This window comes from Candidatus Alistipes pullistercoris (genome assembly GCF_027665465.1).
GTDB classification, from domain to species: domain Bacteria; phylum Bacteroidota; class Bacteroidia; order Bacteroidales; family Rikenellaceae; genus Alistipes_A; species Alistipes_A hominis.
The window spans coordinates 173,014-230,684 of record NZ_JAQDED010000003.1; the positions used below are offsets into that span (position 1 = coordinate 173,014).

Sequence of the window (57,671 nt, forward strand, 5' to 3'; positions counted from 1 at the left end):
AAGAGCTGGCCGCGCTGAAACGGCGTTACGACGCGAAGCTGTATGTCGACGAAGCGCACGGATTCGGGGCCTGCGGGCCGCAGGGATGCGGAGTCGCCGCGGAGATGGGCGTCGGGGACGATTGCGATGTCCGTATTGCGACGCTCGGCAAAGCGCTCGCGTCGCAGGGGGCGTTCGTCGTTACGGACGGGCTGACGCGCGATTTCTTGATTAACCGGCTCCGGACGCTGATCTTCTCGACGGCGCTGCCTCCGATTTCGCTGCGCTGGTCGGAATACCTGGTGCGGCGTTTGCCGGAGATGGAAGACCGCCGCGCCCGGCTGCGGGAATTTTCGCGGTTGATTACCGGGGATGCGTACCGTTCCCACATCGTTCCGCTGCCGGCCGGAGAAAACGGCCGGGCGATTGAAATGAGCCGGCGTTTCCGCGAAGCGGGCTACTGGGTGATGCCGGTTCGTTATCCGACGGTGCCGAAAGGGAAAGCTCGGGTGCGCGTGTCGCTCAGCGCGGCGCTCACGGCCGACGAAATCCGAAAATTTACCGAAATATGCGCAAGTATTGGTTGACGCGGGACGGGAATCCCGGCCTGATCCTTTTCATGCTGGGCTGGGCGGCGGATCATCACGCGGTCGAGCACCTCGCGCCCGAGGGGTACGATATGCTCTGCGTATACGATTACCGTACGCTGGAACCGTTCGCTGCGGAGGAGTTTTCCGCCTACCGGAATGTCACGCTTTTTGCATGGTCGTTCGGGGTGTGGGCCGCCGAACGGACGTGCCGCGACGTTGCGTCGGATTGCGCCGTCGCGCTGGGCGGAACGCCCTATCCGGTGGACGACCGTTTCGGCATTCCGCGCAGGGCGTTCCTGGCGACGCTCCGGGGACTGCGCGGCAGCGGGGCGGAAACGTTCAACCGCCGCGCCTACGGCGCGGATTACGACCGGCTCGCCCCGTTTTTCGACGAGCGGCCGTTCGAAGACAAACTCGACGAACTCGGCGTGCTGTTCGAACGCTCCGCCGAACCGTATATGCCGTCGCTGGATTGGACGGCGGCGGTCGTGGGCGACCGGGACGCGATTTTCCCGCCGGCGAACATGCTTGCCTACTGGAAAGAAAAGGCCGTCGTAAAACCGTTGCCGCACTACCCTTTCGGCGATCCCGGCATCGTGTCCGGCTACTTAAAAAAGATTGAAAATGACAACCGATAAACAGTTACTCAAAAAACGTTTTGCCGCCACGTTCCGGCAGTACGATTCGCTGGCCGTCGTTCAGCAGGAGATCTGCGGCCAGTTGGACGAAATGATCGGGCGGATCTGCCCCGGGCGGATCGGCCGGGCGATGGAGGTCGGCTGCGGAACCGGCTTCCTTACGCGCTACCTGCTGCGGCGCTATCCGGACGCCGAATGGATCGTCAACGACCTGATCGAAGAATCGGAAATCTATTTGCGGCCTTATGCGTCCGGACACTATGTGGAATACCTGTGGGGCGATGCGGAACTGCTGCCGCTGCCCGGAGAGCTGGATATGATCGCGTCGGCGTCGGCCGTGCAGTGGTTCGACAACCTGCCGCTTTTTATCGACCGCGCGGTCGGGAGCCTTTGCTGCGGCGGTTACTTCGCGTTTACGACGTTCGGTACCGACAATTTCCGGGAGATCCGGGCTACGACCGGCGAAGGGTTGCATTACTATACCAGCGAGCAGTTGCAGGAGTTGTTGACCGCTGCCGGATACGGGATCGTCGAAACGCTCGAATACACGCGCCATCTGCCGTTCGACACTCCGGCCGACGTATTGCGGCATATCAAGGCCACCGGCGTGAACTCGATCCGCAAGGCGCGCTGGGGAAAGCAACAGTTGATGGATTTCGAAACGGCTTACCGGGAACATTTCAGTATGCCGGACGGTCGCGTCGCGCTGACCTACCATCCGATCCTCGTCCTGGCGCAGAAAAAGTAAAAAAGCACAGCAGGGCTTGTAAGCCGGGTTCTGTACCTTCGCGAGCGAAGGCCTCTGTCATTTATCTAGGCCGGCGGTCACCCGCACGGCTCGTCAGCAACCTACCCCCCGACATCGGACGAGCAGCCCTACAACTGCCGGTATACATGGTCTTGCAACCCGCGGGACGTACTGACCGGCACGTGTCGCCACGGCCGCGGTGGGCTCTTACCCCGCCTTTTCACCCTTACCGTCCTTGCGGACGGCGGTCGTTTTCTGTTACGCTTGCCATTCCCTCGCGAGAATCTTCCCGTTAGGAAGCGCGGCGCTCTGCGTTGCCCGGACTTTCCTCCCCTCCCGTATGCGAACCAAAATATCGTCGAATGCATTCCGGCCCCGGGAGCAGCGACAGAGCTTCCCTGCTGTGCCCCGCAAAGGTAATCAAATGAAACCGAAATACGGGCCGTCCCGCCGTTAATTTTATCTTCCGGAGAATCGTCGTCCGGAAGTTCCTGCCGGTAGGCCGTGAAAAAAGCCGGCACCTTATTTTCAGGCGCCGGCCTTGTAGAAAGTCGATACGGCGGGTTACTTGCTGATTGTAAATTCTTTGAGCGTGTTGCCTCCGGTGTCCGTCACTTTCGCTTTCAGCGTGCGTCCGTCGATATCGATCCGTGCGACGCTTTCGGTGCTGTTGACGATTACCGGGAAAGTCAGTCGGTCGTACTTGTCCGGCGACATGAATTCGTAAGCGTGGGTGTGCCCGGAAATCATCAGGTCGATCTTCGCTTGGTTGTACAGCGGTAGGAATTTGTCCGTGATGTCCTGTATCCCGTGGCGCTCGGGATTGTCGCTCTCCATGTGCGAAAGCGGCGGGAAATGGTTCATCACGATGCGCCATTTCGCGCTTTTGTACGCTTTCGAGCGTATCAGTTCGCCGAACCAGGCGGCCTGTTCGGTACGGTATCCGTCGAAGTCGGTCAGTCCGGCGTAGACCCAGAAATCGTCCGGCTTGTCCTCGCCGCAGTCGAGCACGATGAACATGATGTCGCCCACGCGGTAGGCTCCGTAATATTTTCCGCTGCTTTTCGGAACGTAGCGGGCGTATTCGCGGGCCATGTTGCCGCGCGTTTCGTGGTTGCCGCGCACCAGTACGAACGGTTTTTCCGAGGCGAACAGCTCGACGCTTTTATCGATGAAGCTCCGGAACGGCGTTTCTTCGTTGTCGTAGTAATTCATCATGTCGCCGACGTAGAAAATCATATCGGCGCTGCCGACGCCGGCCTGGTTCAGCAGGCGGCCCAGTTTATCGGGCTGCTGATGCATGTCGCTCAGCGCGATGAACGAGCAGGCGGTCGCTTTCGGATCCGGAGTCGAGAAGCGGCGCCAGGGCGAGACGATGCTGTCGCCGAACGTCACTTTGTAAGGCTGGAAGTCGGCGATTTGCTTCGAACAGAGCCGGTACTGGTAACGGGTGTCCGGCCGGAGGTTTTCGACGCGAATCACGTTGAACGTGTTGTAGGCGTCGCGCAAGCCGTTCCTGACGGTGTAGTGTCGTTCGGCTTCTCCGCCGTCCGGTTTCACTTCCACCCACGAAAAGCCTTTGTCGCTGGTCGTAAAGACGAATGTGACCGCGTGTTCGGAGAGTTCTTGCAGATATGGGCCGTGGTTGAACGTGTACGACTGTGCCGACGCGGTATATAATACGGCCAGTAGGCCGAGAAAACAAAAGACGATTTTTTTCATCGAGATGTTCGTTTAGTGATTTTTCGAATACCAAAAGTACGAAAAAAAGGGATTCGCCGGTCGGATATGGCTCGAAACCGTTCGTTTTTTATTTCCTTTGCAGGAAAATCCGGTTCGCCGGTCAACTGTGCATGAAACAAAATATCTGTATATCCGATTACGATTATCCGCTGCCCGAGGAGCGGATCGCCAAATTTCCGCTGGAACGCCGCGAGCAGTCGAAACTGTTGCTCTGCCGCGACGGACGGGTTTCGGAAGACCGTTTTTTCGAAGTGGGGAAATACCTGCCCGAAGGCAGCCTGTTGGTGTTCAACAATACGAAAGTAATCCGGGCGCGGCTCGTTTTCTATAAGGAAACCGGAGCCCGGATCGAAATATTCTGCCTCGAACCGCATGATCCGGCCGATTACGAGCGGGCGTTCGCCGCCAAAGAAAGTTCCGAGTGGTCGTGCATCGTCGGTAACCTGAAAAAGTGGAAGGACGGCCCGTTGCATATCGATTTCGAACTGAGCGCATGTTCCTGCCGCCTGAGCGCCGAAAAGGTATCCGCCGGGGAGAAGGAACAAATCGTCCGGTTCCGCTGGGATGTCGACTTGTCGTTCGGGCAACTGCTCGAAACGCTCGGGCGGATTCCGATTCCGCCCTATTTGCGCCGCGAAAGCGAGGAACTGGACAACAGCCGCTACCAGACAGTCTATTCGAAGTTCGAGGGATCGGTCGCCGCGCCGACCGCCGGCCTGCATTTTACGCCCGAACTGATCGAATCGCTGCGTCGGGCCGGGCATCCGACCGACGAGGTGACCCTGCACGTCGGGGCCGGCACTTTCCTGCCGGTCAAAACGGACCGCGTGATCGACCACCGGATGCATACCGAGCATTTCGAGTTTTCGGTTTCCACGATCCGGAATCTGATCGCATACGACGGGCGCGTTACCGCGGTGGGAACGACCAGCGTGCGGACGCTCGAATCGCTGGCGGCGCTCGGCTACCGCATTGTCCGCGACGGGGAGCCGGATCCGGAACGAGTCGTCGGGCAATGGGAAATTTACGACATTCCCGACGGGCTGGACGGCCGGGAATTGCTGGCGGCGTTGGCGGACTATATGGAACGGGAGCGGTTGCAGAAGATCAAAACCTCCACGCGGATCATGATTATGCCCGGATACCGGTTTCGGGTCGTGAACAGCCTGATAACCAACTTTCACCAACCGAAGAGCACGCTGTTGCTGTTGGTGTCAGCCTTTATCGGCGAGGATTGGCGCAGGGCGTACCGCTATGCGTTGGACAACGGGTTCCGGTTTTTAAGTTACGGGGACAGTTCGCTGTTGATTCGGTAAAGATGGGGATTTCGTATAAGATAACGGATTGGCTGCCGACTTCGGTCAAAGAGGTTCGGGCGCGCGGGTGGGACGAACTGGATGTGATCTTGTTCTCCGGGGACGCTTATGTCGATCATCCGTCGTTCGGGGCCGCCGTGATCGGCCGGTTGCTGGAGGCCGAAGGACTGCGCGTGGCGATCGTGCCGCAGCCGAACTGGCGGGACGACCTGCGCGATTTTCGCAAGCTGGGCAAGCCGCGGCTGTTTTTCGGCGTGTCGGCCGGAAGCATGGACTCGATGGTCAACCACTATACGGCCAACAAGCGGCTGCGCAGCGACGACGCCTATACGCCCGGCGGAAAGGCCGGTTTCCGGCCCGATTATGCCGTAACGGTTTATACCCGCATTTTAAAACGGCTTTTCCCGGATACGCCGGTCGTGATCGGCGGGATCGAGGCTTCGCTGCGCCGGGCCGCGCATTACGATTACTGGAGCGACTCTCTGAAACCTTCCGTGCTGGTCGACAGCGGGGCCGATCTGCTGACTTACGGCATGGGCGAACGGGTGGTGCTCGACATCGCGCGGGCGATGCACAACGGTTACAACCTGAACCTGCTGCGCAAATTGCGTCAGGTGGCCTTCCTGGCCGACGATAGGTATGTGGATTCGCTCGGCGACGAGGCGTTGAGGCTGCACGGTTTTGAAAAATGTCTGAAAGATAGGCGGGCGTTCGGCGAGAATTTCGTCCGGATCGAAACCGAATCGAATCGGATGGAAGCCCGGACGCTGGTCGAGCCGGTCGGCGACCGTTTCGTCGTGATCAATCCGCCGTATCCGAAACTGTCCGAACAGGAGCTGGACCACAGTTTCGGCCTGCCCTATACCCGCTTGCCGCATCCGCGCTATAACGGCAAAGGCGATATTCCGGCTTACGAGATGATTAAATTTTCGGTGAACCTGCATCGGGGCTGTTTCGGCGGGTGCAGTTTCTGCACGATTTCGGCGCATCAGGGCAAGTTCGTTTCGAGCCGCAGCGAGGAGTCGGTGCTCGACGAAGTGCGGAAACTGACGCGGATGCCGGGTTTCAAAGGATATATTTCCGACCTGGGCGGGCCGTCGGCCAATATGTACCGGATGGGCGGGCGCAACGAAGCGTTGTGCCGCAAATGCAGCCGTCCGTCGTGCATCTATCCGTCGCTGTGCCGCAACCTGAACAACGACCACCGGCCGTTGATGGAACTGTACCGTAAGGTAGACCGGTTGGCCGGAGTCAAAAAATCGTTTATCGGCAGCGGAATACGCTACGATCTGTTCGGCGACAACAACCGGGATTACCTGCGCGAAGTGGTCGTGAACCACGTATCCGGGCGGCTGAAAGTGGCTCCCGAACATACCGAGGACGGCGTGCTGCGGCTGATGCGCAAACCGTCGTTCGCGCTGTTCCGCGACCTGAACGAACGTTTTCAGAAAATATGCCGGGACGAGGGATTGAATTATCAGTTGATCCCCTATTTCATTTCGAGCCATCCGGGGTGTACCGAACGGGATATGCGCAACCTGGCGGCCGAGACGCGGCGGCTGCATTTCCGGCTCGAACAGGTGCAGGACCTGACCCCCACCCCGATGACGCTGTCGTCGGTGATGTTTTACACGGGCGAAAATCCGTACACGGACGAAAAAGTGTATGTCGCGCGTTCGCAGGACGAAAAGCGAAGGCAGAAAAGTTATTTTTTCGGATGGAAAGACCGGCGCGGCGAACGGTAAGTCCGAAAAATCGCCGCGGTCTTTCCCCGTGTCGATTAAAATCGTATCTTTACATGACCGTTGAGAATTGAATTATGGCAAAACGTTACACCCCGAATCCGAACAATGAAGAGGCTGCGGCCGCGCTGACCGATACGGTCGGGTTGATTCCGCCGCAGTCCGTCGAACTGGAAGAGGCCGTGCTCGGCGCCCTGATGCTCGAAAAGGACGCCGTGATCGAAATACAGGGGATCATCACTCCCGAAGCTTTTTACAAAGAGGCGCACCAGATCATCTACAAGGCGATCATGGAGCTGTCGATGGAACTCAAACCGATCGACCTGTATACCGTTACCGAAAAACTGAAGCAAACCCGCAAACTGTCTGCAGTGGGCGGTGCGGCCTACCTCGCGCAGTTGACCCAGAAGGTGGGATCGGCGGCGCATATCGAATTTCACAGCAAAATTATCGCCCAGAAGTTCGTCCAGCGCGAGCTGATCCGCGCGGCGACCGAGATACAGAAGAAAGCGTACGACGAGTCGATGGACGTAACCGACCTGATCGACTTGGCCGAAGGCGAGATTTTCAAAGTGTCCGAAGGCCACGTGAAGCGCGACGTGCAGAAGTCGCGCGATATCCTGACTAAAACGCTGCTCGCGATCGAGGAGGCTTCGAAACGCGAGGGCGGGTTTAGCGGCGTGCCGACCGGGTTTACGCACCTTGACCGGCTGACGCTCGGCTGGCAGCCTTCCGACCTGATTATCATTGCGGCGCGCCCGTCGATGGGTAAGACGGCTTTCGTGTTGTCGCTGGCGCGCAACGTGGCGGTCGATTTCGAAAAAGGGGTTGCCTTCTTCTCGCTCGAAATGAGCGCCGAGCAGTTGATGATGCGTCTGATCGTCGGCGAGTCGGGACTCGACTCGCGCGACGTGCGCAACGGACAGTTGACGCCCGAGCAGTGGAAGCATCTCGAATCGTCGATCAAGCCGTTGGCCGGTGCGCCGCTGTTTATCGACGATACGCCGGCCCTGTCGATTTACGAGTTTCGTTCGAAGGTGCGCCGGCTGAAGACGCAGTACGATATCCAACTGGTGATTATCGACTACCTGCAGTTGATGACCGCCGCGGTCGATACGCGCGGCGGAAATCGCGAGCAGGAGGTGGCGATGATTTCGCGTTCGCTGAAGGCGATCGCCAAAGAGCTGAACATCCCGATCATCGCGCTTTCGCAGTTGAACCGTTCGGTCGAGTCGCGCGGTGGCAACAAACGGCCGCAACTGTCCGACCTGCGTGAATCGGGCGCCATCGAGCAGGACGCCGACTTGGTGGCCTTTATCCACCGCCCGGAGTATTACGGGCTGATGACCGACGAGGACGGCACTCCCACGCAGGGCATGGCCGAGATCATCGTCGCCAAGCACCGTAACGGCGCGGTTGATACGATTAAGTTGCGTTTCCGCAAAGAACAGGCGAAATTCATGGATTACGACGATATTTCCGGCGACGGGTTTTCGATGGACAGCAGCATGAATTCCGAATTCGGATCGGCTATCGACGGCGGAAATGCCGGCGGCGGAGCAATGAACGATTTCGGCGGGTATGGCGAATTCGGCGTGCCGTCGGGATCGGCGCCGAACAAGCTCGGCGGTTTCGGCACGCCGCCGGACGATGAGAATCCGCCGTTCTAAACGAGAAAAGGATTTGATTTTTGAATAACCGCTTCGGATCTGTCCGGGGCGCGTAGCAACGCAACAGACTGTTATGTTCGTTAAGAGTTACGGAAGCGCCGTTGTCGGCATCGAGGCGATCACGGTCGCCGTCGAGGTGAATATCTCGGCGGGGATCGGACTCTACATGGTCGGACTGCCGGACAATGCGGTGCGCGAAAGCCAGGAACGTATCCGGGCCGCTTTCGAAAACTGTTCGTACAAGATGAGCGGTCGGAAGGTGATCGTCAACCTTGCCCCGGCCGATATCCGCAAAGAAGGGTCGGCTTACGATCTGCCGATCGCGGTGGCTGTTTTGGCGGCTACCGAACAGGTGGATTCGGCTCCGCTGGCTCGTTATGTGCTGATGGGCGAGTTGTCGCTGGACGGTTCGCTGTTGCCGGTACGGGGCGCGTTGCCGATCGCCATACAGGCGCAGAAAGAGGGATTTAAAGGGGTTATCCTACCGAAACAGAATGCGGCGGAGGCGGCGGTCGTCGGATCGCTGGAGGTTTACGGAGCCGGTCATCTGCGCGAGGTGGTCGGATTCCTGTGCGGGGAGCATACCCTTTCGCGGACAACGGTCGATCTCGAAGGACGATTCCGGGAAAATGCCGAACGGTTCGACGTCGATTTCGGCGACGTCCGGGGGCTGGCGCATGTGAAACGGGCGCTGGAGATCGCGGCGGCCGGCGGGCACAACGTACTGATGATCGGGCCTCCGGGGTCGGGCAAAACGATGCTGGCGCGGCGTATGCCGTCGATTATGCCGCCGATGACGTTGCAGGAGGCGCTCGAAACCACGAAGATACATTCGGTAGCCGGGAAGCTCGGCGCCGAAACGGGTCTGTTGGTGACGCGGCCTTTCCGGTCGCCGCATCATCTGACTTCTCAGGCCGCTCTGGTCGGCGGCGGAACGTCGCCCCAGCCCGGCGAAATATCGCTGGCCCACAATGGAATCCTGTTCGCCGACGAACTGCCCGAGTTCGGACGCAGCCTGTTGGAGACGCTGCGTCAGCCGATGGAAGATAAAGTAATCACGGTCTCCCGTTCGAAATACACGGTGCAGTATCCGGCCAATTTCATGCTGGTCGCTTCGATGAACCCGTGTCCGTGCGGTTATTATAACCATCCGACCAAAGCGTGCGTCTGTTCGCATGGGGCGGTATCCAAATACCTGAACCGGATTTCGGGGCCTATGCTCGACCGGATCGACCTGCACATTGAGGTGATTCCTGTGGATTTTTCGGAGTTGTCGCAACCGGGGGCTGCGGAGAGCAGCGCCGCAATCCGCAGCCGCGTGGTGGCTGCACGGCAGGTTCAGACCGAACGTTTCGCCGGAACACCGGTATATACCAACGCCATGATGAACAGCCGTCAGTTGCGGGAATTCTGTCCGCTTTCGGCCGAATCGAGCGCTTTGTTACGCAAGGCGATGGAACGTTTCAACCTGTCGGCGCGGGCCTACGACCGGATTCTCAAGGTTTCGCGGACGATCGCCGATCTGGCAGGAGGCGGGCGGATCGAACCGGCGCATATCGCCGAGGCGATCGGTTACCGGACGCTTGACCGCGATACGTGGGGCGCTTAAAAACCGACGGACGCGATGCAACTTTCCGATAAAATCGACATAACGCCTTTTGCGAGGATACTTCCGTTTTTCGCGGCGGGTATTCTCGCTTTCCGGTATGTGACCGCCCCCGACTGGCTGATCGTCGCGGCCGCCGTTATCGGCTATGCCGTCGCATGGCGGCAGCGTAAAGGTTCCTACCGGTGGTGGACGGTGGCTGTCGCGCTCTTCTTTTCGGGGATACTGGTTACGGCCGTGAGCGCTCGGAAGGAAGCGATGCCGCGCGGCGAAAGGCTGGCTATGGTGCTCGAAGTCGGACAGAATCCGGTTTCGAACGGCCGGTGGCGGCAGACCGTGGCTCGTGTGGGGGCATACCGACCGCTGGACTCTGCCGGGAGCGGTTGGCGGGGCGTCGATGAAAAAGTCGAATTGCGGGTCGATACGGCGGAACGGATCGCCGTGGGCGAGCAATTGTACGTGGTGGGCTACCTGAATCCCGTGGATACGGCCGGGAGTCGCTACGGGACGCTAATGCGCAGCCGCGGAATCGGCGCGCGCGTCTATGTGCGCGGGGATCAGGTGATTTCGCGCCTGCCAGGGAACGGGCGCCGGGCGACCCGTTATGCGGCGGCGCTGCAACGGTGGGCGGTCGAACGTATCCACCGGCTGCATGTCGGCGAGAGGGAACAGGAATTGCTGTCGGCTCTGATCGCAGGGGATAAACGGAACCTTGACCGCAGGCTGAAAGCGGACTATTCGAAAACCGGCGTGGCGCATATTCTGGCCGTGTCGGGACTGCATATGGGATTCGTGCTGGTGATTGCCAACCTGCTGTTCGGTTGGACGGTGCTGTTGCGGTACGGTCATGTGGCGAAAAACGTACTGGTCATATCGGCGTTGTGGTTTTATGCCGTGATGGCGGGGCTGTCGCCGTCTGCTGTGCGGGCGGCGTTGATGCTTTCCGCCGCACAGTTGGCCCTGGCCTGTTCGGTTCCGGGAAACGGTTACAACGTCGTGCTCGGCGCGGCGACGCTGATGCTCGCCGCCAATCCGTTCTATCTTTACGACCTCAGTTTCCAGTTGTCGTTTATGGCCGTGCTGTCGATCCTGTTTTTCTATCCGCGACTGTATCGCAGAAAACTATGCCGCAACCGGATCGCCGATGCGGTGTGCAGTTCGGTGTTGCTCGGCGCGGCGGCGCAGATCGGGACGCTTCCGCTGGTCGCCTGGAATTTCGGGAATATACCTATAATTTCGCTGATCATTAATCCGTTGGTTATCCTGACGGCCTTTTTGTCCGTTTTTACGGGGATTTTGTGGGTGCTTTTCGCTTTTCCCGGACTCAACGCGGTCTTCAGCGCGGTAGCGGGTGCTTTGTTGCAGGCGCAGAACGGGATCGTAACGTGGGCCGCCGGCACGCCCGTCGCTTCGGTTTCGGGCGTGCGCTTCGACGGGTACGGCGCGGCGGCCGCTTATGTCGTATTGGCGGCGTTGGCCGTCGGGTTGAAATGGCGGGAGGATTCTCGCAAAGAATATTTCGGGGGAGTCGCCCGTTGAATTTGGAACGAATGATCGAACATGACGCACGAAGAAGTTGATTGGTTGTTGCGGGAAGAGTCCCGGCAAACGGTTTTGAAATATCTGGACGAGCGGCCGGAACGACTCGCGCTGCGGCTGGGCGGCGGCGGAGCGTTGCTGGCCACCCAGTTGAAATATTTACAGCGTGCCCGGACCAAACTCCCGTCCTATTACCGGGCCCGCTGTATTTTGCCGCCGCTGGCGTTCGAGCAGGCCAGCAGCGAGGCGGTCGCCGCCGAAAAACGGTACGGAGGTGCGCTCTGCATCGATCTGACCTGCGGTCTGGGCGTCGATTCGGCCCATTTTTCGAAAAGTTTCGACCGGGTGATCGCCGTCGAACGCGATCCGGTTACGGCCCGGGTCGCCGCCGTGAATTTTTCGCTGCTGGGGATTTCGAACATAGAGGTGGTGAACGACTCCGCCGAACATTTCATAGAGTCGTTTCCCGGGACGGCCGATCTGGTGTATGCGGATCCGGCGCGGCGCGGCGAAGGGAACCGGAAAGTGTTCCGGTTCGAGGAGTGTTCTCCGGACATCGTCTCGCTATTGCCGGCGATCCGGGAGAAAACGCGCCGGGTCGTGGTCAAGGCGTCGCCGTTGTTCGACATAGACGAGGCGTTCCGACTGTTCGGCGACCGCATAACCGTCGATATCGTTTCCCGGCAGGGCGAGTGCAAAGAGGTGTTGATCGATGTTCCTTCGGCGCCGGACGCGCCGGCCGGAAGCGTCCGGGCGGTCGCGGCCGGCTGCGGTTCGCTCGTATTCGGACGAGGGGACGGCGAGCCGGCGCAGACGTCGGATTTCGAGCCGCCGTACGGGTATCTGTTGGTGCCGGACGTGTCGCTTTGCAAGGCCCGTCTGGTACGGAGATACGCTGCCCGGATCGGATGCTACGCCGTATCGCAGAGCGGTTACTGCCTGTCGCGGCAGGCGCCCGACCGGTTCTTCGGCCGGGTCTACCCGATCCGCGAGATGGCATTCTATCAGCCGAAAAAGCTGAAACAAGCCCTGAAAGCGGCGGGAATTTCCCGCTGCAATCTACTGAAAAAAGAGTTTCCGTTCGATGCCGAAAGAATTGCCCGCGCGCTGGGCATCCGTCAGGGCGGGGACGATTCTTTCGCTTTTACCCGGATCGAAGGAAAATTGTACGCCCTGATGCTCGGGGAGGAAATCCCATCAAAAAGATGACCGACGATGCGGAAGACCGTTAAATCCCCCACTGTTTTTCAGTCCCTTATTCCGGTCGCCGTACTGATCGTGCTGATCGGGCTTAACGTGACGCTGCTGGGCGACGAGACCCTCGCGGGAGCCAATCAGATGTCGCTGCTGATCGCTTCGGGCGTTACGGCCTGCATCGCGATTCGCAACGGGAAAACGTGGGGGGATATTCTGGAAGGAATCGTGCGGACGCTGACCGGAGCCATTCCGGCGATCTTGATTCTGCTGATGATCGGGGTGCTCTCCGGAACGTGGATGCTCAGCGGAATTATTCCCGCGATGATCCATTACGGGCTGTATGTGCTGCGTCCCGAATACTTCCTGCCGGCTACGGTGGTCATTTCGGCGCTGATTTCGCTGGCTACGGGCAGTTCGTGGTCGACGGTGGCCACCGTCGGGGTGGCGTTGCTGGGAATCGGACGGACGCTCGGGTTCGGAGACCCGGTGATCGCCGGAGCCATCATTTCGGGGGCATATTTCGGCGACAAGGTTTCTCCGCTGAGCGATACGACCAACCTCGCCGCGGCGATCGCCGGAACGAATCTCTTCACGCATATCCGTTACATGCTGTACACGACTCTGCCCACGATCTTCGTAACGCTGATTATTTTTACGATACTGTCGATCGGCGGCGGTAAAATTGCAGCGGATGTTTCGGTAGCCGATACGCAGCGGATGATTACGGATTATTATTACATTTCTCCGGTGCTGTTTCTCGTGCCGTTGGCGGCGGTGGCGATGATCGTGTTCAAAATGCCTCCGGTGCCGGTGCTTTTCGTCGGCAGCCTGCTCGGCGGCGTGATGGCGGTCGTATGCCAGCCGGAACTGATCGGTTCGCTCAGCGGCGACGGGACGTTGACGGCCGGGGGCGCTTACCGTGTCGTCAGCCGGGCGATGTACGGGACGGTATCGCCGGAAACGGGCGATCCGATGGTCGATTCGCTGTTTACGTCGAGGGGAATGGCCGGGATGCTGAATACCGTCTGGCTGATTATCACGGCGATGATTTTCGGCGGCGTGATGGAGGCCGGACAGTTTTTGGAGCGGATCACGACGGCGCTCATCCGCCGCGTACGTTCGACCGGAGGACTCGTGAGCGCGACGGCGGGAACCTGCGTACTGTTCAATTCGACCGCATCCGACCAGTACCTCGCCATCGTGATCCCCGGCAAAATTTTCGGCAGCGCGTACCGGCGCAAAGGGCTGGCTCCCGAAGTGCTGAGCCGGACGCTGGAAGACGCCGGTACGGCCACCTCGGTGCTGATCCCGTGGAATACCTGCGGCGCGACGCAGGCCGGCGTGCTGAACGTGGCGACGGTCGCTTACCTGCCCTACGCTTTTTTTTGTTACATCAGTCCGCTGATGTCGATCCTGTTCGCCTGGCTGGGTTTGCGTATCCGCAGAATCCCGCCGCAGGGCGCTTTGCCGGAAACGGAAAATCGAAATAAATAGTTACCTTTGTTACACGGCCAAGGAAGCGAAAATATGATTAGGAAAATCATTCAGTATATCACGCACGACATCTGGGTAAAGAAAGAACACGAATACAAGTCCCGGAAAATGCGTTGGGCGGTGCGCCAGTTCAAAGTGTTCATCTTTACGGCGCAGGGCTTCGGGCAGCACGGGATTCTGGTGCGCTCGGCCGCGCTGACTTTCTATACGCTGATGTCGATCGTTCCGGTCGCCGCGCTCGTATTCGGGATCGCCAAGGGGTTCGGACTCGAAACACGCCTGAACGAGTATCTTTACAACCAGTTCCCGCAGTATACCGTCGTGATCGACCAGGTGATCGCATTCGCCAACGCGATGTTGCTGCGTACCAAGGGCGGACTGATCGCTTCGGTGGGTTTGGTCGTGCTGTTCTGGGCCGTGCTGAAAGTATTCGGGAACATCGAAAGCGCTTTCAACAACATTTGGGAAGTGCGCCGTTCGCGCAGTTTCGCACGCAAATTCAGCGATTATACGACCGTGATCGTCGTAACGCCGATCCTGTGGATCATCTCCAGCAGTATCGGGCTGCAGATACAAAAACATCTAATGCACCTTACTTCGTCGCCCGTGGTCAGCGTATTCCTCGGACTCGCTTCGCTGGTGATGATCTGGCTGATGTTCGCATTCGTCTATCTGGTGATGCCGAATACGAAAGTGAAGCTGCGCAGCGCCGTTTCGGCCGGGGTGATTGCCGGGACGATCTTTCAGTTGTTCCAGATCGCCTATATTTTCATTCAGTCGCGACTGACCAGTTATAATGCGATATACGGCAGTTTTGCCGCCGTGCCGTTGTTCCTGATTTGGTTGCAGAGCAGTTGGCAGATCGTGCTGTTCGGCGCCGAGCTGTCGTTCGCCTACCAGAACATCCGGAAGTTCGAGTTCGAAAAGATCGCCAAGGAGATGAGTTACGAGTACCGCAAGAAGGCGCTGCTCGTGGTGATGCACCAGATTATCGCGCATTTTCTCGCGCGCGACGGAGCCGTATCGTCCGAAACGGTGGCTCAGGATCTGAACCTGCCGGTGCGCATCGTGCGGGATGCCGTTTTCGACCTCGAAAAGGCTGGGCTGATCGTGTCGACGGTCAGTAAAGAAGATAAGGTCAACCTGTACGTGCCGGCCCGCGACGTGCATACGCTGCGGGTCTGCGACGTGATCCAGCAGGTCGAGGCGAGCGGAATGGCGTCGCTCGATTTGCAGCAGAGTCCCGAGTTCCGGCAGATCGACGCAATCGTGAACCGGCTGAACCTGACGGTCAGTCGCAGCGCGGACAATGTTTTACTGATGGATGTACGAACGGAATAAAGATATTTACAGCCGGAACGGAGTGAAAAGAGTCGTTATCATAGGAAGCGGAAACGTGGCCGAGGCGCTGGCGAAAGCGATCGGAGCCAGTCGTTACGAATTGGTGCAGATCTATGCCCGCAACCGGGAACGCGGGCAGGCGATTGCCCGGGCGGTTCGTTGCGCCTGCGCCGACGATCCGAAGCGAATCGCCGAAGCGGATATCTACCTGATGGCGGTCAGCGACCGCGCCGTACCGAAATTGTCCGAGAGTTTCGACTTCGGGGATGCGGTCGTCGCGCATACGGCCGGCAGCGTCGCGCTCGGAGAACTGGCCCCCCGCATCCGGAACAAAGGGGTCTTTTATCCGTTGCAGACTTTTACGGCGGGGCGCAGTCTCGAACTGAGCGACGTTCCTCTTTTTATCGAGGGAAACAACGATTTTACGGTCGATGCGCTGGCCGGACTGGCCGGGGCGCTGAGTACGCGGGTGCGGATCGCCGATTCGCGGCAGCGGATGCGACTTCATCTGGCGGCCGTGTTCGCCTGCAATTTCGCCAACCACATGTTCGCCGTCGGGCAGCAGTTATTGCAGGAGTACGGCCTGCCCGCCGACCTGATCAAGCCGCTGATCCGGGAAACGGTCGCCAAGGCGCTCGACAGCCCGTCGGCTGCGGCCGTACAGACCGGCCCTGCGCGCCGCAACGACTACCGTACCCGGCACAAGCACATCGAAATGCTGCACAATCATCCCGAACTACAAAACCTTTATAAAAACATAAGCCTTAATATATGGGAAACTTCAAAGAAGATATAGCGCGCGTCCGGGTTTTCGTATTCGATGTGGACGGGGTGCTGACCGACGGCGGGATTTCCGTCACTCCGGAAGGGGATTTCATCCGCAAGTACAATTCGAAAGACGGTTATGCGCTGTCGCTGGCATTGAAAAAGGGCTATCACATAGCGATCATTACCGGCGGCAAGGGGAACAGCCTGAAGGTGCGTTTCGACATGCTCGGCGTCGATCACGTTTATATGGATTGCCACGAAAAGCTGAAGGCTCTGAAAGAACTTTGCGACGAATTGGACGTCTCCGCCGACGAAATTCTTTACATGGGGGACGACGTGCCTGATCTGGAGCCGATGCGGCATGTCGGTATGCCGGTTTGTCCGGCCGACGCCGTGGCGGAGATCGTCAATGCATCGCGTTACGTGTCGCAGTTTGGCGGCGGGCAGGGATGCGTGCGGGATGTGGTCGAGCAGGTGATGCGGGCCCGCGGCGATTGGTACAAGGAGGGCGACGCGCCGATCCGGGTCGCTTCGCGTTAAGGCGGGTTCGATTTTAGAAACTTTAATTCCGAAAAAATGAAATACTTTGTATTGATGTTTTTGTCGTGCTGCATGTCGTGCCTGACGGCAAACGCCCAGTGGTCGCTGAAAGACGTTTTGAACAAGGAAACGGTCGGAAATCTGGCGGGTTCGCTGATTTCGTTGAAAGTCACGGCGGCCGATCTGGCCGGGACATGGGCGTATTCGAAACCCGCCTGCGAGCTGGAGAGCGACGATGCGGCGAAAAAAGTGGGCGGAAGTCTCGTCTCTTCGCAAATCGAAGCGAAACTCGCGGAGTTGTATGCAAAAGCGGGCATCTCGGCCGACCGGTTTTCGGTGACGTTCAATACCGACAGCAGTTTTGTCTGCCAACTGAAGAACCGCAGTATCGGGGGAACCTTTTCTGTGGACGGCGAGACCGGGCAGATCAGTCTGAAATACGGAGCCGTGGAAGGGCTTGCCGGCGCCGGTTCTTTGAACCTTTACGTCCGCAAGACGGGCGACCGTATTCGGCTGCTTTTCAAGGCTGACAAGTTGCTGGAAATCGTTTCTGCGGTCGCTAATATGACCCAGAACGCCACGGTGAACGCAATCGGCAAGGTGGCGTCGGCTTATGACGGTATGCTGCTCGGCTGCGAGCTGACACCCAAGGAGTAAAACGGTTCCCGCCGGGTCAAAAATCCGACAGCGGATGGTGCGACTCAACGTTGTCGCGTAGGTTTTCGCGATCGAGATGGGTGTATATTTCGGTCGTCAGGATCGATTCGTGCCCGAGCATCTCCTGTACCTGGCGGATGCTCGCCCCTCCTTCGAGCAGGTGCGTGGCGAATGAGTGACGGAATGTGTGCGGACTGATCGTCTTGGCGATCCCGGCGGCTTTCGCCGCTTCGCGGATGATGTGGAAGATCATAACGCGGGTCAGCCCCCTACCCTTGTTGTTCAGAAACAGCGTGTCGGCCGAACGCGGGTCGGTTTCCTGCCCGGCGCGCTGTTCGAGGTAACAGCCGATCAGCCGGACGGCCTGTCGGCTGACCGGCACGAGCCGTTGTTTGTCCCCTTTCCCGATCACGCGGATGAATCCGTCGTCGAAAAACAGGTCGCTGATTCGCAGCGATATCAGTTCGGAAACCCGCAGGCCGCAACTGTACAGCGTTTCGATCATCGCCTTGTTGCGGTGTCCGAAACGGCTGCTCAGGTCGATCGTATCCAGAATGGCTTGGATCTCCGCGACCGAAAGGACATCGGGCAACTTGCGTCCCGTTTTCGGCGGGTCGATGAATTCGGTGGGCAGGTTTTCGATCCGGTCGTTGATCAGCAGGTAGTTGAAAAAACTTTTCACCCCGCTCAGAATCCGTGCCTGCGTCGTCTTTTTCACGCCTTTGTCGTACAAGTATGCCAAAAACGATTCGATGTGCTGCTCGCGCACCTGTTCCGGCCCGATACCGAATTCGCTGTCCATATAGCCGGCCATTTGCCGCAGATCCCGCAGGTAGGCCTCGGCCGTATTGTCCGAAAGTTTTTTTTCCAGTTTGATATAAAAGGTGTAATCTTTCAACTCTTTATCCCAATCTCGCATGACCTGTGCTTATTTTCAGTCAAAATTACTATTTTTGTAAAATAATCAAGTTTTTTGAAAGAAACAAAGTACGGGGAAAGCTGGTATCGGTTTTGCAGATTCCGAAGAAACCGGTTGAATCGTTAGAGCGCATGAAATATACCGAATTTGTAATCGAGGCCGCCACCGAGTCGCAACGGGAGATGTTGATCGCCGAATTGAGCGACTATCCGTTCGACGGCTTCACCGAAGAGGAGGATTGTTTGAAGGCCTATATTCCCGAGGCGGATTTTCGGATGTGGAGATCCGCGATCGAGGAGTCGCTCGAACGCAATCGCTGCCGGTATACGGCGGCGGAAGTTCCCGACCGGAACTGGAATACCGTCTGGGAATCCAATTTCGAGCCGATCGACGTCGAAGGACGTTGCCGGATACGCGCTCCTTTCCATTCGAAAAATCCCGCTTGCGAGTACGATGTGGAGATTATGCCGAAAATGTCGTTCGGCACGGGTCATCATGCGACCACCTATCTGATGGCGGCCGAAATTATGGATGTCGATTTTGCTGGAAAATCGGGACTGGATATGGGAAGCGGCACCGGGGTGCTTTCCATTCTGGCCGTGAAACGGGGAGCCGTACGGGTCGATGCCGTCGATATCGACGAGTGGGCATATCGCAACGGGACCGAGAATATAAAGGCCAACGGAATGGAAGGACGGATCGTCCCGTTGCAGGGCGACGCGTCTTTGCTGGCCGGGAAACGTTACGATTTCGTGCTGGCCAATATTAACCGCAACATTCTGCTGGCGGATATGCCGGTTTATGCGGCGACGCTGACGCCGGGAGGAATGCTGCTGGTGAGCGGTATCCTCGAAGCCGATATTTCGGCTATCGAAAGCCGGGCGGCGGCGTGCGGGCTGGATGCCGACGGCGTGCGCAGGCGCAACGGTTGGGCGGCGGTGCGTTTTGTCAAGAATCGTATTACACCTGATAAAATCAATTGATTACTAATTAAAAATTATGCGATCATGAAAAAAATTGTTGTTGCAGTTGTCGCCATGCTGGCGATCGGAACCTCTTCGTTTGCACAGGGATTCGGCTGGGGTGTCAAGGCCGGTCTGAACGTTTCGGGAATGAATAATACCGGACTCGATTCGAAGACCGGACTCACGGCCGGCGTATTCGTCGACTACCGGTTCAACGATTGGATCGGGATGTCTGCCGACCTGCTCTTCTCGCGCGAAGGCGCTATGCTGAAAAGCGGCGGAGACAAGTACATCGCCAAGACCAACTACCTGAATTTGCCGATCCTGGCCAAATTCTACGTGCTCGACCAACTGGCATTCAACATCGGTATCCAGCCGGGCGTGCTGTTGTCCGGCAAAGATAAGGTTAAAGAGAGCGGCGAAGAGACGGCTTTCACGACGACCAATAACTATAAGTCGTTCGATTTCGCATTCCCCGTGGGCGTAAGCTATGAATTTTTCAATAAGCTGATTCTGGATGCCCGTTACAACATCGGTGTGGCGAACATCTCCGCCGGCGAAGGAGGAAAAGTTCATAATAACGTGTTCGCCCTTACGCTCGGTTACCGTTTCTAACCGGACGTGTCCGGCTATGTGGTCGGAGCGTATGAAAATAAAAACCCATCTTCCGTGAAGGAAGATGGGTTTTTGCTGTTTTTTGAAGGTTATTTGGATTTTTTCGCGCCGCTTTCGAGGATGCTGACGATCGAGAAAAGCGTGAAACAGATCGCTCCGAGACCGACGATTACCCGGGCGGGAACGAAAAATTTCTCTTTGTAAACAGCTTCTTCGAACAGAAACGAAGCGAGGAACAGACAGATCAAGGCCGTCAGTACCGGGATCAGCGGGATACGCGCGGCCAGCGGAAATTCGGCTTTCCATATTTTAACCAGCAAGATGACCTTGCTGGAAATGCTGTAACAAACCAGGCCCAGGCCGATCAGGACGAATCCGACGAAGTCGCGGGTTTGGCCGTAATAGACGAAGATCACGATCAGTCCCCAGATCGTGGCGATCGTGCCCATGATCAGCACCAGTCTCGGCCAGATCTTTTTTTCCCGGTCCGCATAGACGTTCCTCTCCTGACGGACGATGCTGGCGACCAATGCGATCAGCGAGGTGCAGATACAGGCGATACCCCCCATCACGCTTCCGGCTACGAAATGAGGCGTGCTGCCTCCGGCCAGCAGAACGATCGTCCAGGCCCAGGCCAGCGCCGCGAAGAATGCGGCGATCGATTCGAAAATCAGCTCCTGCTGTTGGGTAAATCCTTTGGCGTTGATCTCGCGGCTCGGCGAAGTGCTGTTTTCGGGGATCAGCGAGAAACGCGTGGATACGGTGGCCGCCGTCGCGACGCATCCGGTGATTAACCCCAGTCCGCAGACGATGTGCCCCGCTACGAAAAATTCGGCGACTTCGGTGTCTTTGAAAATCGCGATGCCGCAGATGAACGTGGCGAGGGCTACGGAGTATCCGAGAATCGGCAGAAAATACTTGGCGAACGGATTGTACGTGTGGATGATCTGGCGGATGATCGTGGCGGCCGTCGCAAACAGTGCGATGCAGATCGATCCGAGGAAGAAAACGACCGGGCCGGCGATCATCCGCGAAGAGTCGTCGCCCCACAGGTAGATGTAGCCGCCGTAAAAAAAGCAAAACAGGGCCATTACAAGCGGTATGGCTCTGAACAATACGCTGATTCCGTAATTCATATGTCTTGTTTTAATGGTTGAACATTGCCGGTTTTCATTCAAAAACTGCGCCCCGTTGTTTTTTTATAAAAAAGAGAAGATTATTTTGCGGATATTCGATTTATCGTTACATTTAACGTATTGCTATCTTTATTTATTCGGACGTACCGCACGACCTGCGGCGTAAAGAAGGAAATGATCGAGTATGGATTTTAAATCGAAAAAATGAAAAAGTTGGTTTTACTGTGCGGAGCCCTTGCGCTGCTCGCGCTGGGCGTTCGGGCGCAGACGCCGGAGTATACGGCGAAAATGACGAGAATGCTGGAACTTTCGGGTTCCGATGCGGTTATGAAAGAACTGCCGAAACAGATGATCGGCATGATGAAGCAGCAGGTGCCCGCAATGCCGGATTCCGTTTCGCGGCAGATCGAGGATCTGATGGCGGAATACTTTCCGAAAATGCTCGAAATGATGACCCCGATCTACGCCAAGTATTACACCGAGGAGGATCTGGACGGACTGATCGCGTTTTACGAAAGCCCGCTGGGGAAGAAAATGGCTTCGACGCAACCGTTGATTTTAAAGGAGGTGATGGGCGTGGTGCCGCAGTGGGCCGCCGAATTTGGCAGTAAAATGTCTGAGATCGTAAAGTCGGCCAAAATACAGACGCAGCCGTAATCGGACGGGCCGTCGTGCTACCGGGCGGCCGCTCCAAATGGGGCGGTCGCCTTCGTTTCGGAAAGAGACGTCATCTGGATGAACTGCATCGGGTGCCGACGCGGAACCTGTCGATGAAAAAGGGGCGTTGGTCGATGGAAATGCGGGATACTTATATTTCATTTGCCGTACGGATCGGATAAAATTATGTTTGCATTGAGAAATCTCATAATGCAAACCGAATATGATAAACAGATTTAAACCGATTCCGGCCCTTTGTCTCCTGCTGTTCGCGGGACAGGCGGCGTGGGCCCAGTCGCCGGGAGGATGGTCGCTCCGCAAATGCATCGACTATGCGCGGGAAAACAATATCCAGGTACATTCGACTCAAGTGACCCAGCAGAGTTCACAGGAAGACCTGGCGGAAGCCAAGGCTAAACGGGTGCCTTCGCTGGATTTCTCGACGTCGCAGAATTACGTCAATCAGAAAAGCGAAAAGACGGACGGGAATTTCGAAGCTAACGGAACCTATTCCGGAAATTATGCGTTGAAGACCGGCATCACCATCTACAACGGGAGCAAGCTGACCAATTCGCTGCGGCAACAAGAGGTGATCAACAAAAGCCGGCAGTTCCAGGTCGATATGGCTCGGAACGACATTGAGATCGCCGTGACGCAGGCCTATCTGAACATCCTGTACGCCAATGAAAACGTGAAGATCAGCCGACAGACCGTCGAGTCGTCCGCCGCGCAGTTGGAGCGTTCGAAGGCGTTGCTGGAAGCCGGCTCGATCGCTCCGAGCGATTATGCCCAGATGGAGTCGCAGTACAGCAGCGACAAATATCAACTGACGGTTAGCCAAACATCGCTGGATCAGAATATTCTGACTCTTAAACAGTTGCTCGAACTGGGATTGGACGAATCTTTCGACGTGCAGTTTCCCGACCTGAGCAGCGAGGACGTGTTGGCCGAAGTGCCGGCGCTGGACCGGGTGTACCGGCGGGCGTTGGAGGTGATGCCTCAGGTCGAAAACAGCCGTTTGAACGTGGAGTCGGCCCAGTTGGGCGAGAAGATCGCTGCCGGAGACGGACTGCCGAGCCTGACGGCCAGCGCATCGATCGGTACAGGGAATATTTCGGGAACGAACTACTCTTTCTACAATCAGTTGAATAACAAGTTGAATGAGAATGTGGGCATTACGCTCAGCGTTCCCATTTTCAACAATCGCAAGGCGAAGTCGTCGATCGCACGGTCGCGTTTGCAAACCCGTCAGGCCGAACTCGATTACCAGAGCATGGAAAAGGATCTGCTGAAAGACGTCGAGTCGCTGTACCAGGATGCCGTTTCGGCGCAGAGCCGCTACCTGGCTGCCAACGACAAAGTAAAATCGGCCGAAACCAGTTACGGTTTGGTGCTGGCTCAATTCAACGAAGGGATGAAAAATACGGTCGAACTGCTGACCGAGAAGAACAACTACCTGTCGGCGCAGCAGGAACAGATCCAGGCCAAGTATCAGGCCGTGCTGTCGATCAAACTGCTGAACTTCTACCAGAACGAACCGATTACGCTGTAAACAATCAAAAAAACATAATTCATGAAAACATTGAAGAAAATAGGAATCGCCATCGTCGTAATCGCCGTACTGGCTGTCGCTGCATTCCTGATCCTGCGCAAAAGCGAAAAGCCGCAGATGAAATACAAAACGGCGGAAATACACCGGGGGTCGATCGTGAATACCGTTACCGCGACGGGTACCATCGAACCGATCGTCCAGGTGGAGGTAGGTACGCAGGTATCGGGCATCATCAATCATATTTATGTGGATTACAACTCGGTGGTGAAAAAAGGCGAGGTGATCGCCGAATTGGACAAAACGACGTTGGAGGCGGATTTGGCGTCCAGTTCCGCGACTTTGCAGTCCAATAAGACGGAATACGAATATCAGGAGAAAAATTTTCTGCGAATCAAAGGGCTGCACGAAAAGAAGATGGTCAGCGATACCGATTACGAGACGGCCGAATACCAATACAATAAAGCGAAAAGCAGTTATGAAAAATCGCAGTCGGATATTACTAAGGCGCGGCAGAATCTGGAGTATGCGACGATCTATTCGCCGATCGACGGCGTGGTGATCGACCGTGCGGTCGAAGAAGGGCAGACCGTTGCCGCCAGCTTCAACACCCCTACCCTGTTTACGATCGCCAACGATTTGCGCCAGATGCGCGTGATCGCCGACGTGGACGAGGCCGACATCGGAGGCGTGGTCGAGGGGCAGCAGGCGACGTTCACCGTCGATGCCTTTCCGGAGGATGTTTTCAAAGGATCGGTAACGCAGGTGCGTCTGCAGCCGACCACCGAGTCGAATGTGGTTACCTATGAAGTGGTTGTCGACGCTCCGAATCCGGATCTGAAGCTAAAGCCGGGACTGACGGCCAACCTGACGATCTATACGATGCAGAAGGATAGTGTGTTGTTGGTGCCTTTGAAAGCGTTGCGTTTCCAGCCGGAGAATGCCCCGGAACCGGTCGCAGATTCGGCCAATCCGCGTGCGCGGGTTTTATGGATGCAGTCGCCGCAGGGATTGCAGCCGGTAAATGTCACGACCGGCGACAACGACGGGATTTTTGCTGAAATAACGGGCGATATCAAAGAGGGCGACAAAGTAGTTACCGGCGTGGATATCGGAGTGGCGTCGATTTCGGACGGACAGGGCGAAGCGAATCCGTTTATGCCGTCTCCTCCGGGGGCGCGTAAGAATGCGAAAAAATAGATTTTCCTACTTATAAGGATTTGATCATGGAAAAATATATTATACGGGTCGAGAACCTCCGCAGGGATTTCGTCGTGGGCGGTGAAACGGTGCATGCGTTGCGCGGGGTGTCGTTCAGCATCCGGGAAGGGGAATTCGTTACGATCATGGGAACCAGCGGCTCCGGCAAGTCGACGCTGCTGAACCTGCTCGGGTGTCTGGATACGGCGACCGCGGGCGAATACTACCTGGACGGGATTTCGGTGCGCGAGATGAGTCGTAACGACCGCGCTACGCTGCGTAACCGTAAGATCGGCTTCGTATTCCAGTCCTACAACCTGTTGCCGAAGACGACGGCGCTCGAAAACGTCGAACTGCCGTTGTTCTACAATCCGTCGGTTTCGGCGCGCGATCGCAAAGAACGTTCTATCAATGCTTTGCATGAAGTGGGACTTGCCGACCGAATTCATCACCGGTCGAACCAGATGTCCGGCGGCCAGCAGCAGCGGGTGGCCATCGCGCGGGCCCTGGTGAACGATCCGGTGATGATTCTGGCCGACGAGGCGACGGGTAACCTCGATACGCGGACGTCGTTCGAGATCCTGACGCTTTTTCAAAAGCTGCACAGGGAAGGGCGTACGATCGTTTTCGTAACGCACAATCCGGAGATCGCCGAGTTCTGCAGCCGCAACATCGTGCTGCGCGACGGGCGGATCGTCGAGGACGTGCAGAATACGCAAGTCCGTTCCGCCAAAGAAGTACTCGATTCGCTGCCGCAGGACAGCGGCCAATAAAACGGGGATTATGAATTACAAGAATCTGATAAAAATTGCGCTGAAAGCGCTTTCGAACAATAAGTTCAGGGGCTTTTTGACGATGCTCGGGATCATCATCGGCGTCGCGTCGGTGATCGCGATGCTGGCCATCGGTCAGGGGTCGAAACGCAGTATTCGGGAGCAGATTTCCGAAATGGGATCGAACATGATCATGGTACATCCGGGAGCCGGCCGTTTCGGCGGCGTACGTCAGAGCGCCAGTAGTATGCAGACGCTAAAAATGGAGGATTACCAGACCATTATTCACGAGGCTTCCTATATCAGCGCCTGCTCGCCGGTGGTGAACAGCAGCGGACAGGTCGTCAACGGGGCCAACAACGCCCCTACTTCGGTCTACGGCATCAACCAGGACTATATGGAGATTCGAAAATATTCGGTCGGCGAAGGCGAAATGTTCACCGATCAGGATATCCGGCGGGCCGCCAAAGTGTGCGTGGTCGGGAAAACCGTGGTCGAGAACCTGTTTACGAACGGTGAGGATCCGCTCGGCAAGACGATCCGTTTCGGGAAGATTCCGTTCAAAATCATCGGCGTGCTGACGCCGAAAGGCTATAATTCGATGGGACAGGATCAGGACGACCTCATACTGGCTCCGTATACTACCGTGCAGAAACGTATTCTGGCGATCACTTATCTGCAGGGAATTTTCGCATCGGCTATCAGCGAAGAGATGTCCGGCGAGGCGATCGACGAACTGACGGCCATCCTGCGGCAGAACCATAAGATCAAGGCGGGGGACGACGACGATTTCAACATCCGTTCGCAGGAAGAACTGAGTTCGATGTTGAGTTCGACGACCGACCTGATGACCATCCTGCTGGCCTGTATCGCGGGCATATCGCTGTTGGTCGGCGGGATCGGGATCATGAACATCATGTACGTGTCGGTAACCGAGCGTACCCGGGAGATCGGGTTGCGGATGTCGATCGGAGCCAAAGGACGGCATATCCTGTGGCAATTTCTGATTGAAGCCGTGATTATCAGCGTGATGGGCGGTATTATCGGAGTCGTTCTCGGGATCGGGGCGTCGGCGGTGATTAAGCATGCGGCCGGCTGGCCGGTATTCGTGCAGCCCTATTCGGTGATTTTGTCGTTCGCCGTCTGCACCGTGACCGGAATCTTTTTCGGGTGGTATCCGGCCCAGAAGGCCTCGAACCTCGACCCGATCGAAGCGATCCGCTACGAATAGCCGGGCCGGATTGGCGGATTGAATAAAAACGCTTAAATTTACGGAAACAAAATGAACATGCCTCAGTGTAAAAAGAACCGATTTTTCCAGATTGCAATCCATTCGATCGCCTGGGGATTGATGTTCACGTCGCCGTTCTTTTTTGCGTACGGAAGGAATGACGCGACCTTTTCGTTGAGTCGATATCTCGATTTCTGTGTCGTTCCGGTGACGTTCATCATCGTGTTTTACATCAATTACTGCGTGTTGATCGACCGGCAGTTGTTCCGCAAGCATCTGGGACGTTTTATTCTGATGAACTTGCTGCTGATCGTCGCGGTAGACCTGTTCCAGCATTTCTGGCACGAGATTTTCCGACTGTACGTTATGACCGATCTGCCCCGGAAGGGTGACGGACACCACGGCCCTCCGGCCTATTTTTTCCTGATGTGGAATTTTATGCTGCTGGCGCTGACGGTCGCTCTGAGCGTGGCGATCAAAATGACCGGTAACTGGTACCGTACCGAGGCCGAAAAGCAGGAGATCGAAAAGGAACGGACGCAGGCCGAACTGAAAAACCTGAAGAGTCAGTTGAATCCGCATTTCCTGTTCAATACGCTGAATAATATCTATGCGCTGATCCAGTTGAATCCCCCGCAGGCGCAGTATGCCGTCCACAGCCTGAGTCATTTGCTGCGTTACGTGTTGTACGACAACAATCAGAACTTGATCTCGCTCGACAAGGAGTTCGCATTTATGAAAAATTACATCGAGTTGATGAGCTTGCGGTTGTCGTCCGATCAGGTGAAATTGAATATCGACATTCCCGATGACGGCAGGGGGTATATGGTAGCTCCGCTGCTGTTCATCACGCTGATCGAGAATGCGTTCAAGCATGGGGTAAGCCCGTCCGAAAAATCGTTCGTCAGCATTGCTTTCCGGATTACCGAAGCCGATACGCTGGTCTGCACGATCGAGAATAGCTATTTCCCGAAAGACGACCACGACCGCAGCGGTTCCGGGATCGGGCTCGACAATCTGCGTAAAAGGCTGAACCTGATTTATCCGAACCGGCACATTTTGCGGACGGAACGGCTGGGAGATCGTTATATGTCGCAACTGATTATAAACCTTTGACGATGGCTATCGAATCGCTTGTCGTGGACGATGAACCGCTGGCGCGGGACCTGCTGGCGGGTTATGTAAAGCAGACGCCGTTCCTGCATTTTGCGGGAGCGTGTTCCAGTGCGGTCGAAGCGCTGACCGTTTTGCAGCGCGAAAAGATCGACCTGATTTTTTTGGATATCCAGATGCCGCAGCTCAACGGGCTGGAGCTTTCGCGGATGATCGGAACGCAAACGCGGGTGGTTTTTACGACAGCGTTTGAACAGTACGCGCTGGAAGGATTCCGGGTCGATGCGCTGGATTACCTGCTCAAACCGATCAGTTATGCCGAGTTCCTGCGGGCCGCCGACAAAGCGCAGCGTTGGTTCGGGCTTCAGGACGGCAAACAGGAGGGGCCGGTTGCCCAGGGCCGATCCGCGCAAACTCTTTTCGTCAAGACCGAATACAAGATGGTGCAGCTGCGCCTCGATCAGATCCTGTATATCGAAGGCGTGAAAGATTACGTAAAGATACATACCGAAGACGGGGCTTCCGTGATGACGCTGATGAGCATGAAAGCTATCGAGGAAACCCTGCCTGCCGACCGTTTCGTTCGGGTGCACCGTTCGTTTATCGTCCATGTGGACAAGATCAAAACGATCGAACGGAACCGGATCGTGTTCGGGAAGGTATATATTCCGGTGTCCGACTCTTACCGGGAACGTTTCATGCAGTTGCTGTCGCGCCGCTCGTTACTGTTGTGACGGATAAAACGGCCGGAATTTGCTACCTTTGCAAGTCGAATTCAAACTTTCATGCAATGAGCGCAAAAACGATTGATTATACTCCGGTAGGCGGGGTATGTTCCAAAATGATCCACGCGGCGGTCGAAGACGGTAAAATATGCGAAGTGGTCTTCGTCGGCGGTTGTCACGGCAATACGCAGGGGATCTGCTCGCTGGTAAAAGGGATGCCTGTGGACGAAGCGATCGCCCGTTTGAAAGGGATCGATTGCAGGGGGAAAGGCACTTCCTGCCCCGATCAGTTGGCCCGGGCGCTGGAACAGGTCGGATAACCGGACGTGCCGGTATAAGCGAAGCGGCGGAGCGATCGCTCCGCCGCTTCGCCCGTTCGGGATGCGTCTTATTCGTAGAAGACGTTGGCGTCGTGGTCTTTTTTAAGTTCGAACGGCCATGCTTTGTGCGATTCAAGCAGGTAGATGTTCATGCCCGCTTCGTTGTAAGTTACGTCCAGTTTTTCGAGATTCTTGTTGGCTCGGGCGTCGATTTCGGAGAGTCGGTTGTACGGGACTTCCACGGTCGTTATTTCCGGGCAGCATGAGATATCGAGTTGCGTGAGCTCGTTTTTATTACAGTTCAGTTCAGACAATGCCTTGCAGGGCGACAGGTCGAGACTTTGCAGTGCGCCGTGTTCGCAGGTCAGCGTGACGAGAGACGGGCATCCGGCCAGATCGAGTTCGCGGAGTTTACTGTCATTGATAACCAATGTTTTCAGGGAGGAACATCCGGTCACGTTGAGCGTTTCCAGCGTTTTGTCCGAGTAGCCGCAGTCGATGGTCTGTAACAGGGTACATCCCGAAACGTCGATTGCCGGGTAATCGTTATAGTTCAATTTTACCGATTCCAGATTTTTGCATGCTTTCAGATCCAGTCCGGCGGCGATCTTGCAGGATTCCGCGATAAGGATCTTTAATTCTTTGCAGGTAGACAGTCCGACGATCGATTCCACGTCCAGACTGTATGCGGTCAGCTTTTCGAGCGATTCGCAGCCGGTCAGGTCGAGCGACATAATTTTCGTTTCTTCGCCCGTGTCGCTACCGTTGCCGCTGCATGCCAGTTCCCGCAAAACGGTATTGCCGGACAGGTCGAGCGACGTGATCGGGTTGCCCAGGCAGTTCAGACCGAGCAGCCGCCTGAAATGGTCGATCCCTTCCAGCGAGGCGATGTTCTGTCCCGAACAGTCGATGTATTCGATCATATCCAGTTCGAACTGACGTATTTTTCCGCCCAACGAACCGCAGTTTTTGTTTTCGATCAGGAAGTTCCTGAAATTCTCGTCCGGAATATCGACTACCGTCGTATCTCCGTAGGAAGGGTTTACCTCTTCGCCGTCATCCGGAATGTCTCCGCTTTCGGTAGTGGCTTCCTGTCGTATCGTGACTGTGATGCGGGTGTCACCGCAGACGATCGTAATGACCGCCGTGCGCACCGCGCCGGTAGTGTTGGTTTCCAGATCGATCGTCAGGCGGTATTTTCCGGCAGGGCCGTCGTATCGGCTCAGTTCGATCCAGTCCGGGGACGACGTGGCGTTGGTTGCTTTGGAGCCGGTTTCGGTGACGGTGGCGTTCCAGGACTGCGCGGCGGTAAATTCGAATCCGCTTTGGTTGCGGTCGGCGTAGAGCCGCTGGTTCATTTCGTTTTTGTCGGAAACGGTGATGTTGCCAATGGTCATTTCAGGGCTTTCGTTGTCTTTGTTACAGCCACTCATGATACAGGCGACGAGAACCAAAAATGCAAAAAATCTTTTCATCGTTCTTTTATTTGTAGTTTGGTTCGCTCGTAAACAGTTGCAAAATTATAAAAACGAGCGTATAAAGTCAACCTAAAAGACCGCTTCTTACCGCCTTCCCTCTTTCCGGTCGCGTTTACTGCATTCGGAACAGCCGTCGCACAGGTCGCACTCTCCGCTCCTTTTATCGGAGCATCCGCATCCGCACCCTTTCCGCTTGTTCCACCGGTAGATGGAAAACAGCGTGTAAACGAATGCCGCCGCGATGATGATTGCCGTAATGATTCCCTGCATATTTACCGTTTTTTATAGCCAGCTTCCTATCTGGTAAACGACAAAAGACAATAACCATGCTAAGCCCGTCGAATAGACGACCGAAAGCGCGGCCCATTTGCGACCGGCTTCGCGGCGTATGGCTACGATGGCCGCGATGCAGGGGACGTAAAGCAGGATGAATAACATCAGCGTGTAGGCTACCAGCGGCGAGTAGACCGGTTGTCCCGCCTTGTCGCCTTGCGTGTATACCTGTTTTTGCAGGTTCTCGGCCAGCGAAGCGTCGTCGTCCCCGCTGTTGCTCAACACGGCCATCGTACTGACGACGATCTCCTTGGCCGCCAGTCCGCTGAACAGGCTGATTCCGATCTGCCAGTCGAAGCCGAGCGGCCGGATCGCCGGCTCGATGAAACGACCGATTTTTCCGATATAGGACTGCTTTTGGTGTTCGGCATGGCGGATGTCGTTCAGTTCCTGCAGTTTTGCTTGCTCGTCTTCGGGCGACAGGCCGGAAGAGGCTATTTCGGCCGCCACTCGGTCGTAATCGACCGAATATTCCACGTTGCGCGGATAGTATCCGAGGGCCCAGATGATGATTGACGCAGCCAGGATGACCGTTCCCATTTTCCGTAGGTACTGCGATCCTTTGCTCCACATGTGGCGGACTACGTTGCGGGTCGTCGGTATCCGGTACGGCGGAAGTTCCATAACGAACGGAGCCTCCGCCTTTGCGAACAGCAGTTTTTTGAACAGGATGGATGACCCGATGGCGATCAGGATGCCGATCAGGTAGATCGAGAACAGCACCAGTCCCTGGTTCGACGGGAAAAAGGCCGAGATCAGCAGGACGTAGACCGGCAGCCGGGCGCTGCACGACATGAACGGGATGATCAGCATGGTCATCAGCCGGTCTTTTCTGCTTTCGAGCGTGCGCGTGGCCATGATGGCCGGAACGTTGCAGCCGAAACCCATCAGCAGCGGAATGAACGATTTGCCGTGCAATCCGATCTTGTGCATCAACTTGTCCATGATGAAAGCCGCCCGCGCCATGTAGCCGGTGTCTTCCATCAGCGAGATGAAAAAGAACAGGATCAGGATGTTCGGCAGGAAGACGATCACGCCCCCCACTCCGCTGATGATCCCGTTGACGATCAGCTCGCGCAAAGGGCCTTCCCGCATGATTCCGCCGATGAAGTCCCCTAACCATTCGACGCCGGTTTCCAGCCATCCGGCCGGGACGCCGCCGAGCGAAAAGGTCGTTTGGAACATGATCCACATGATCAGCAGGAAAATCGGGAGTCCCCAGACCTTGTGGGTCATGATCCGGTCGACGCGGTCGTCGGGCCGGTTTTTACGCAGGTTGATGCCCTGGCAGGTCTCTTCGAGCGCTCCGGCGATGAACCCGAATTTGGCGTCCGTAATGATCGTTTCGACGCAGTCTTTGTACTGGCGTTCGAGTTTCTGCCGTTCATGTTCCGCCACGGCGCTTATCTCGGCGAAGTTGGCGGCCGGTTCGACCACTTCGTATCCGTTTTTATCGTTACAAAGCAGTTTGATCGCCAGATAGCGCGACGAATAGCGGGCGACCAGGTCGGTATTTTTCCAGATCTCGTCTTGCAGCAGCCGGATGCTGTGTTCGATGTCTTTCCCGTAATTGATGTGGATATGCCGCACGATCGGTTCGTTGTCTTCGAACACGTCGATCACGGTTTTGAACAGTTCCCGGATTCCTTCGCCGCGGGAGGCGACGGTCGGCACGATCGGGATTCCGATCATCCGGCCCAGATTACGGTAGTCCAGTTTCAGACCCGACTTTTCGAGCTCGTCGTACATGTTCAGCGCGATCACGACCTTCAAGTCCATGTCGATCAGTTGCGTGGTCAGGAACAGGTTGCGTTCGAGGTTCGAGGCGTCCAGCACGTTGATAACCACGTCGGGCATGGCGTCGAGAATGTGCCGGCGCACGTAAAGTTCTTCGGGCGTGTATTCGGTGATCGAATAGGTGCCAGGCAGGTCGAACAGGTTGAACGTGTAGCCGTCCTGCCGGAAAACGGCCTGTTTGGCGTCGACCGTCACGCCGCTGTAATTGCCGACCCGTTCGTGGGAGCCGGACGCGACGTTGAACAGCGATGTCTTGCCCGAATTCGGATTGCCGACCAGCGCGACGTTGATGGTTCGGCCCGTTACGTGCTGAAAACGGTTGACCGATTCGTCCCGGAACGTTCCGCCGGACGGAAGTCCCGACCCCGCCGTTCCGCCGCTCGGCAGCGAAACTTCGATCAGTTCCGCCTCGCTTTTGCGCAGGGCGATGCGGTAACCCATGATTTCGTATTCGATGGGATCCGACAGCGGGGCGTTTTTGATGACCCGCACCGTTTTGCCGCGAACGAATCCCATTTCTGTGATCCGGTTGCGAAAAGAGCCGTGTCCGAACACTTTGGTGATGACCCCTTCTTCCGACGTCTTCAGTTCCGACAGGCGTTTATTTATGATTTCTTTTTCCATTTATCGTCAGACCGGGAAATTTTTTCCGGGCAAAGGTACGCAACCGGAGGATTCCGGAAAATACCTGAAGCCGGGGAAAAAGGCTTCCCTCGTACCTCGAATCGGTTATGACTGCCGCTGCAAAGATAAAACAGTATCCCGGTTGTTCTACCGGACGAAACGGAAAAAGGCGAAAAAAGTGTATGTACGGAGCGCTCCGTATGCTCCGTAAAATGATAATAATACTCCGTAAAATGATTTTTCGGGACAAATCGTCGGGCCTTTCGGCAAAAAAATCGTATTATTGTATTTGGTAAGGCGTGTGGTTTTGCATGCCGCCGGAGATAACTTTAACCTAATTTTACTGAACGAAGAGATGAGTAAGAAACGTTTTGTCGGCCTGCTGTTGATCGGGGCCTTGTTGTTTGTTTCGCAGTCGCATGCCCAAGATGCGGTGCCGTTGTCCGTCGCGCCGAAAGAGTCGAAGGGTTTTGTGATGAAAGAGGTCGAAAAGGGAGTGTTCGAGGTGACGACCGCTCCGAACGACGCGGTGATTGAGTTCGCTCCGCTGAAAGAGCAGTTGCCGGAAGATGTGGCGGTGCTGAGTTTCGATTATTTCTGCGCTTCGGGCATGGAGTTCATGGTCGTGACGGTCAATAACGACCGGTCGCGCATCGAGGAGAACATGATCCGCCTGCCGATCGCCGAAGGATGGAGCACTTTCTCGGTCGATGTGTCCGATAAACTCAAACAGCTTAAAAGCCCCAATGATTTTCTGAGCTTGCTGATCGTTCCGAATGCGGCCAAACCGACCACCATGCGGATCAAGTCGCCGCGCCTGAGGGCTTATACCGAAAAAGAGATCGCTCAGAACCGGCAGAAAGCCGAACGGGAAGCACGCGAGAAAAGACTGAACCACGATATCGACGTTTACCTTAAGAAAGATCACCCGTGCCAGGTGACCGACGTGAAAGTGACCGACGAAGGCGTCGAAGTGGCCGGTAATATCAAAGGAATGCCGGGCGACGTTTATTTGTGCGAAGTGCCGATGTTCGGCGACCTGACCGATCTGACTTTCATTACCGAAAAGAAAATCGATAAGCCGACGAACTTCAAGCTGAAATTCGACCGCTATGCGCAGGTTGACGGGCGGCAGTACGACCGCCTCTATTCGCGCTGGGTGCTGGCCCAGAAGTCGCAGAAGGGATATCTGATCTGTTCGCACGGGCGTTATGCCGACGACGTGAAGGCTCAGTACGATCTGCCGCACGAGGTGGTGGCTACCAAAAAAGGGATCGGCGGTTTCCACGACGGTCCGTACGCTTCCGATGCGGACAGCCTGCAGGCGACCAGCATTACGGTCAATATATGGCTCGGTTTTATGCGCTTGACTCCGTCCGACAATTCGATTCCGTTCGAATACAACGGCAAAACTTATTATGCCGATAAGAAAACCATCGACGGATTCGACAAGACGCTGCAATTCGCGGCTTCGAAAAACATGATCGTCAGCGCGATCATTCTGGTGGCTCCGGAGCGCGCTTTTGCCGACAAAGCCGCCGGTAAACTGTTCGAACATCCGGATTTCGATCCGGCGGGTATCTATACGATGCCGAACATGACGACGCTCGAATCGCTGAACCTTTACGCCGCCGCGATCGATTTCCTCGCTTCGCGCTACAACCGCCCGGACAAGAAGTACGGCCGCATCCACCACTGGATCGCCCACAACGAAGTCGATGCCGGTTGGGTGTGGACCAATGCCGGGATCAAAACGCCGCTGCGGTTCATGGATATTTACGTCAAGTCGATGCGTTTGCTCTATTATACGGCTCGCAAATATAACCCGCATGCCGAAGTGTTGATTACGCTGACCCACTACTGGCAGTCGCGCCACAACGAGTATTGCTACCCGTCGGCCCAGTTGCTCGACCTGCTGCTCGATTACACCGAGGCCGAAGGCGATTTCAAATGGGGCGTGGCACACCATCCTTATCCGCAATCGTTGTTCGAACCGAAAGCGTGGCTCGATACCGAAGCGACGTTCGATTACAATACGCCGCTGATCACGTTCAAGAACCTCGAAGTGCTCGACGCATGGATCAAGCAGCCGCGCGCGCTCTATAAAGGCAAGGAGAAACGTACGCTTTATCTGTCTGAACAGAATCCCAATTCGAAAGATTACTCTGAAGAAGCGCTGCTGGAACAGGCTGCCGGAATGGCTTATGCGTTGAAGAAGCTCGAAGCCTGCGACGGAATCGACGCTTATCAGATGCACGGCTGGTTCGACCAGCGCGGCGAAGGAGGTCTCAGGATCGGTATCCGTCGCTTCCCGGACGATAAGGACGATCCGTCGGGACGCAAACCGGCCTGGTTCGTATTCCAGGCTTTCGGCACCGACCGGGAAGAAGAGGCATTCGAATTCGCTAAGAAAATCATCGGCATCGACAGTTGGGATCAGATTATTTACAAAGAACCGATCGCCATGCCGACCCAATCGAAATAGATTGTAATTGAATCATCCGCCGGTATCCTCGCCTATTTCGGGCGGGGATTCGGCGGATAAATAAGAATCCGGTTTTGATAAATTTGAATACGATGTTTACTGTTAAGATTTCGCGGGCGGCTCTGTTCGCGGCCTTCGGTCTGCTGTCGGGAAGCGTTTCCGCGCAAACGGCAGGTCAGGCTGCCGGATGCGGCGGCCGCGACCTGCAGGCCGATACGTGGGTGGCTACCGATGCGCTCGGACGGACGCTGCCCGGTTATGCGGAGTGCGGTCCGCGTAAAACGAACCGCACGGTGGCGATGTTCTATTTCGTAACCCACAACCAGAACGGGGCGAAAGACGGTCCTTATAACGTGACCGAGATACTGAAGGCCGATCCGGTGAACCCGAAATGGGGCGGCGGCGTCCATTACTGGGGAGAGCCGGAAGCGGGTTACTACATCATGAAGGACGAGTGGATCATCCGCCGTCATGCGCGGATGCTCTCCGACGCGGGTGTCGATCTGATCGTTCTCGACAATACGAACGACAATATTTACAAAGATGTTTTCGTCTTCATCGCCGAAGTGTTCCGCAAGATGCGTTCCGAGGGCGAGACCACGCCGCAGATCGCCTGCCTGGCCAGCCAGAATTCGGTGCAGCAGCTCTGGGATCAGATCTACAGCCGGGGGTTGTATGCCGATCTGTGGTTCCGCTGGAAAGGCAAGCCGTTGCTGATGTTCGGGCAGCATATCATCGGCGGGCGCCAGCAAATGGACGATGTCCGTTTCCCGAAAGAGATCCGGGATTTTTTCACGATCCGACAAAGCTGGGCGTGGACGACGCTCCGGTGGTACGACGACGGACATGACGAGTGGCCGTGGGTGGACCATTATCCGCAGTCGGTCGGCTGGCACGAGTCGCCCGACCGGGCCGAGTACGTGCCGGTGGCATCCGCGCAGCATCCGCTGTCGAATATCGGACGGAGTTTCCGCGACGGCGTGGAGCCGGAACACGACCGGTACGATGCGACGACCGATACCGATAAGGGGCTTTATTTCGATCAGCAGTGGCAGCGTGCGTTGGAGGTCGATCCGGAATTTATATTCGTGACCGGCTGGAACGAATGGACGGCCGGACAGATGAACCGGACGAATCCGGATTACGCCGAGGAGATGAAGAAATGGGACTTTTTCCCCGGAGCCAAATGCGGCAAAGGCGGCCGCGAAGTCAAAATGGGCGAAGGCTATTTCATCGACCAGTACAACCAGGAGTTCAGCCGAGACATCGAACCGATGAAGGGCGGCCATACCGACAACTATTACTACCAGTTGATCGCCAATGTCCGGAAGTACAAAGGGGTTGCCAAGCCCGAACCGGCCGGCGAACCGGTAACGATCGACCTGAACGGCGGTTTCGACCAGTGGCGGCAGGTCAAAAAGACTTATTACGATCATGCGGGCGATACGTATCACCGCGACAGTCCGGGTAATTTCGCCGCCGGGCCGTATGTGAATGCGACCGGGCGCAACGACATTATCGAGTCGAAGGTGGCGCGTGACGATAAGTATGTCTATTTCTACGTAAAAACGGCGCAGCCGCTTACTCCGCATACCGATCCGTATTGGATGTTGCTGTTTATCGATACCGACAGGCAGCATGCGACCGGATGGGAAGGCTACGACCTGCTTGTTAACGACGGTTTCCGAAGCGGTAAGAGCATGGTCAAAACCTACGATAAGACCGGATGGAGGAAAAGCCGCGAAGCAGCCTATCGCTACCAGGGTAACGAGCTGATGGTGAGCGTTCCGCGTAGCTGTTTCGGGCCCGGAAAACTGGCTTTCGATTTCCATTGGGCCGACGGCATCCAAAAGTTGGGGGATATCGACGAGTTCCTGCTCAATGGCGATCAGGCCCCGTCGCGCCGCGCGAATTACCGGTATGAAGAGGATTAACGATAACCTGAAACGATATGAAAAAAATGTTTTTCCCGGCTGTCCTGGCGGCGTTGTCCGTCTCGGTCTTTACGGCTCGCAGCGCGACGGCCGCCAACGGCCGCCTGACTCCGCATTTCAAGCAGAGCAGTTATGTCAACGAGTCGGTGACGCTCGAAAACAAGTATGTCACAATGAACTTTTTCAAACGGATCAAAGGCTGGGGCTGGGGTGAAATTCTGACGCCCGAAGGCAAGCTGATGGCCGTGATGGATCATCTGGGCGAACTGATGATCCGCGATCAGGACATCCCGATGCGTTTCGAGGCCGATTCGGTGTCCCGGGTCAGGACGGACGACGGCGAAAGTCTCGTATTCAACGTCAAATCGGTGGTCGTGCGCGAGATGTTGAAAGGCACTTCGTTCGACAACTGGATGCACTATCCGTACGGCGAGCCGGCCATTACCGGAACGGTGACGATTACCGTCACTCCGGATTCTCCTTTCGTCAAACTGAAATACGATCTGACGGCGACCGGTAATTACTACCTGCGCTACCTGCGCGGTCCATGGCTGAAGGTGGGCGAATCGTCGTTCGGGACGAAGAAGGACGATGCGATCCTGCCGGGTGTGGACTGGGCGATCGGCGACGAGTGGACGAGCGGTTCAGACTTTTTCAAAGACCCGTGGGCGCTGCGCGTCGTCCCCCACCCCAACAAGGTGTCTGTGCCGTTGATGGCGATCAGCTACGAGGGGGACGGTATCGGACTGGCATGGGACCCGAATGCGGTAGCGGCGCGTTGGTTCAACTACCGCACGCAGCATCCGCAACCGGTGTTCGCCTCGCCGAATTTCGTCGATCGGATGAATAACCAACTGATGGGTCTGATGATTCCGGACGCTTCGGTCGAAGGGCATGAGAACGAGATTTATTCGCAGATCGCTCCGGAACTGCGTATCGGCGAGAAGATCGAATTCGACGCCGAACTGTGGCTCAGTAAAGGGAACAGCGTCGATGTGGTAACCGACTGGGTGAAACGTCATGGCCTGCCTGAACCTTCGGCTCCGAAATGGGATTACCGTAAGGCGCTCGACTTGATGGCCGGCGCTTATAATACGAACCTGTGGCACGAGGGGCATGGTTTCGGCGTGGTGCAGCGTTCGATCGACGAGGCCGGCCCGAACATTCCAGGATTTTTGAGGCGTTACATGAACGAAAATAAAAAATCGCAGGTAGTTAAAGAGTTGCAGGCCAAAATCGAATCGTTGCAGCCCAAAGAAGTTCCTATGGTTAAGATCGAGACGCCCGAACAGAAGAAGGCCCGCCAAGTAAAACATGGGGACGAAATTCTGGCAATCCAGCGTGCCGACGGTTCGTTCGCTTTCGAACCGGACGGACGACACTACCGCAAGGACGATTTCAAGGTAGCGACCTCTTTCGTAGAGCCGATGGGACTCGACGGGGCTACGGCGCTCGACATTACGATTCTGCCGGCGATGGAACTGTTGCAAATCGGGAAGGAAACCGGCGAACAGCGTTTCCTGGACGCGGGTAAAAAGGCGATCGACTTCTGCATGTCGATGACGCGCCCCGAGGGCGGCGACTTCTGGGAAACCCCGTTGCATGCGGCCAACCTGTTCGCCGCGGGACATGCCGCCATCGCCAACTACAAGGCGTTCGAGCAGTTCGGCGATCCGAAATACAAGGAAAAAGCGGTTTACTGGATGCGTACGATCCTGCCTTTCACGCACCTGTGGGAGCCGGAGGAGATTCCGATGCTGTACAATACCAAACCGGTGCTCAGTTCGAGCGACTGGTACTTCGCCAACTGGGTGCGCGACCATGTGCAGTGGGAGGTGCTCGCCGTGTTCGCTCAGTCGATTGCGAACGGCATCCGCTGGGAGGAGGTCGATCCGGAGATCGACTGGATGAAGTTCCACCGCGGTATTACCAATGCGGCGATCCGTTGGATGAATGTGCATACCGACGACAACTGGCGTCCGCACAATATTCCGGAGACGTACGACCGTTACAAAGAGGGTGCGTTCGACTATTGTTTCCCCGATACGCACAATGCGACGACGGGCAACTACGGCGGTATGTTTATTCCTCCTTCCGCTATCGCGGACAACATCTACTACCTGTTGGACCGCGAAGCCGAGGCGGCAAAAGGTAAAAAGTAGTTATTCGGAAAATTTCATTGCGGGAAGCCTGTTGAACGGCAGGCTCCCGCTTTTTTAATAAAATGCGAGATGAATTATCGTAAAATCGTATCGGCTGTCGCCTTGCTGTGGTGTACGGCCGGGTTTGCCGCCGGATCGGAACCGGCTGCCTGCGTACGGCCGATGATGGGAACCGGGGCGGCCGGATGTGTCGTGCCGGTGGCGGCAGCTCCGTTTGGAATGGTGCAGTTGGGGCCGGATACTTATTTCACCGCTTCCGGCTACCACTACGACCATCCGTTGATCTACGGTTTCAGCCACACCCATAAATCGGGCGGCGGCGGAACCGATTATCAGGACATCATGTTCTTTCCGGTTATGGATGCCGTATGGACGCAGCAGCAGGTTTGTCCCGACCGCGTCGGCAGCCGTTATTCGCACGAGCAGGAGTTTATCGAACCGGGGTATTACCGGATCAGGCTCGATTCGGACGTGGATGCCGAACTGACGGCTACGGCTCGCTGCGGGATGCACCGCTACACGTATCCGGAAGGGGCGATGCGGCAGTTGATCATCGACTTGAAACACGGCTGCGAGCATTCGACGACCATTTTCGCCGACGAAGATTTCGATACCGTCAAAATCTCGCGGCTGGAATGGGTCGACGACCGTACGGTGCGGGGATACCGGGTTTCGAACGGCTGGGCGCCGGAACAGCACGTCTATTTCTACGCCGAATTTTCAGAGCCGATCGTTTCGTGCCGTCTTTTCGATCATAAGCATTTTCGGGACGGCGTCCGTGAGTTGGAAGGTACCGACGTGCGGGCCGTGCTGCGTTTCGGAGGGAAGGCGGGAAAACCGGTCGTCGTCCGTGTGGGCATCTCCCCGGTCAGTATGGACGGCGCGCGGCAGAATCTGAGGGCCGAGATCAAAGGATGGAATTTCGATAAAGTCCGGAAAACGACTTATCGGGACTGGAACGAAGCCCTGTCGGCTGTCCGGATCGCCGATGCCGATTCGCCGCAGAAGGAGGTGTTTTATACGAGTCTCTATTTCGCGATGCTCTACCCGATGCTCTATTCCGATGTGACGGGCGAATACCGCAGTTCCGACTCGAAGGTATATAAGGGCGATTTCCGTTATTTCGCCGGCGTGCTGGGCCTTTGGGATACGTTCCGGGCGCAGAACCCGTTGATCGCGATTCTCAGGCCGGACGTGACCCGCGATCTGATGAAAACCTTGCTGGAGCACTACCGCCACTGCGGTCAACTGCCGATCTGGACGCTGGCCGGCGTCGAGAACATGTGCATGATCGGTTATCATTCGATGCCGCTGGTTGCCGACGCTTATTGCAAAGGGATTCGCGGTTACGATGCGGAAGCGCTTTACGAGGCGATGAAAGCGTCGGCCAACCGCGATACGTTCGGTTATTTTCTGAAAGCGTTCCGCGGGACGCGTTATTACAAGCAGTACGAGTACGTACCGTGCGATCTGGAGGTGACTTCCGTTTCGAAGACCCTCGAATATTGCTACGACGACTGGTGCATCGCTCAGATGGCGCGGATGCTCGGGCACCGGGACGACTACGACTATTACATCGGCCGGGCCGGCTGGTATAAGAATCTTTTCGATCAGAATCTGAACTTTATGCGCGGCAGGAATTCCGACGGCAGTTGGCGGACGCCGTTCGATCCGTTCCATTCGAACCACTACCGGCCGGACGACGATTTCTGCGAAGGCACTTCGTGGCAGTGGACTTTCTTCGTGCCTCACGACGGCAAGGGGCTGATGAATCTGTTCGGCGGCCGCGATCCGTTCGTCGCCAAACTCGATTCGCTGTTTACGGTCAGCTCCGAGATACACGGCGACAACCCAGCGCCCGATATTACCGGCTTGATCGGACAGTATGCGCAAGGCAACGAGCCGGGGCATCATACCCTTTACATGTACAATTATGCCGGACAACCGTGGAAAGGGCAAAAACGGATCAGCGACGTGATCTACACGCTGTACGATACTTCTCCCGAAGGGATCTGCGGCAACGACGATACCGGTCAGATGTCGGCGTGGTACGTGATGAGTTCGATGGGGTTCTATCCCGTTACCCACGGTCGGGGCGTTTATTTTATCGGAACGCCGATTTTCGGGGAGATGTCGGTAAAGCATCCGAACGGGGTGTTGACGATCCGGGCGAACGGCGTATCGCGCGAAAATTGCTATATTCAGTCCGTAACGCTGAATGGCGCACCGTATTCGAAGAATTGGCTGCGACACGAAGACCTGTTCGGCGGCAATGCGACGCTGGCGTTCGAGATGGGGCCCGAACCGAATAAAAACTGGGGCAGTTCTCCGGAAGACCTGCCGCAGTCGATGTGCGACGAAACCTTTGAAAACTGACAGGGATGAGACGGATCAATTGTTTATTGGGAGTTTTGCTGTGCATTTTCGGCGCGCAGCAGGCGTTCGGGTTCGCCCGGCCGGAGAAGGAGTATCGGATTTTCCAGTTTCCGCGGACGGCTATTCCGCGTATCGACGGCGATTTTTCGGATTGGGACATGGTGCCCGATTCCTATGCGATTGGATTGTCGGAGTTGTACGATACGCATGGCGGACGCGGTGAGAACCTCGATCCGAAGGAGTTCGACCTGACCGTCAAGGTCGGTTGGGTGAACGGGGAGAACCGGCTCTATTTCTATGTGGAGGCTTACGACGATAGCTGGGACTTTACCGATCCGGGTTTGCGGCAGGATATTTTCGAATTGGTGGTCGACGGCGACGCGTCCGGCGGTCCGTTTATCAAGGAAGACAACGGCAATATCAACAAGCTGCCGGTTGCTGACCTGCATTTCAAGGGACATGGCGCCCATGCGCAGAATTACCACATTTTCACGCCGGTGCAGCACGGGAAAGACTGGGCGATGGTATGGGGTTCTACGCCGTGGATCAAGGATTTCCCGTATGCCAACGTCGCGTACGACTATGATTTCGGGCCGGGTGAATCCGGTGTGCTGAAAATGGAGTTCTGGATCACGCCGTTCGATTACGCGGCGGTCGAAGGGCCCGGTCGTTCGGTCGTTTCGCAGTTGACCGAGAACGAGTTGATCGGAATGTCGTGGTGTATGATCGATTTCGATGTGGATCGGCCGAAAGCCGATCCGGTAATGTGTCTGTCGCACGATTTCCGGATGATCCGCGACGCTTCGTTCCTAAACGCTTTCCGGCTGATGCCGCTGGAAGAGACGCTGCGGCCGAAAATCGCTGCCGATTGGGCGTTTACCGAAGTCGATCGCGACCGGCGGATCGTGTTGTTCGAAGATCGTTCGACCGGAGAGATCGCCCGCCGGGAGTGGGACTTCGGCGATGGAACGAAATCCTCCGAGGAATATCCGCTGCACCGTTATGCCAAAGCCGGCGAATGGACGGTGACGCTGACCGTCGAAGGCCCGGACGGGCAAGACCGCCGCATCAAGGTGTGGGAGGTGGTGACTCGGTAAAGGCAGATTGCCGTACTATTCTATTGATAAACGGATCGGGGAAGTTCATCGAACTTCCCCGATCCGTTTAGTTGAATATTTTTATTCAATTAGCTGATTTTGCCTTGATTATCGTTTGGAAGCGTCGCGCCGTGTTTTCTGCGGGCGCAATTGCAAAACCGGCATCGCCGTAAACCTGTATGTGACGCGAGGATTGGACATAGGATGGTTCAATATCGCTTGTTTCGAAGCAGTAAATGCAGCTCTTTGCGGCCGGTATTCGCATCGGTCTGTTCCTGTCGGATTTCGAAACCTTCCCGGAGGTAAAAGCGTACGGCCCGTTTGTTTTCGGCGTATACGCTCAGTTCCAGCGTCGGATATTGCGCTGCGGCCCATTGCAGCAGGCGGCGTCCGATACCTTGTCCCTGCCGGTCGGGATGGACGAATAGGGCCGCGACATAGTTTTCGACCAGCGAGACGAATCCGCAGACGCTTTCCGCCGATTCGTCCTGGTAGACGAACGTGCGGGAGTCGGGCAGGTAACGGGTTCTCATTTCGTCCAACTTCCCTTCCCAATAGCTGCGCGGCACGAAGTCGTGTGCCGCGACGGAGCTTCGCAGCCATATTTCTAGTACGGTGTCCGTATCTTCCGGTTCGAGCGGTCGTATCATGTTGCGGGAAAATGAAAAAGGTGTTCAACATGCTCTGTTGGACACCTTTTTTGTATAAATTCATAAAACGTCCGGCGAAACCGGCCGATGGCCGCCGCCGGATCGGAAACGTCTATTTTGCAGAGTCCGTCGTCTGTGCCGGAGCGGCTGCGTCCTGTCCGGCTGCCGGCAATGCCTGCGGCATCAGGTTTTCGTTGCTTTCCAGCGATTGTTCCAGCGCTCTTTCGACGCCGCTTTTGCTCGACGAAATGCTGGCCGACGGCATGGTCATCGTTGCGATCAGGCTCAGTACTACGATGGAAATAGCCAGCCCCCAGGTGAATTTTTCGAGAAAGTCGGCGGTCTGACGCACGCCCATGACCTGGTTCGATGCTCCGAAATTGGCAGCCATGCCGCTTTTGGGGTTCTGAGCCAAAACGGCAAGAATTAACAGAATGCTTGCTATCAGGATCAATACGATGCAGAAAATATACATTACTAATATGGGTTTAAACGTTTATAATTGGTCAGTTAATCGGATTCGCTGTCGCCGAGCCCGGTAAGAATCTCGGCAAAATAAACACTTTTTTCCGGATATAGCAAACTTAATCTGGTATAAATTTCGCTGGCTTTGGAATAAAATCCCTGTTTTGCATAGATTTCGGCCAGTTCTTCGGAAATCAGGTCGGGGTCTTCGGTGACGGATTCCCGGGACAGATCCTCCCCGGGGAGCGTTCCCGTCGCCGGGGAACGGCGGGAAGGGGTTTCCTGCAGGAATTTTTCGATGACTTCGAACGGGTCCCGCGTAGCTGCCGCTTCGTTTTTTTTCAGTAAAAAATCCGGCAACGGCCGGAACTGTTGTCGCAACCGGAGAGCAGGCGTGATCGTTCCTCCCCGTTGCCATAGAAGTAGTTGCGCGGCGACGAACCACGGGTAGCGGCTGGCCGCCTCTTCGGGCGGATCGCAAAGGAGCGGAGCGGTTCGGGATGCCGTTTCGTCGTTCATCTGCAGGCGGATTACTGCCAATTCGATACGGCAGCGTTGAAAATATCTTCTACCAACTGATCCACGATTTCCGGAATCAGCGTAGGTTCGACTTCCTGCAACAGTTTGCTGCTCTCGTAGGTGGAGAAAGCCGAAAAAGTTTTGTCGAAGTTCAGGGACGGGTCGACAGCGTTGGTGAACCGTACCCGTACGGTGATCGTCAGGTTATTGAGTACTGCGTACTCATCCCCGGAAATGGCCGCCGGCGTCGACGCGTAATTCGTGATTTCGCCTTCGAAATTCAGGTCGCCGTTTTCGGGCACCTGGATCAGTTTCGTCTGGCGCGCGAAACGTTCCTGCAGCGCATCCGTTAGCGTCGAGCTGAGGATCGGGGCAACCAACAGCGCATTGTTCGGGAAGCGGGCGATGCTGATCGTTTTCATTTCGGGCGACAGCGAAGCCCCCGAAAAGGAGTAACTCACGCTGCACGTACCCAACAGTAGCGGGCATACGAGCAGGATGATGTATTTCAGTCTGTTTTTCATGGCGTTTTCCATTTCCCTGCCGGCCATTTCCGGGATTACGGGATTTCGTCGATTCCTAATTCTTTGATTTTCCGGTACAGCGTGCGTTCCGAGATGAAGAGTTCGCGGGCCGCGTCTCTGCGTTTCCCATTATGACGTTTCAAAGCCCGGATTATTGCCTCTTTCTGCGCTTTTTCTTTGGTCATCTCTTCCTTCGGGCCGTCGTCCACGACCTCTTCGGTGTCGGTGTAAAGCGCCTCGGCAGCCGGAGATTTAACGGCCGGTGCGATCGGGTAGCTGCCGCGAGGCAGCAACCCGGCGATATCGCTTTTGGGAGCGTCGTACGATTTCTCGGCCAGTAGTTCGGCGACCATTCGTTTCATTTCGCTCATGTCGCTGCGCAGATCGAACAGAATTTTGTACAGTAGTTCTCTTTCGGTATTCACCTCGCTGGCCGGGGCGCTGCCGCTCATGACCATCGGAATGGTGTTCGGCGCGGAATCCGGCAGGTATTTTTTGATGATCTCGCCGGTAATCAGACGGGTTTCCTCGACGGCGGAGATCTGTTCCGCCACGTTTTTCAGTTGCCGGATGTTGCCGGGCCAGCGGTAGTTCTCGAGCAGGTGCCGCGCCTCGTCGTCGAGGGTGATGACGGGCATCCGGTATTGCGTGGCAATATCCGTGGCGAACTTCCTGAATAGTAGCGTGATGTCTCCTTTGCGCTCCCTGAGCGGCGGGATGGTGATGGGCACCGTGTTCAGCCGGTAGTACAGGTCTTCCCGAAAGCGTCCGTTGGAGACCGCTTCGCGCAGGTTGATGTTGGTCGCGGCGACTACCCGCACATTGGTTTTGGCGGACTTCGACGCTCCCACCCGCATAAATTCGCCGGTTTGCAGTACCCGGAGCAGGCGCACCTGGGTCGTATGCGGCAGTTCCGCCACTTCGTCCAGGAAAATGGTTCCTCCGTCGGCTTCCTCGAAGTAGCCTTTCCTGCTTTCGGTAGCTCCGGTGAAGGCTCCCTTTTCGTGGCCGAAAAGTTCCGAATCGATCGTGCCTTCCGGAATGGCTCCGCAGTTCACGGCAATGTAGTTTCCGTGTTTGCGGGCGCTGTTCGCATGAATGATCTGCGGAAAGAACTCCTTGCCTACCCCGCTTTCGCCGGTCACCAGTACCGAAAGATCGGTCGAAGCGACCCGCAGGGCTATTTCGAGGGCGCAGTTCAGACTTTCGTCGTTACCGATGATCCCGAAGCGTTGTTTTATGGTCGTTAACTCCATTTTCGTTTAAGTAAGTAGCCTGTGCCGGAGTCCGGAAAGGAGTGCCGGCGCAGGTGTTTTTCGTACGGACTAATCGTTGTCCGGAGCGGGCGCGCTTTGTACGGTCGCGGTATCGGTCTGTGCAGGCAGGATGATCGACTGGATGTCGGGGCCTTCGCGACTTACCAGAAAACCGAAGATCATCACGGCGAGCGCGATGATGGCGGTGATGATCGCGATGACGATAAAACCGTCCGCTTTCGATCTCTTTTGAACCGGCCGTCCGGGCTGCTGCGGCCTGCGCGGATAACCGGGCTGTTGCGGCCTCTGGTTCATCGGAGGCCGGTTGCCTGCGTTCGGCATCGGCGGTTGATAGGGCTGTTGCGGAGCGCGGTTGGGAACTTGCTGCGCCGGCGGCGTCTGCCGAACCGGATTGCCCGGATGCGGCGGCGTCTGTTGTTGTACGGGACGTTGTTGCGTCGGCTGCGGCACGGACCGTCTGGGCGGGATGCCGGATTGAGGTTGCGGCGCGGCAGCCGTCCGTTGCTCTGTCGCCGGCTTCTGCGGGACGGCCGGTTGCGGTTTTTCGACCGGAGGGATGGTCGTAGGCGCCGGGCGCTGTTGCCGTGCTGCTGCCGGAGGCGAGGATACGGGTGCGGCGGCAACCGGAGGGGGCGCAGGGATGGCCTGCGCTGCCTTTTGTCCGGAATCCAGGTAATAGATGCTGTTCGAATCGATTTTCAGGGTTCCGATACCTTCTATAATATAAGCGCCGCGCGCGGCGATGTTCTTTTTGATTTCGGCGGTAAATTCCTCGATCGCAGCCTGTGCGTCGCCCGGATTCAGGCCGTATGCCGAACCGATCAGTTGGATCAGCACCCCGTCGTCTTTTTTCAGGAACGGAACGAATGCAACGGTTCCGTCGTCCTTGTGGAGGAACGCGCCGAACTGAGGAACGATCAGTCTCTTGTTGGTTTTCAGGTAGTCCGCTATAATTTTGTTGACCATGGCTCGCAGTCGTTAGATTTGATTTCCAAAAATAGGGCTTTTTCGGAATAGAAACAACTCCCGGACGTATTTTCGTTCGTTCGGGATGGGTATTCGTCGGAAAAAAATAAAAGCGAAAATCAAAATAAATTCGGCCGAGTTGTTGTTTTTGTTGAAAAGAATTGTCTTCTTTGCGTCCTATAAGTTAAATGTAGCTTCGTTACTTCGCAGTTTATCGGATGAAGTAGCGGGGGCGGATTGGTCTTAAACAGGTTGTTTGAAGATGAAGAATAAGTATATCGATCTGATCGAGCAGACGTTCGAATTTCCTCAGGATGAGTTTTCCGTGGTCGACAACGAGCTGAATTTTCACGAAGTGCCGCTGATGGATGTGATCAAACAGTACGGGACGCCGCTGAAGGTGACCTATCTGCCCAAGATCACGTCGCAGATACAACGGGCCAAGCGATTGTTCAATGTGGCGATGGCCAAAGTGGATTACCGGGGGAATTACAACTATTGCTATTGCACGAAAAGTTCCCACTTCTCATTCGTGCTGGAAGAGGCGCTGAAGAACGACATTAACCTCGAAACCTCGTCGGCTTATGACATTCATATCATCGACGCGCTGTACGACGGCGGGATTATCGACAAGAATATCTTTATCATCTGCAACGGTTTCAAGCGTCCGCAGTATGTCGAGAATATTGCGGCGCTGGTCAATAACGGTTTCGAAAATACGATTCCGATCGTCGATAACAAAGAGGAGCTCGATCTGCTGGACGCCGCTATTCACACCGAATGCAAGATCGGTATCCGGATCGCGTCGGAAGAGGAGCCGAAATTTGATTTTTATACTTCGCGTCTCGGTATTCGTTACAACGACATCGTGGAGTATTATAAGACCAAGATCCGCAGCAATAAGAAGTTCAAGCTGAAAATGCTTCACTTCTTTATCAATACCGGGATCAAAGATACGGCTTACTACTGGAACGAACTGAGCAAATGTCTGAGCGTTTACTGCGAGCTGAAAAAAATCTGCCCCGAACTCGATTCGCTGAACATCGGAGGGGGGTTCCCGATCAAAAATTCGCTGGGCTTCAATTATGATTACGAGTACATGACCGAGGAAATCGTCGCTCAGATCAAGAATATATGCAACCTGGCCGAGGTCGAGGAGCCGAACTTGTTTACCGAATTCGGGTCGTTCACGGTGGGCGAAAGCGGCGCGACCCTCTTTTCGATCATCAACCAGAAGCAGCAGAACGACCGGGAGAGCTGGTATATGATCGATAGTTCCTTTATGACCACGCTACCGGATATCTGGGGGATCAACCAGCGGTACATTCTGTTGGCTATCAATAATTGGGACAAGGAGTACCAGCGGGTGTTTCTCGGCGGCCTGACTTGCGACAGCGAGGATTATTACAACGGAGAGTCGCATTCCAACGCGATCTTTCTGCCGAAGCTGAACGGCGGACCGCAATACATCGGGTTTTTCCATACCGGAGCTTACCAGGAGTCGCTGGGCGGGTTCGGCGGAATCCAGCATTGCCTGATTCCGGCTCCGAAGCACATTATCATCGACCGCGAAAAGGGCGATAACGAGTATTACACCCGCCTGTTCGCCAAGGAGCAGAGTTACCGTTCGATGATGCGGATATTAGGGTATTAGCCGTCCTGGCGCATACGGGGTCAAAAGCAGGAGTCCGGTGCGCCTCTTTGTCCCGGAGAGGCGCTTCTGCGGGTCATCATCGAGATAAAACGATATGAATCATTTTTGAAAGGACGCAGAAATATACCTCGATGCCGATCGTTAGTTAATTTTTCCAACCGCTTTCTGATACTCCAGCCATCTCAGATAGCAGTTTATCCGTGCTTCCACCTGTGTCTGCATGGCTTGTTGCCACAAGGTCTGCGCTTCAAGATAGTCGGACAGCGTTTCCACGCCTTTCTCATATTGCAGTCGGCTCGCACGCAGGTTCTCCTCCGCTGAGACAACGGACGATTCCGCTAACCTCTTTTCAAGGAATGCTTCGTCAAGGTTGTTGAACGACTGGGTCATCTCAAGCGTAAGCCGTTCGTTAGTATCTTCGCGTTCGGCTTGAACCTGTGTGTATTGCGCCTTGGCTGATTTGATCTTGTTGGTGCGGTGTCCGAAATCGAAAATAGGTATGGAGACTTGCACGCCGACAAGAAAGTTCCAACTGTCGAGCAGTTTTCTCCCATTTAGCTCAATGCCGTTCAAGTAGCCGTATTGACCGACCAATCCCACTTGTGGCAGATGCTCGCTTCTTGCTACGGCGATTTTCTGTTTAGCCAATTCGTTTTGCTGTTCAAGCATCAAGTATTCGGGACGGTTGGATATGCCGTCGTCCTGCATATAACCGGCATTCGTTTCAGGTAAAGAGCTATCTGTTTCTATCTTGTCCGTCAATGGGCGACCTATGTAGTGGCACAGATTCATCATGGCAAGTCGATGCCCGTTTTCCGCACGGCGCAAGTCCAGTTCGCTTTCATTCAACTTTACCTTCACTTTCAGCACGTCGTTCTGCGATTTCATACCATGCTTGCGGGCACTTTCCACGGTACGCATCAGTTCCGTCAATAGCTCATTATAGGACTCCGCAACCAGCACCAGTTCTTTGGCGCGCACCACTCCGGCGTATGCACGTGACGTTTCCACGACCACTTCCGATTCCGTCAGTCTTTTGTTCTGCCGGGCTATTTCATCGCCGATCTTTGCCATGCGGTAGCTTGTCCGTATTTTCCCGCCCATGTAAACGGGCTGTTCCACTTTGACACCTCCGCTGTATATCCAGCCGAGGTCGTATGCAAGGTCGATGCCCGGAAACAAGGCAGACTGTCCTGTAGGGATTCCATCCGCACCTAATACAGGCAGTTGTCCCATACCGCTTGAATAGGAACCGTCGGCAGTAGAATAAAGAGCGTTTCCTGTCAATGATAATGACGGGAGAAACAGAGCCTTGGTACTGCGCTTTTCAAACAGGGAAGCCTGTAATTGCTGCTCGGAGACTTCCATCCTTTTATTGTTTTCTTTTGCCAACCGGATGCATTCATCCAGTGTCAGAACCGTTTGCGAATAGCATGCAAACGGTAATACGGCGAATATGTATATAAATAATCGTTTCATTTTATCTTGATTTTGAAGAACATGGCGTAAAGGATAGGCACAAAGAACAGCGTAGCCAGTGTGGAGAAGAGCAAGCCGCCCATGATGGTAGCAGCCATAGAGCCGAACATAGCGTCGCTCAACAGCGGTATCATGCCGAGAATGGTAGTAAGCGAAGCCATCATCACAGGACGCAAACGGCTTTCCGAACTGGATACAAGAGCTTCGGCCGGCGCGATGCCGGCACTTATCTGTTCCCCGATTTCATCCATCAGCACGATGCAATTTTTCATCATCATGCCGACCAGTCCCAATGCCCCGACAATGGCGCAGAACGTGAATGACTGTCCGCTTAGAAGCATGGCTCCGACGATACCGATGGCAAGCAATGGAACGCAGCAAAGTATGATTGCAGGCTTGCGGTAATCCTTGAACAGCATGATAAGGATGGCAATCATCAGGACGATACCCAACGGCACGTTTTTGAACAAGTAGTGCATGGTTTGCGTACTGGCATCTTTTTCGCCTTTCCATTGTAGTTGGTATCCTTCGGGAAGTTTTATCTGTTCGATCCTTTCGGCAATGGTTGCGCGTGCCTTTTCTGTTTCAATGCCAGGCGAAGGCGAACACATGACTGTCTGGGCACGCTGTCCATTGTAACGCGGAACGATGGGGTCTTCCCATTCCATGCTAATCCCCTTGCCGATTTGCTTCAACGGTGTCGTCTGCATGACCGATTCGATGAGGTCACTGCGGTCTGCCGTTCCTGATTTTATTTTCAGCAAAGCTTCTTCATCCAACACGCTGCTTATATTGGGCATCATTGAGAACAAAGGAACATTCTCCAGATTGTCCATTTTCTCTCCGTCCTCTCCTGTACATTTCAGATAAATCGTGTTCTTGTGTATGCCGTCATAGAAATTGCCAACGGGTATGCCTCCGGCTGCTGTCAGTACGGAAGTGGAAATATCTTGCCTGCTCAACCCGGAGCGGCGTGCGGACGATTGGTCGTAGTCTATCGTCAATAACGGCATGGACGGTTCCCAGTCTGTCGTGACCAAGCAGACTTCGGGGGTCTGTTCCATAATCATGCGTGCGGAATCCGCTAACGCATGGAGTACGGCAGGGTCGGGTCCTGTGAACAGGGCCTCGATGGGATACTTCTTGTACATGATGTTGTACTGTTTCAACTTGACGTAGGCATCGGGATACCGCTTCAGAAGTTCCCGTTGAATTTCATCCATGTTTTCCACCAGCGCGTCGGGGGACTCGAAGTCGATAATCAGTTCGCCGTACGACAATGAGGGCGTGGCGATGCTGCGTACCAGATTGTAACGGGCGGGCGTACCGCCGATGGCGGTCGTTACGTTGCGTATCTCCGGGCGGCTTTTCAAATAAACCCTGATTTCTTCCAAATCGCTCGCCACCTGTGTGGAGTTCGTACCTTCCGGCAGTTTGTATTCCATATAGAGCTGGTCGTACACCATGTCTGGGAAAAAGCCGTGGCGCATGAACCGATAGCCGTATGCGCTTAACAGGACGAGCGCGACCGCGATGAGCACAGAGGATACGCGATGACGCAGCCCGAAATTCAAGGCTGCACGCAGCCAGCCATATACCCGACCGTTGTATAACGATTCCTCTTTTTTGCCGGGCGCGTCGGCTTTCAGCCAACCGTTTGCCATCAAAGGCACATGCACGAGTGCCAGTATCCAACTCAACAACAACGACACGGCAAGGACGATGAACAGGTCTCTCACGTATACGCCCGCCGTATCGGGAGAAAGGAAGACGGGCAGGAAGGCAAGGATGGCAATCAAAGTTGCCCCCAGAAGCGGCATGGCCGTCCTTTTACCTATGGAAGTCATCGCTTCCATGCGCGGCTTGCCCCGTTTCAGGTCTATCAGGATGCCGTCAATTATCACGATGGCATTGTCTACCAGCATTCCCATTGCGAGAATAAAAGCAGCCAGCGATACCCGTTGCATGGAACCGTCCATCATGCCCAATAACAAGAATGAGCCGATAACCGTGACAATAAGGCTCGTGCCTATGATAACACCGCTTTTGAAGCCCATGACGAGCATCAATATCGCCACGACGATAACGACCGATTCTATCAGGTTGATGAAGAAAGTGGCAAGGGCATCTGTCACTCGTTCCGGCTGGTAGAACACGCGATGGTATTCTACTCCTGCCGGGAAATGCTCCGCTTTCAATTCCTCAAGCCGCCGTTCAACTTGTTTGCCTACTTTCACGATGTCCGTACCCGAAGCGGCGGCAACGGCAATGCCCAAAGACGGCTCGCCGTTATAAGCCATCGAGTTGCGTACCGGAGTGACATAGTCATTACCTACTTTGGCAATATCTCCCAAGCGGAGTTGGTCATCCTCATGGCCCTGTATAATCATATTGCGAATTTGCTCTACCTTGCGGAATTTGTCATTGACAGTCACGCGCACGCGTTTTGGCCCGTTGTCGTAATATCCGGTATAATAGATGCCATTCTGCCCTTGCAGCGTGGTGAGTACCTCCGCAGGCGAAACGCCCAATGTCGCCATACGTTCAGGCAGCATCTCAATGTTGATGCACTCCTCTCGTTCTCCGTATATAGTGACACGTCCCACGTCTTCAATGTTTGTCAACTCCCGCTGGATCAATCGGGCATAGTCGGATAGTTTGCGCTCGTCCGTTCCGTCACCGGTCAGGGCGTAGAACATGCCGTATACCAATCCGAAATCGTCTTGCACCTTGACCGACGTGCCTTCCGGAAGTCCGGCTCCGGCATCGGAAACTTTGCGCCGCAACATGTCCCAGCACTGCTCGATTTCGTTTTCCGGAACCGTGGTCTTCATTTCGACCTGGAGGATGGTTAAATCATTATACGACCAACTGCATACGTTGTTCACTTCACCGATGGTGCGTATGTTTTTTTCCAACGGTTCGGTGACTTCCATTTCCATCTCGTGTGCGGAAGCTCCGGGCCGGGTCGCCACGACCATCGCCATTTTCACCTTGATTTCCGGATCTTCCAGCTTGCTCATGTCGTATGCGGAATAGAGCCCGCCGACCAGCAAGACGACAATAAGAAAATAAACCAGTTTCTTGTTGTCGAAAGCCCATTTTCCTACATCCATCACAATAAGCCTCCTACATTCGTTTCAGATTCATCAGCCATAGGCTTTACCTTTTGGCTGTCCGTCAGTTTATGTACTCCAGCAGTCACGACAAGTTCCCCATCAGAAAGCCCTTGCGCAATGATTGCCTTGCCATTGGTATGGAGTTGCTTGACGGATACGGCACGTAATCTTATCACTCCGTCCTTCTTATTATAAACCCAGACGCAACTTTTCCCGTCTTTCTTGAATAATGCGGAAGACGGTATTTCCGTCTTCCCGCTCGCGGTATCGCTTATCACCATATCTACCATCGTATTCATTCCGGGCGAAGGCTGGGGCGACATGTCCTGCGGAATGGAAAGACGTACTGTGTACAATTGATTGGCATTGGCTTTCGGTGCTATGCTAATCAAGCGGAGCGGGACTTTCTGGTTCGGCATGAAATCAAATGAAGCATAGAACGATTCCATCTTGTTGCGATGAATATAAGTAGACGCCGGGATATTGATTTCTATTTCTTGCTTACCCCCTGATACAATCGTGACAATAGGCATACCTGCTGCCACGACCGTTGGCGGATCAAACAAGCGTTTCTGAACATACCCATTGAAAGGAGCATATATTTTTGTGTCAGCTAATTGGTTTTGGGCATTTTCATATTTTGCGGCAATCTGCTGTAAGCCAAATCGTGCCTTGTCATATGCATCGGCTGTGCTTACGCTGTCCGCATAGAGTGCTATTACACGTTCGGCTTCCGATTTTACGTTCATATACTCCGCCTTGATAGCGTCCAGTTGCACTTGATAATCACGCGGGTCTATTTCCGCTACAAGCTGACCTTTGCTTACCCTGCTGCCTTCCTCGACATAGACGTTCATCAATGTTCCACTGATCTTGAAAGCCATGTTCACTTCTTCCGCAGCCTTCACACGTCCGGGAAATTCTTGAACCGATGTAGCACCGGCGTTTTCAACCATGAAGAGCCGGACATTTGCCGTGTCCGTTTCCTCCGTCTGCTTACTGTGGCACGAGCTGTTCAGCAATAACAGTCCCATGAACAGACATGTTATAACATAATTTTTTCTCATATATGAATTGTCCTTAATTGCGGCTATAAAATTATGCAAATCAAAAATGGCACGCAAGAGCAAAATTGAGCGAAAATTGTATGATATGTTCGATTTACGGAAGATTCATAGCGAAATATGAGTTTGTTTTGTTTGTTTTTTTATCTTTGCCGAGGTTTAGATATACAAAATAAATGAGTACAATTGAAGATTCCAATATCGAGTTGTTCGATATAGACAGCAAGAATATAAAGCAAAGAAATCCTTTCAGCTATCTTAATCAAAATGGATTTCTGCTTTGTAAAAGAGGAAAAATTTCTCTTATAATGGACGAACGGCTATACAATGTGGAAAAAGGCGATTTGTACATATATCCGGCATTCTCGCTGACGCAAATCCATAGTGTCAGCGATGACCTACAGGGAGTGGCGGGAACGGCGGATTTCAATTTCATATTTTCCTCGCTCGATTCCATATCCGACACTCAAAGTCATATTTATATACGTTTCCATCCTCTTGTTTCTTTGACGGTTGAACAATTGCAACGTATAGAGGAAATCATTTGGTTTGTCCGTAAAAGGAAAAATATCCAGACCCAATTGGGGACACAAATCGTGTTATCGCTTGTTCAAGCCTTTTGTTACGAAGTGATAGATGCCTATATAACCAACAAATCGATGCAGTCTATGAAGCAGACTCGCAAGGACAAGACTTTCCAGAACTTTCTCGTTTCACTGTATCAGAATTTCCATATTCACAGAAATGTACAGTTTTATGCAAAGCAACAAGGCCTTACGCCCCGCTATTTCACGACATTAATTCATAAGGTATCGGGCAAGACACCATCTCAATGGATTACGACGTTCGTCATCATAGAAGCCAAACGTTTATTGTCCAATCCTAAGATAAGCATCAAGGAAACATCATGCAAATTACATTTTACCGACCAGTCTTTTTTCGGGCGCTATTTTAAGTTGTATGCAGGCTGTTCTCCGTCTGAATATAAAAACGCTACATTTAAGAGGAATTGTAGTATGGATTTGTAGATGTCCAAATATAAACCGATAGGTACAAGAAACAAGAATTTGCCGGCAAGAGTATTCAGCGAATGAGAATGACAACGGGCAGGTTTCGACGCCTGCCCGTTTCTTTGTTCGGTTCAGTTCAGAAGCCTGTCCTTTCGGTTTTGAGGAACAGCTCGAAGTCGGTGATGAATGCGGGAGCAAGCTCTTCCAAGGCAATGGCGCTGACTTTATAGCGTTCTTCGATGGAACTCCGCGAGGTGTTTATACACGGTGCAGTATTTCCAATAACTGTGCAGACTTTTGAGCTTGCCCGCCTGCTTCTGGTAATCCTCGTTGTGCTGACGGAATATCGCTAACAAGGTTTCATGGTTCATACCTAACGTCGAAAATCCTTTATCCGAACCGAAGTAGCGGGATAGTAATGCAACTCCGGTCTCACTTGGCTTTTCAAAGGTTTCGCTTGGCTTCTTTGTCCTCGCAGTCTGTGTTTTCTCTAAACCCTTTGTTTACAACCTTCTTGCCTCTTTCAGCCTACTATCTCGTTTTTTTCCGTACCTTTGTCCTAAATCACTAACCCGTTTGTATGCAGATTTTCCGAAAAGTTCTGGTCGTTTTTTTATTGCTGGGAACCGCCGCTGTCTTGCAGGCGCAGGAACTTTCTTCGCGGCAAACCGCAACGAACGATTCTCTGAAATTGCGAAGGGATGAAAAAGGAGGAGTCGCCGGTATGGCCGATCCGCAGAAAACTTCGGCGTCTTTCCCGTCCGTCAAGCAACTAACCGGATCGTTCCAGCAAGAGTCGGCGTCCGATATCGATGCGTTTCAGGATACCGTCTCCCGTCACAAAAAGAATTTCATCGCCCGCATCATCGATTATTACGGCCGGTCAAACGTGGACCGCACCTTCGAAAAGAAACTCGACTGGAGCATAGCGCCCGGTCCGAATTATTCGTCGGACGTGGGTTTCGGTATCGGATTCCTGATAGCCGGCCTGTATCGGCTGGATCGAACGGATTCGACGACGATGCCTTCCAATTTTGCCGTTTACGGAAACGTAACGACCCAGAAGTTCGCCTTGCTGCGTGTCAGCGGCACCAATATTTTCAAGCAGAATCGTTATCGTGTCTCTTATTCCGGGGCGATGGTCTATTTTCCCGGCGCTTTTTACGGCGTGGGTTACGACGCCGGAAAAGCGGGATACGTGCAGGAGCTGACCACGACGATGTATAAAGTCCGTGCGAGCGGCGGCGTTCGGATCGCGCCGAAGGCTTACGCCGGGATGACTTTCAGTCTGGACTATACGGGAGCCAAATCGAAAAAGTCCTCCGCTACCGAACGGTCGTTCCTCTATTACGAATCGGTGGTGGATAAGGTGCTCCAGGAGTCGGGCGGTACGATCGGCGGGGCGCAGGAGGCTTACGACCGTCTCGACGCGCAGGAAAAAGCGGTTTTCAACGGTTATTCCTACGGAGACGGGAAACGGTTGTACGATGCGTGGCGCAACGGTTATTACGATCCCGCGAAAGCCGATCCGTTCGACAACTATGTCGGATCGACCGGCGAAAATCCCAATGCGATGAATGTCGGTTTGGGGGCCTTCTTGCAATACGATTCGCGCGATGTGCTGACCAGTCCGTACAAAGGTATTTTCTTTAATCTGGATATCAAATATTTCCCGAGATGGCTCGGCAATTCGCTGCATACGTTCGGGAAGATACAGGTTACCTTCGACTGGTATCAGAAAACGTGGAAAGGGTGCGTGTTGGCTTACGACCTTTACGGGAATTTTACGATGGGAGTGCCGTCCTGGCACATGTATTCGTCGCTGGGCGGCATGGAGCGCATGCGCGGTTATTACGAAGGGCGCTACCGCGACCGGAACTGCGTGAT

The 57,671-nt window shown here is 55.1% G+C and carries 47 protein-coding genes, 1 other RNA gene and 1 pseudogene (2 of these 49 only partly in view); 32 read left to right on the plus strand and 17 right to left on the minus strand.

The features are described 5' to 3' along the window. The 3 genes in view from PGR91_RS06355 to bioC are tightly spaced (each overlapping or abutting the next) and all read left to right on the plus strand, a layout consistent with a single transcriptional unit that may run on beyond the window. A protein-coding gene (locus PGR91_RS06355; RefSeq protein ID WP_101570669.1) for an aminotransferase class I/II-fold pyridoxal phosphate-dependent enzyme crosses the window boundary here: on the plus strand, positions 1-566 show its 3' portion. 556 nt of this gene lie to the left of the window's left edge; the window shows 566 of its 1,122 coding nt (coding positions 557-1,122); its start codon lies beyond the left edge, outside the window; it ends in the stop codon at positions 564-566. Continuing rightward, the gene (locus PGR91_RS06360) at positions 548-1,207 is read left to right on the plus strand and encodes a pimeloyl-ACP methyl esterase BioG family protein (RefSeq protein WP_101570667.1); all 660 of its coding nucleotides are present in this window, start codon (positions 548-550) and stop codon (positions 1,205-1,207) included. The genes PGR91_RS06355 and PGR91_RS06360 overlap by 19 nt, the downstream gene beginning before the upstream one ends. Beyond that, positions 1,194-1,955 carry a malonyl-ACP O-methyltransferase BioC gene (gene bioC, locus PGR91_RS06365; protein WP_055204125.1) on the plus strand — a complete coding sequence of 254 codons (762 nt, stop codon included), beginning with the start codon at positions 1,194-1,196 and terminating at the stop codon, positions 1,953-1,955. Before PGR91_RS06360 ends, bioC begins: the two co-directional genes overlap by 14 nt. A gap of 3 nt (positions 1,956-1,958) precedes the next feature. Here bioC and rnpB read toward each other — a convergent pair. After that, positions 1,959-2,359: RNase P RNA component class A (rnpB, locus tag PGR91_RS06370), an RNA gene on the minus strand. 160 nt (positions 2,360-2,519) lie between these two features. After that, positions 2,520-3,677: an FN3 domain-containing metallophosphoesterase family protein gene (locus PGR91_RS06375; protein ID WP_118656578.1), complete on the minus strand. Its 1,158-nt coding sequence runs from the start codon at positions 3,675-3,677 to the stop codon at positions 2,520-2,522. Positions 3,678-3,808: 131 nt separating this feature from the next. Here PGR91_RS06375 and PGR91_RS06380 point away from each other — a divergent pair, with 131 nt between their 5' ends. From PGR91_RS06380 to PGR91_RS06430, 11 genes are all read left to right on the plus strand, one after another. Further along, entirely contained in the window at positions 3,809-5,014 is a 1,206-nt protein-coding gene (locus tag PGR91_RS06380) for an S-adenosylmethionine:tRNA ribosyltransferase-isomerase (protein WP_118457472.1), read from the plus strand. 2 nt (positions 5,015-5,016) lie between these two features. Next, positions 5,017-6,759, plus strand: a complete 1,743-nt coding sequence (locus PGR91_RS06385; protein WP_101570661.1) for a YgiQ family radical SAM protein — start codon at positions 5,017-5,019, stop codon at positions 6,757-6,759. Between the two features lie 74 nt (positions 6,760-6,833). Continuing rightward, the gene (gene dnaB / locus PGR91_RS06390; protein WP_055204133.1) at positions 6,834-8,426 is read left to right on the plus strand and encodes a replicative DNA helicase; all 1,593 of its coding nucleotides are present in this window, start codon (positions 6,834-6,836) and stop codon (positions 8,424-8,426) included. A gap of 73 nt (positions 8,427-8,499) precedes the next feature. Next, a complete protein-coding gene (locus tag PGR91_RS06395; RefSeq protein WP_055204136.1) occupies positions 8,500-10,035 on the plus strand; it encodes a YifB family Mg chelatase-like AAA ATPase in 1,536 nt (511 codons plus the stop codon). 15 nt (positions 10,036-10,050) lie between these two features. Next, on the plus strand, positions 10,051-11,571 hold the full coding sequence (locus PGR91_RS06400) for a ComEC/Rec2 family competence protein (protein ID WP_118656580.1): 1,521 nt from the start codon (positions 10,051-10,053) through the stop codon (positions 11,569-11,571). A gap of 21 nt (positions 11,572-11,592) precedes the next feature. Then, positions 11,593-12,780, plus strand: coding sequence for a THUMP-like domain-containing protein (locus tag PGR91_RS06405; protein WP_118656582.1), 1,188 nt, complete (start codon positions 11,593-11,595; stop codon positions 12,778-12,780). Positions 12,781-12,786: 6 nt separating this feature from the next. Next, entirely contained in the window at positions 12,787-14,262 is a 1,476-nt protein-coding gene (locus PGR91_RS06410; protein ID WP_101570654.1) for a Na+/H+ antiporter NhaC family protein, read from the plus strand. Between the two features lie 33 nt (positions 14,263-14,295). Then, a complete protein-coding gene (locus PGR91_RS06415) occupies positions 14,296-15,603 on the plus strand; it encodes a YhjD/YihY/BrkB family envelope integrity protein (RefSeq protein ID WP_101570652.1) in 1,308 nt (435 codons plus the stop codon). Then, the gene (locus tag PGR91_RS06420) at positions 15,587-16,399 is read left to right on the plus strand and encodes a Rossmann-like and DUF2520 domain-containing protein (RefSeq protein ID WP_153498052.1); all 813 of its coding nucleotides are present in this window, start codon (positions 15,587-15,589) and stop codon (positions 16,397-16,399) included. Before PGR91_RS06415 ends, PGR91_RS06420 begins: the two co-directional genes overlap by 17 nt. After that, complete coding sequence (locus PGR91_RS06425; protein WP_055204144.1) at positions 16,375-16,911, plus strand: KdsC family phosphatase; 537 nt, start codon at positions 16,375-16,377, stop codon at positions 16,909-16,911. The genes PGR91_RS06420 and PGR91_RS06425 overlap by 25 nt, the downstream gene beginning before the upstream one ends. A gap of 36 nt (positions 16,912-16,947) precedes the next feature. After that, complete coding sequence (locus PGR91_RS06430) at positions 16,948-17,568, plus strand: DUF4923 family protein (RefSeq protein WP_118656584.1); 621 nt, start codon at positions 16,948-16,950, stop codon at positions 17,566-17,568. Positions 17,569-17,584: 16 nt separating this feature from the next. Here the strand turns inward: PGR91_RS06430 and xerD are convergent, their stop codons facing one another. Continuing rightward, the gene (gene xerD, locus PGR91_RS06435; RefSeq protein ID WP_101570650.1) at positions 17,585-18,487 is read right to left on the minus strand and encodes a site-specific tyrosine recombinase XerD; all 903 of its coding nucleotides are present in this window, start codon (positions 18,485-18,487) and stop codon (positions 17,585-17,587) included. Between the two features lie 131 nt (positions 18,488-18,618). On the opposite strand from xerD, the gene prmA reads away from it, so the two are divergent. After that, positions 18,619-19,470 (plus strand): 50S ribosomal protein L11 methyltransferase, encoded by an 852-nt coding sequence (gene prmA / locus PGR91_RS06440; RefSeq protein WP_101571575.1) that lies wholly within the window; start codon positions 18,619-18,621, stop codon positions 19,468-19,470. Between the two features lie 24 nt (positions 19,471-19,494). Next, positions 19,495-20,067, plus strand: a complete 573-nt coding sequence (locus tag PGR91_RS06445; RefSeq protein WP_101570648.1) for a porin family protein — start codon at positions 19,495-19,497, stop codon at positions 20,065-20,067. An 89-nt stretch (positions 20,068-20,156) separates the two neighbouring features. On the opposite strand, the gene PGR91_RS06450 is transcribed toward PGR91_RS06445, so the two are convergent. Continuing rightward, entirely contained in the window at positions 20,157-21,203 is a 1,047-nt protein-coding gene (locus PGR91_RS06450) for a DUF2776 family protein (RefSeq protein WP_101570646.1), read from the minus strand. Positions 21,204-21,407: 204 nt separating this feature from the next. On the opposite strand from PGR91_RS06450, the gene PGR91_RS06455 reads away from it, so the two are divergent. From PGR91_RS06455 to PGR91_RS06490, 8 genes are all read left to right on the plus strand, one after another. After that, positions 21,408-21,860, plus strand: a complete 453-nt coding sequence (locus PGR91_RS06455) for a DUF2059 domain-containing protein (RefSeq protein ID WP_118656586.1) — start codon at positions 21,408-21,410, stop codon at positions 21,858-21,860. Positions 21,861-22,083: 223 nt separating this feature from the next. Beyond that, entirely contained in the window at positions 22,084-23,412 is a 1,329-nt protein-coding gene (locus tag PGR91_RS06460) for a TolC family protein (protein ID WP_118457456.1), read from the plus strand. Between the two features lie 21 nt (positions 23,413-23,433). Further along, on the plus strand, positions 23,434-24,609 hold the full coding sequence (locus PGR91_RS06465) for an efflux RND transporter periplasmic adaptor subunit (RefSeq protein WP_118656588.1): 1,176 nt from the start codon (positions 23,434-23,436) through the stop codon (positions 24,607-24,609). 26 nt (positions 24,610-24,635) lie between these two features. Continuing rightward, positions 24,636-25,382 carry an ABC transporter ATP-binding protein gene (locus PGR91_RS06470; protein ID WP_055204160.1) on the plus strand — a complete coding sequence of 249 codons (747 nt, stop codon included), beginning with the start codon at positions 24,636-24,638 and terminating at the stop codon, positions 25,380-25,382. 10 nt (positions 25,383-25,392) lie between these two features. After that, positions 25,393-26,613 carry an ABC transporter permease gene (locus PGR91_RS06475; RefSeq protein WP_055204161.1) on the plus strand — a complete coding sequence of 407 codons (1,221 nt, stop codon included), beginning with the start codon at positions 25,393-25,395 and terminating at the stop codon, positions 26,611-26,613. Between the two features lie 57 nt (positions 26,614-26,670). Continuing rightward, positions 26,671-27,729 (plus strand): sensor histidine kinase, encoded by a 1,059-nt coding sequence (locus PGR91_RS06480; RefSeq protein ID WP_118656673.1) that lies wholly within the window; start codon positions 26,671-26,673, stop codon positions 27,727-27,729. A 2-nt stretch (positions 27,730-27,731) separates the two neighbouring features. After that, positions 27,732-28,460: a LytR/AlgR family response regulator transcription factor gene (locus PGR91_RS06485; protein ID WP_118656590.1), complete on the plus strand. Its 729-nt coding sequence runs from the start codon at positions 27,732-27,734 to the stop codon at positions 28,458-28,460. Positions 28,461-28,516: 56 nt separating this feature from the next. Next, a complete protein-coding gene (locus PGR91_RS06490) occupies positions 28,517-28,771 on the plus strand; it encodes a TIGR03905 family TSCPD domain-containing protein (protein WP_055204168.1) in 255 nt (84 codons plus the stop codon). Positions 28,772-28,839: 68 nt separating this feature from the next. Here PGR91_RS06490 and PGR91_RS06495 read toward each other — a convergent pair whose 3' ends face one another. The 3 genes from PGR91_RS06495 to feoB all read right to left on the minus strand — a co-directional run bounded on the left by PGR91_RS06495 (position 28,840) and on the right by feoB (position 33,003). After that, positions 28,840-30,246 carry a BACON domain-containing protein gene (locus tag PGR91_RS06495; RefSeq protein WP_118656592.1) on the minus strand — a complete coding sequence of 469 codons (1,407 nt, stop codon included), beginning with the start codon at positions 30,244-30,246 and terminating at the stop codon, positions 28,840-28,842. Between the two features lie 87 nt (positions 30,247-30,333). Next, positions 30,334-30,519 (minus strand): FeoB-associated Cys-rich membrane protein, encoded by a 186-nt coding sequence (locus tag PGR91_RS06500; protein WP_101570636.1) that lies wholly within the window; start codon positions 30,517-30,519, stop codon positions 30,334-30,336. A gap of 12 nt (positions 30,520-30,531) precedes the next feature. Beyond that, positions 30,532-33,003, minus strand: a complete 2,472-nt coding sequence (gene feoB / locus PGR91_RS06505; RefSeq protein WP_101570634.1) for a ferrous iron transport protein B — start codon at positions 33,001-33,003, stop codon at positions 30,532-30,534. Positions 33,004-33,358: 355 nt separating this feature from the next. Between feoB and PGR91_RS06510 the strand changes: the two genes are divergently transcribed. From PGR91_RS06510 to PGR91_RS06530, 5 genes are all read left to right on the plus strand, one after another. Further along, a complete protein-coding gene (locus PGR91_RS06510; RefSeq protein WP_118656594.1) occupies positions 33,359-35,488 on the plus strand; it encodes a DUF5722 domain-containing protein in 2,130 nt (709 codons plus the stop codon). Positions 35,489-35,580: 92 nt separating this feature from the next. Further along, a complete protein-coding gene (locus PGR91_RS06515) occupies positions 35,581-37,422 on the plus strand; it encodes a hypothetical protein (protein WP_118457449.1) in 1,842 nt (613 codons plus the stop codon). A gap of 17 nt (positions 37,423-37,439) precedes the next feature. Beyond that, positions 37,440-39,584, plus strand: coding sequence for a hypothetical protein (locus tag PGR91_RS06520; protein ID WP_118656596.1), 2,145 nt, complete (start codon positions 37,440-37,442; stop codon positions 39,582-39,584). 69 nt (positions 39,585-39,653) lie between these two features. After that, entirely contained in the window at positions 39,654-41,960 is a 2,307-nt protein-coding gene (locus tag PGR91_RS06525) for a GH92 family glycosyl hydrolase (RefSeq protein ID WP_118656598.1), read from the plus strand. A gap of 5 nt (positions 41,961-41,965) precedes the next feature. Then, complete coding sequence (locus PGR91_RS06530; protein ID WP_228385774.1) at positions 41,966-43,057, plus strand: PKD domain-containing protein; 1,092 nt, start codon at positions 41,966-41,968, stop codon at positions 43,055-43,057. A 209-nt stretch (positions 43,058-43,266) separates the two neighbouring features. Here the strand turns inward: PGR91_RS06530 and PGR91_RS06535 are convergent, their stop codons facing one another. From PGR91_RS06535 to PGR91_RS06560, 6 genes are all read right to left on the minus strand, one after another. Beyond that, entirely contained in the window at positions 43,267-43,707 is a 441-nt protein-coding gene (locus tag PGR91_RS06535) for an N-acetyltransferase (protein ID WP_101570626.1), read from the minus strand. A 112-nt stretch (positions 43,708-43,819) separates the two neighbouring features. Next, on the minus strand, positions 43,820-44,182 hold the full coding sequence (secG, locus tag PGR91_RS06540; protein ID WP_055204184.1) for a preprotein translocase subunit SecG: 363 nt from the start codon (positions 44,180-44,182) through the stop codon (positions 43,820-43,822). A gap of 35 nt (positions 44,183-44,217) precedes the next feature. Continuing rightward, positions 44,218-44,691 carry a hypothetical protein gene (locus tag PGR91_RS06545; protein ID WP_147387397.1) on the minus strand — a complete coding sequence of 158 codons (474 nt, stop codon included), beginning with the start codon at positions 44,689-44,691 and terminating at the stop codon, positions 44,218-44,220. An 11-nt stretch (positions 44,692-44,702) separates the two neighbouring features. Next, positions 44,703-45,215 (minus strand): LptE family protein, encoded by a 513-nt coding sequence (locus PGR91_RS06550; RefSeq protein WP_055204553.1) that lies wholly within the window; start codon positions 45,213-45,215, stop codon positions 44,703-44,705. A 35-nt stretch (positions 45,216-45,250) separates the two neighbouring features. Then, positions 45,251-46,471, minus strand: coding sequence for a sigma-54 interaction domain-containing protein (locus tag PGR91_RS06555; RefSeq protein ID WP_101570622.1), 1,221 nt, complete (start codon positions 46,469-46,471; stop codon positions 45,251-45,253). Positions 46,472-46,540: 69 nt separating this feature from the next. After that, a complete protein-coding gene (locus PGR91_RS06560; protein WP_118656602.1) occupies positions 46,541-47,458 on the minus strand; it encodes a hypothetical protein in 918 nt (305 codons plus the stop codon). 262 nt (positions 47,459-47,720) lie between these two features. Between PGR91_RS06560 and PGR91_RS06565 the strand changes: the two genes are divergently transcribed. Beyond that, positions 47,721-49,112 carry a decarboxylase gene (locus tag PGR91_RS06565; RefSeq protein WP_055204192.1) on the plus strand — a complete coding sequence of 464 codons (1,392 nt, stop codon included), beginning with the start codon at positions 47,721-47,723 and terminating at the stop codon, positions 49,110-49,112. 141 nt (positions 49,113-49,253) lie between these two features. On the opposite strand, the gene PGR91_RS06570 is transcribed toward PGR91_RS06565, so the two are convergent. From PGR91_RS06570 to PGR91_RS06580, 3 genes are read right to left on the minus strand one after another with little or no spacing between them, the layout of a single operon-like run. Continuing rightward, positions 49,254-50,591, minus strand: coding sequence for a TolC family protein (locus tag PGR91_RS06570; RefSeq protein ID WP_118656604.1), 1,338 nt, complete (start codon positions 50,589-50,591; stop codon positions 49,254-49,256). Beyond that, positions 50,588-53,707 carry an efflux RND transporter permease subunit gene (locus PGR91_RS06575; protein ID WP_118656606.1) on the minus strand — a complete coding sequence of 1,040 codons (3,120 nt, stop codon included), beginning with the start codon at positions 53,705-53,707 and terminating at the stop codon, positions 50,588-50,590. Before PGR91_RS06575 ends, PGR91_RS06570 begins: the two co-directional genes overlap by 4 nt. After that, positions 53,707-54,744, minus strand: a complete 1,038-nt coding sequence (locus tag PGR91_RS06580; RefSeq protein WP_180951498.1) for an efflux RND transporter periplasmic adaptor subunit — start codon at positions 54,742-54,744, stop codon at positions 53,707-53,709. The genes PGR91_RS06575 and PGR91_RS06580 overlap by 1 nt, the downstream gene beginning before the upstream one ends. A 206-nt stretch (positions 54,745-54,950) precedes the next feature. On the opposite strand from PGR91_RS06580, the gene PGR91_RS06585 reads away from it, so the two are divergent. Next, positions 54,951-55,802: an AraC family transcriptional regulator gene (locus PGR91_RS06585; RefSeq protein WP_101570612.1), complete on the plus strand. Its 852-nt coding sequence runs from the start codon at positions 54,951-54,953 to the stop codon at positions 55,800-55,802. A 130-nt stretch (positions 55,803-55,932) separates the two neighbouring features. On the opposite strand, the pseudogene PGR91_RS06590 reads toward PGR91_RS06585, so the two are convergent. Then, a pseudogene (locus PGR91_RS06590) lies at positions 55,933-56,161 on the minus strand (phage integrase SAM-like domain-containing protein); the annotation flags it as partial. Between the two features lie 203 nt (positions 56,162-56,364). On the opposite strand from PGR91_RS06590, the gene PGR91_RS06595 reads away from it, so the two are divergent. After that, on the plus strand, positions 56,365-57,671 hold the 5' portion of the coding sequence (locus PGR91_RS06595) for a hypothetical protein (protein WP_118656608.1). The gene runs 259 nt beyond the window's last position; only the first 1,307 of its 1,566 coding nucleotides appear in the window; it begins with the start codon at positions 56,365-56,367; its stop codon lies beyond the right edge, outside the window.

Bases quoted from the DNA above. Each gene is read 5' to 3' on its own strand.
- prmA (WP_101571575.1), top strand. From the start codon at position 18,619: ATGAAATATACCGAATTTGTAATCGAGGCCGCCACCGAGTCGCAACGG.
- PGR91_RS06360 (WP_101570667.1), top strand. From the start codon at position 548: ATGCGCAAGTATTGGTTGACGCGGGACGGGAATCCCGGCCTGATCCTT.
- PGR91_RS06565 (WP_055204192.1), top strand. From the start codon at position 47,721: ATGAAGAATAAGTATATCGATCTGATCGAGCAGACGTTCGAATTTCCT.
- PGR91_RS06535 (WP_101570626.1), bottom strand. From the start codon at position 43,707: ATGATACGACCGCTCGAACCGGAAGATACGGACACCGTACTAGAAATA.
- PGR91_RS06545 (WP_147387397.1), bottom strand. From the start codon at position 44,691: ATGAACGACGAAACGGCATCCCGAACCGCTCCGCTCCTTTGCGATCCG.
- PGR91_RS06460 (WP_118457456.1), top strand. From the start codon at position 22,084: ATGATAAACAGATTTAAACCGATTCCGGCCCTTTGTCTCCTGCTGTTC.
- PGR91_RS06455 (WP_118656586.1), top strand. From the start codon at position 21,408: ATGAAAAAGTTGGTTTTACTGTGCGGAGCCCTTGCGCTGCTCGCGCTG.
- PGR91_RS06485 (WP_118656590.1), top strand. From the start codon at position 27,732: ATGGCTATCGAATCGCTTGTCGTGGACGATGAACCGCTGGCGCGGGAC.
- PGR91_RS06420 (WP_153498052.1), top strand. From the start codon at position 15,587: ATGTACGAACGGAATAAAGATATTTACAGCCGGAACGGAGTGAAAAGA.
- PGR91_RS06480 (WP_118656673.1), top strand. From the start codon at position 26,671: ATGCCTCAGTGTAAAAAGAACCGATTTTTCCAGATTGCAATCCATTCG.
- PGR91_RS06580 (WP_180951498.1), bottom strand. From the start codon at position 54,744: ATGGGACTGTTATTGCTGAACAGCTCGTGCCACAGTAAGCAGACGGAG.
- PGR91_RS06415 (WP_101570652.1), top strand. From the start codon at position 14,296: ATGATTAGGAAAATCATTCAGTATATCACGCACGACATCTGGGTAAAG.
- PGR91_RS06555 (WP_101570622.1), bottom strand. From the start codon at position 46,471: ATGGAGTTAACGACCATAAAACAACGCTTCGGGATCATCGGTAACGAC.
- PGR91_RS06570 (WP_118656604.1), bottom strand. From the start codon at position 50,591: ATGAAACGATTATTTATATACATATTCGCCGTATTACCGTTTGCATGC.
- PGR91_RS06475 (WP_055204161.1), top strand. From the start codon at position 25,393: ATGAATTACAAGAATCTGATAAAAATTGCGCTGAAAGCGCTTTCGAAC.
- dnaB (WP_055204133.1), top strand. From the start codon at position 6,834: ATGGCAAAACGTTACACCCCGAATCCGAACAATGAAGAGGCTGCGGCC.
- PGR91_RS06495 (WP_118656592.1), bottom strand. From the start codon at position 30,246: ATGAAAAGATTTTTTGCATTTTTGGTTCTCGTCGCCTGTATCATGAGT.
- PGR91_RS06410 (WP_101570654.1), top strand. From the start codon at position 12,787: ATGCGGAAGACCGTTAAATCCCCCACTGTTTTTCAGTCCCTTATTCCG.
- bioC (WP_055204125.1), top strand. From the start codon at position 1,194: ATGACAACCGATAAACAGTTACTCAAAAAACGTTTTGCCGCCACGTTC.
- PGR91_RS06510 (WP_118656594.1), top strand. From the start codon at position 33,359: ATGAGTAAGAAACGTTTTGTCGGCCTGCTGTTGATCGGGGCCTTGTTG.
- PGR91_RS06400 (WP_118656580.1), top strand. From the start codon at position 10,051: ATGCAACTTTCCGATAAAATCGACATAACGCCTTTTGCGAGGATACTT.
- PGR91_RS06375 (WP_118656578.1), bottom strand. From the start codon at position 3,677: ATGAAAAAAATCGTCTTTTGTTTTCTCGGCCTACTGGCCGTATTATAT.
- PGR91_RS06530 (WP_228385774.1), top strand. From the start codon at position 41,966: ATGAGACGGATCAATTGTTTATTGGGAGTTTTGCTGTGCATTTTCGGC.
- PGR91_RS06550 (WP_055204553.1), bottom strand. From the start codon at position 45,215: ATGAAAAACAGACTGAAATACATCATCCTGCTCGTATGCCCGCTACTG.
- PGR91_RS06490 (WP_055204168.1), top strand. From the start codon at position 28,517: ATGAGCGCAAAAACGATTGATTATACTCCGGTAGGCGGGGTATGTTCC.
- PGR91_RS06395 (WP_055204136.1), top strand. From the start codon at position 8,500: ATGTTCGTTAAGAGTTACGGAAGCGCCGTTGTCGGCATCGAGGCGATC.
- PGR91_RS06520 (WP_118656596.1), top strand. From the start codon at position 37,440: ATGAAAAAAATGTTTTTCCCGGCTGTCCTGGCGGCGTTGTCCGTCTCG.
- PGR91_RS06500 (WP_101570636.1), bottom strand. From the start codon at position 30,519: ATGCAGGGAATCATTACGGCAATCATCATCGCGGCGGCATTCGTTTAC.
- PGR91_RS06385 (WP_101570661.1), top strand. From the start codon at position 5,017: ATGGGGATTTCGTATAAGATAACGGATTGGCTGCCGACTTCGGTCAAA.
- secG (WP_055204184.1), bottom strand. From the start codon at position 44,182: ATGTATATTTTCTGCATCGTATTGATCCTGATAGCAAGCATTCTGTTA.
- PGR91_RS06380 (WP_118457472.1), top strand. From the start codon at position 3,809: ATGAAACAAAATATCTGTATATCCGATTACGATTATCCGCTGCCCGAG.
- PGR91_RS06560 (WP_118656602.1), bottom strand. From the start codon at position 47,458: ATGGTCAACAAAATTATAGCGGACTACCTGAAAACCAACAAGAGACTG.
- PGR91_RS06470 (WP_055204160.1), top strand. From the start codon at position 24,636: ATGGAAAAATATATTATACGGGTCGAGAACCTCCGCAGGGATTTCGTC.
- PGR91_RS06515 (WP_118457449.1), top strand. From the start codon at position 35,581: ATGTTTACTGTTAAGATTTCGCGGGCGGCTCTGTTCGCGGCCTTCGGT.
- PGR91_RS06425 (WP_055204144.1), top strand. From the start codon at position 16,375: ATGGGAAACTTCAAAGAAGATATAGCGCGCGTCCGGGTTTTCGTATTC.
- PGR91_RS06575 (WP_118656606.1), bottom strand. From the start codon at position 53,707: ATGGATGTAGGAAAATGGGCTTTCGACAACAAGAAACTGGTTTATTTT.
- PGR91_RS06430 (WP_118656584.1), top strand. From the start codon at position 16,948: ATGAAATACTTTGTATTGATGTTTTTGTCGTGCTGCATGTCGTGCCTG.
- feoB (WP_101570634.1), bottom strand. From the start codon at position 33,003: ATGGAAAAAGAAATCATAAATAAACGCCTGTCGGAACTGAAGACGTCG.
- PGR91_RS06450 (WP_101570646.1), bottom strand. From the start codon at position 21,203: ATGAATTACGGAATCAGCGTATTGTTCAGAGCCATACCGCTTGTAATG.
- PGR91_RS06465 (WP_118656588.1), top strand. From the start codon at position 23,434: ATGAAAACATTGAAGAAAATAGGAATCGCCATCGTCGTAATCGCCGTA.
- PGR91_RS06525 (WP_118656598.1), top strand. From the start codon at position 39,654: ATGAATTATCGTAAAATCGTATCGGCTGTCGCCTTGCTGTGGTGTACG.
- PGR91_RS06445 (WP_101570648.1), top strand. From the start codon at position 19,495: ATGAAAAAAATTGTTGTTGCAGTTGTCGCCATGCTGGCGATCGGAACC.
- xerD (WP_101570650.1), bottom strand. From the start codon at position 18,487: ATGCGAGATTGGGATAAAGAGTTGAAAGATTACACCTTTTATATCAAA.
- PGR91_RS06585 (WP_101570612.1), top strand. From the start codon at position 54,951: ATGAGTACAATTGAAGATTCCAATATCGAGTTGTTCGATATAGACAGC.
- PGR91_RS06405 (WP_118656582.1), top strand. From the start codon at position 11,593: ATGACGCACGAAGAAGTTGATTGGTTGTTGCGGGAAGAGTCCCGGCAA.